The sequence below is a fragment of the Streptomyces sp. SID5469 genome, assembly GCF_009862865.1.
Taxonomy (GTDB): Bacteria; Actinomycetota; Actinomycetes; order Streptomycetales; family Streptomycetaceae; genus Streptomyces; species Streptomyces avermitilis.
Window position 1 is genome coordinate 4,638,734 of record NZ_WWIN01000001.1, and the last position, 57,167, is coordinate 4,695,900.

49 protein-coding genes and 2 pseudogenes (1 of these 51 cut by a window edge) are annotated in these 57,167 nt (G+C 70.8%); 17 read left to right on the forward strand and 34 right to left on the reverse strand.

The window, feature by feature from the left end; all coding sequences use genetic code 11:
- The 11 genes and pseudogenes from GTY58_RS19610 to GTY58_RS19660 form a co-directional block, all read right to left on the reverse strand.
- Positions 1–226, reverse strand: the 5' end (the start) of a protein-coding gene (locus GTY58_RS19610; RefSeq protein WP_237528828.1) for a hypothetical protein. Its footprint begins 368 nt before the window's first position; 226 of the gene's 594 nt are visible here — the first part of the coding sequence; its start codon is at positions 224–226; its stop codon lies beyond the left edge, outside the window.
- A gap of 733 nt (positions 227–959) precedes the next feature.
- Entirely contained in the window at positions 960–1,376 is a 417-nt protein-coding gene (locus GTY58_RS19615; protein WP_037645098.1) for a hypothetical protein, read from the reverse strand.
- Between the two features lie 204 nt (positions 1,377–1,580).
- The gene (locus GTY58_RS19620) at positions 1,581–2,165 is read right to left on the reverse strand and encodes a hypothetical protein (protein ID WP_237528830.1); all 585 of its coding nucleotides are present in this window, start codon (positions 2,163–2,165) and stop codon (positions 1,581–1,583) included.
- Complete coding sequence (locus GTY58_RS19625) at positions 2,162–2,350, reverse strand: hypothetical protein (RefSeq protein ID WP_052082283.1); 189 nt, start codon at positions 2,348–2,350, stop codon at positions 2,162–2,164. Before GTY58_RS19625 ends, GTY58_RS19620 begins: the two co-directional genes overlap by 4 nt.
- Before the next feature lie 249 nt (positions 2,351–2,599).
- Positions 2,600–2,797: pseudogene (locus GTY58_RS19630) on the reverse strand (aldo/keto reductase); the annotation flags it as partial.
- Between the two features lie 291 nt (positions 2,798–3,088).
- Positions 3,089–4,549 carry an FG-GAP-like repeat-containing protein gene (locus tag GTY58_RS19635; protein WP_037644741.1) on the reverse strand — a complete coding sequence of 487 codons (1,461 nt, stop codon included), beginning with the start codon at positions 4,547–4,549 and terminating at the stop codon, positions 3,089–3,091.
- A 457-nt stretch (positions 4,550–5,006) separates the two neighbouring features.
- The gene (locus GTY58_RS19640) at positions 5,007–5,381 is read right to left on the reverse strand and encodes a hypothetical protein (protein ID WP_237528832.1); all 375 of its coding nucleotides are present in this window, start codon (positions 5,379–5,381) and stop codon (positions 5,007–5,009) included.
- A 715-nt stretch (positions 5,382–6,096) separates the two neighbouring features.
- Positions 6,097–7,590 (reverse strand): FAD-binding oxidoreductase, encoded by a 1,494-nt coding sequence (locus tag GTY58_RS19645; RefSeq protein WP_010985185.1) that lies wholly within the window; start codon positions 7,588–7,590, stop codon positions 6,097–6,099.
- A 363-nt stretch (positions 7,591–7,953) separates the two neighbouring features.
- On the reverse strand, positions 7,954–8,376 hold the full coding sequence (locus tag GTY58_RS19650; protein ID WP_010985186.1) for an arsenate reductase ArsC: 423 nt from the start codon (positions 8,374–8,376) through the stop codon (positions 7,954–7,956).
- Positions 8,369–8,512: pseudogene (locus tag GTY58_RS19655) on the reverse strand (arsenical-resistance protein); the annotation flags it as partial. The pseudogene GTY58_RS19655 and the gene GTY58_RS19650, both read right to left, overlap by 8 nt.
- 178 nt (positions 8,513–8,690) lie before the next feature.
- The gene (locus tag GTY58_RS19660; RefSeq protein WP_010985188.1) at positions 8,691–9,095 is read right to left on the reverse strand and encodes a metalloregulator ArsR/SmtB family transcription factor; all 405 of its coding nucleotides are present in this window, start codon (positions 9,093–9,095) and stop codon (positions 8,691–8,693) included.
- Between the two features lie 79 nt (positions 9,096–9,174).
- Here GTY58_RS19660 and GTY58_RS19665 point away from each other — a divergent pair, with 79 nt between their 5' ends.
- Entirely contained in the window at positions 9,175–9,645 is a 471-nt protein-coding gene (locus tag GTY58_RS19665; RefSeq protein ID WP_010985189.1) for an ArsI/CadI family heavy metal resistance metalloenzyme, read from the forward strand.
- Between the two features lie 182 nt (positions 9,646–9,827).
- Here GTY58_RS19665 and GTY58_RS19670 read toward each other — a convergent pair whose 3' ends face one another.
- Together GTY58_RS19670 and GTY58_RS19675 are read right to left on the reverse strand one after the other, a co-directional pair.
- On the reverse strand, positions 9,828–10,388 hold the full coding sequence (locus GTY58_RS19670; protein ID WP_237528833.1) for a potassium channel family protein: 561 nt from the start codon (positions 10,386–10,388) through the stop codon (positions 9,828–9,830).
- A gap of 262 nt (positions 10,389–10,650) precedes the next feature.
- Complete coding sequence (locus tag GTY58_RS19675) at positions 10,651–11,247, reverse strand: TetR/AcrR family transcriptional regulator (RefSeq protein ID WP_010985191.1); 597 nt, start codon at positions 11,245–11,247, stop codon at positions 10,651–10,653.
- A gap of 241 nt (positions 11,248–11,488) precedes the next feature.
- Between GTY58_RS19675 and GTY58_RS19680 the strand changes: the two genes are divergently transcribed.
- Positions 11,489–12,124, forward strand: coding sequence for an ATP-binding protein (locus GTY58_RS19680; RefSeq protein WP_237528835.1), 636 nt, complete (start codon positions 11,489–11,491; stop codon positions 12,122–12,124).
- Positions 12,125–12,218: 94 nt separating this feature from the next.
- On the opposite strand, the gene GTY58_RS19685 is transcribed toward GTY58_RS19680, so the two are convergent.
- Positions 12,219–12,644, reverse strand: a complete 426-nt coding sequence (locus GTY58_RS19685) for an SMI1/KNR4 family protein (protein ID WP_037644737.1) — start codon at positions 12,642–12,644, stop codon at positions 12,219–12,221.
- A gap of 216 nt (positions 12,645–12,860) precedes the next feature.
- Entirely contained in the window at positions 12,861–13,478 is a 618-nt protein-coding gene (locus tag GTY58_RS19690; protein WP_010985194.1) for a LysE family translocator, read from the reverse strand.
- A 111-nt stretch (positions 13,479–13,589) separates the two neighbouring features.
- Between GTY58_RS19690 and GTY58_RS19695 the strand changes: the two genes are divergently transcribed.
- Positions 13,590–14,048: an Lrp/AsnC family transcriptional regulator gene (locus GTY58_RS19695; protein WP_010985195.1), complete on the forward strand. Its 459-nt coding sequence runs from the start codon at positions 13,590–13,592 to the stop codon at positions 14,046–14,048.
- Between the two features lie 37 nt (positions 14,049–14,085).
- Here GTY58_RS19695 and GTY58_RS19700 read toward each other — a convergent pair whose 3' ends face one another.
- Both GTY58_RS19700 and GTY58_RS19705 read right to left on the reverse strand, forming a co-directional pair.
- A complete protein-coding gene (locus GTY58_RS19700) occupies positions 14,086–15,327 on the reverse strand; it encodes a DegT/DnrJ/EryC1/StrS family aminotransferase (protein ID WP_037645089.1) in 1,242 nt (413 codons plus the stop codon).
- A 120-nt stretch (positions 15,328–15,447) separates the two neighbouring features.
- Positions 15,448–16,563 carry a GNAT family N-acetyltransferase gene (locus tag GTY58_RS19705; protein ID WP_010985197.1) on the reverse strand — a complete coding sequence of 372 codons (1,116 nt, stop codon included), beginning with the start codon at positions 16,561–16,563 and terminating at the stop codon, positions 15,448–15,450.
- A gap of 570 nt (positions 16,564–17,133) precedes the next feature.
- Here GTY58_RS19705 and GTY58_RS19710 point away from each other — a divergent pair.
- The gene (locus GTY58_RS19710; protein ID WP_010985198.1) at positions 17,134–17,460 is read left to right on the forward strand and encodes a hypothetical protein; all 327 of its coding nucleotides are present in this window, start codon (positions 17,134–17,136) and stop codon (positions 17,458–17,460) included.
- Positions 17,461–18,023: 563 nt separating this feature from the next.
- Here the strand turns inward: GTY58_RS19710 and GTY58_RS19715 are convergent.
- The 7 genes from GTY58_RS19715 to GTY58_RS19745 all read right to left on the reverse strand — a co-directional run bounded on the left by GTY58_RS19715 (position 18,024) and on the right by GTY58_RS19745 (position 28,111).
- Positions 18,024–18,869, reverse strand: coding sequence for a DUF2637 domain-containing protein (locus GTY58_RS19715; RefSeq protein WP_010985199.1), 846 nt, complete (start codon positions 18,867–18,869; stop codon positions 18,024–18,026).
- A gap of 15 nt (positions 18,870–18,884) precedes the next feature.
- Positions 18,885–19,091: a hypothetical protein gene (locus tag GTY58_RS19720; protein WP_037644734.1), complete on the reverse strand. Its 207-nt coding sequence runs from the start codon at positions 19,089–19,091 to the stop codon at positions 18,885–18,887.
- Positions 19,092–19,424: 333 nt separating this feature from the next.
- Positions 19,425–21,914 (reverse strand): aminopeptidase N, encoded by a 2,490-nt coding sequence (gene pepN, locus GTY58_RS19725; protein WP_010985200.1) that lies wholly within the window; start codon positions 21,912–21,914, stop codon positions 19,425–19,427.
- Positions 21,915–22,116: 202 nt separating this feature from the next.
- Positions 22,117–23,463 carry a DUF4407 domain-containing protein gene (locus GTY58_RS19730; protein WP_037644731.1) on the reverse strand — a complete coding sequence of 449 codons (1,347 nt, stop codon included), beginning with the start codon at positions 23,461–23,463 and terminating at the stop codon, positions 22,117–22,119.
- Positions 23,453–24,976, reverse strand: coding sequence for a hypothetical protein (locus GTY58_RS19735; RefSeq protein WP_010985202.1), 1,524 nt, complete (start codon positions 24,974–24,976; stop codon positions 23,453–23,455). Before GTY58_RS19735 ends, GTY58_RS19730 begins: the two co-directional genes overlap by 11 nt.
- Positions 24,977–24,981: 5 nt before the next feature.
- A complete protein-coding gene (locus GTY58_RS19740; RefSeq protein ID WP_010985203.1) occupies positions 24,982–27,348 on the reverse strand; it encodes a hypothetical protein in 2,367 nt (788 codons plus the stop codon).
- A 19-nt stretch (positions 27,349–27,367) separates the two neighbouring features.
- The gene (locus tag GTY58_RS19745; protein ID WP_037645087.1) at positions 27,368–28,111 is read right to left on the reverse strand and encodes a hypothetical protein; all 744 of its coding nucleotides are present in this window, start codon (positions 28,109–28,111) and stop codon (positions 27,368–27,370) included.
- A gap of 231 nt (positions 28,112–28,342) precedes the next feature.
- Between GTY58_RS19745 and GTY58_RS19750 the strand changes: the two genes are divergently transcribed.
- The gene (locus GTY58_RS19750; RefSeq protein WP_010985205.1) at positions 28,343–28,861 is read left to right on the forward strand and encodes a Pycsar system effector family protein; all 519 of its coding nucleotides are present in this window, start codon (positions 28,343–28,345) and stop codon (positions 28,859–28,861) included.
- A 68-nt stretch (positions 28,862–28,929) separates the two neighbouring features.
- On the opposite strand, the gene GTY58_RS19755 is transcribed toward GTY58_RS19750, so the two are convergent.
- Both GTY58_RS19755 and GTY58_RS19760 read right to left on the reverse strand, forming a co-directional pair.
- Positions 28,930–29,670 (reverse strand): Crp/Fnr family transcriptional regulator, encoded by a 741-nt coding sequence (locus GTY58_RS19755; RefSeq protein ID WP_010985206.1) that lies wholly within the window; start codon positions 29,668–29,670, stop codon positions 28,930–28,932.
- Positions 29,671–29,787: 117 nt separating this feature from the next.
- Complete coding sequence (locus GTY58_RS19760; protein WP_010985207.1) at positions 29,788–31,020, reverse strand: MFS transporter; 1,233 nt, start codon at positions 31,018–31,020, stop codon at positions 29,788–29,790.
- A 58-nt stretch (positions 31,021–31,078) separates the two neighbouring features.
- On the opposite strand from GTY58_RS19760, the gene GTY58_RS19765 reads away from it, so the two are divergent.
- The 3 genes from GTY58_RS19765 (at position 31,079) to GTY58_RS19775 (ending at position 33,553) form a co-directional block, all read left to right on the forward strand.
- Positions 31,079–32,062 carry a winged helix-turn-helix domain-containing protein gene (locus tag GTY58_RS19765; protein WP_010985208.1) on the forward strand — a complete coding sequence of 328 codons (984 nt, stop codon included), beginning with the start codon at positions 31,079–31,081 and terminating at the stop codon, positions 32,060–32,062.
- A 9-nt stretch (positions 32,063–32,071) separates the two neighbouring features.
- Positions 32,072–32,581 (forward strand): glutathione peroxidase, encoded by a 510-nt coding sequence (locus GTY58_RS19770; RefSeq protein WP_010985209.1) that lies wholly within the window; start codon positions 32,072–32,074, stop codon positions 32,579–32,581.
- A gap of 72 nt (positions 32,582–32,653) precedes the next feature.
- Positions 32,654–33,553, forward strand: coding sequence for a MerR family transcriptional regulator (locus GTY58_RS19775; protein ID WP_010985210.1), 900 nt, complete (start codon positions 32,654–32,656; stop codon positions 33,551–33,553).
- A gap of 65 nt (positions 33,554–33,618) precedes the next feature.
- Here GTY58_RS19775 and GTY58_RS19780 read toward each other — a convergent pair whose 3' ends face one another.
- Both GTY58_RS19780 and GTY58_RS19785 read right to left on the reverse strand, forming a co-directional pair.
- Positions 33,619–35,592 (reverse strand): MFS transporter, encoded by a 1,974-nt coding sequence (locus GTY58_RS19780; RefSeq protein ID WP_010985211.1) that lies wholly within the window; start codon positions 35,590–35,592, stop codon positions 33,619–33,621.
- Between the two features lie 174 nt (positions 35,593–35,766).
- On the reverse strand, positions 35,767–38,334 hold the full coding sequence (locus tag GTY58_RS19785; RefSeq protein ID WP_062804695.1) for a serine hydrolase: 2,568 nt from the start codon (positions 38,332–38,334) through the stop codon (positions 35,767–35,769).
- A gap of 337 nt (positions 38,335–38,671) precedes the next feature.
- On the opposite strand from GTY58_RS19785, the gene GTY58_RS19790 reads away from it, so the two are divergent.
- From GTY58_RS19790 to GTY58_RS19800, 3 genes are all read left to right on the forward strand, one after another.
- Positions 38,672–39,427, forward strand: a complete 756-nt coding sequence (locus tag GTY58_RS19790) for a GPP34 family phosphoprotein (protein ID WP_010985213.1) — start codon at positions 38,672–38,674, stop codon at positions 39,425–39,427.
- A gap of 429 nt (positions 39,428–39,856) precedes the next feature.
- Complete coding sequence (locus GTY58_RS19795; protein ID WP_010985214.1) at positions 39,857–40,714, forward strand: helix-turn-helix transcriptional regulator; 858 nt, start codon at positions 39,857–39,859, stop codon at positions 40,712–40,714.
- Between the two features lie 229 nt (positions 40,715–40,943).
- Entirely contained in the window at positions 40,944–41,153 is a 210-nt protein-coding gene (locus GTY58_RS19800; protein WP_010985215.1) for a DUF397 domain-containing protein, read from the forward strand.
- A 217-nt stretch (positions 41,154–41,370) separates the two neighbouring features.
- Here GTY58_RS19800 and GTY58_RS19805 read toward each other — a convergent pair whose 3' ends face one another.
- On the reverse strand, positions 41,371–42,225 hold the full coding sequence (locus tag GTY58_RS19805; RefSeq protein WP_010985216.1) for a hypothetical protein: 855 nt from the start codon (positions 42,223–42,225) through the stop codon (positions 41,371–41,373).
- Positions 42,226–42,314: 89 nt separating this feature from the next.
- Between GTY58_RS19805 and GTY58_RS19810 the strand changes: the two genes are divergently transcribed.
- Both GTY58_RS19810 and GTY58_RS19815 read left to right on the forward strand, forming a co-directional pair.
- Entirely contained in the window at positions 42,315–43,100 is a 786-nt protein-coding gene (locus GTY58_RS19810; protein ID WP_010985217.1) for an SDR family oxidoreductase, read from the forward strand.
- Positions 43,101–43,332: 232 nt separating this feature from the next.
- A complete protein-coding gene (locus GTY58_RS19815; RefSeq protein WP_010985218.1) occupies positions 43,333–44,901 on the forward strand; it encodes a sodium:solute symporter family protein in 1,569 nt (522 codons plus the stop codon).
- A gap of 40 nt (positions 44,902–44,941) precedes the next feature.
- Here GTY58_RS19815 and GTY58_RS19820 read toward each other — a convergent pair whose 3' ends face one another.
- Positions 44,942–46,057 (reverse strand): ADP-ribosylglycohydrolase family protein, encoded by a 1,116-nt coding sequence (locus tag GTY58_RS19820; RefSeq protein WP_010985219.1) that lies wholly within the window; start codon positions 46,055–46,057, stop codon positions 44,942–44,944.
- Between the two features lie 161 nt (positions 46,058–46,218).
- On the opposite strand from GTY58_RS19820, the gene GTY58_RS19825 reads away from it, so the two are divergent.
- Entirely contained in the window at positions 46,219–47,625 is a 1,407-nt protein-coding gene (locus GTY58_RS19825) for an FG-GAP-like repeat-containing protein (protein ID WP_010985220.1), read from the forward strand.
- Positions 47,626–47,758: 133 nt separating this feature from the next.
- Here the strand turns inward: GTY58_RS19825 and GTY58_RS19830 are convergent, their stop codons facing one another.
- The 3 genes from GTY58_RS19830 to GTY58_RS19840 all read right to left on the reverse strand — a co-directional run bounded on the left by GTY58_RS19830 (position 47,759) and on the right by GTY58_RS19840 (position 51,138).
- Positions 47,759–48,937, reverse strand: coding sequence for an acyltransferase (locus tag GTY58_RS19830; protein WP_010985221.1), 1,179 nt, complete (start codon positions 48,935–48,937; stop codon positions 47,759–47,761).
- 239 nt (positions 48,938–49,176) lie between these two features.
- The gene (locus tag GTY58_RS19835; RefSeq protein WP_037644723.1) at positions 49,177–49,389 is read right to left on the reverse strand and encodes a hypothetical protein; all 213 of its coding nucleotides are present in this window, start codon (positions 49,387–49,389) and stop codon (positions 49,177–49,179) included.
- 195 nt (positions 49,390–49,584) lie between these two features.
- Positions 49,585–51,138 carry a LamG domain-containing protein gene (locus tag GTY58_RS19840; protein WP_237529419.1) on the reverse strand — a complete coding sequence of 518 codons (1,554 nt, stop codon included), beginning with the start codon at positions 51,136–51,138 and terminating at the stop codon, positions 49,585–49,587.
- 800 nt (positions 51,139–51,938) lie between these two features.
- On the opposite strand from GTY58_RS19840, the gene GTY58_RS19845 reads away from it, so the two are divergent.
- On the forward strand, positions 51,939–52,292 hold the full coding sequence (locus tag GTY58_RS19845) for a hypothetical protein (protein WP_010985224.1): 354 nt from the start codon (positions 51,939–51,941) through the stop codon (positions 52,290–52,292).
- A 6-nt stretch (positions 52,293–52,298) separates the two neighbouring features.
- Here the strand turns inward: GTY58_RS19845 and GTY58_RS19850 are convergent, their stop codons facing one another.
- Complete coding sequence (locus GTY58_RS19850) at positions 52,299–54,884, reverse strand: bifunctional FO biosynthesis protein CofGH (protein WP_010985225.1); 2,586 nt, start codon at positions 54,882–54,884, stop codon at positions 52,299–52,301.
- Between the two features lie 225 nt (positions 54,885–55,109).
- Between GTY58_RS19850 and GTY58_RS19855 the strand changes: the two genes are divergently transcribed.
- Complete coding sequence (locus GTY58_RS19855) at positions 55,110–56,618, forward strand: CehA/McbA family metallohydrolase (RefSeq protein ID WP_010985226.1); 1,509 nt, start codon at positions 55,110–55,112, stop codon at positions 56,616–56,618.
- 85 nt (positions 56,619–56,703) lie between these two features.
- Complete coding sequence (locus tag GTY58_RS19860; protein ID WP_010985227.1) at positions 56,704–57,111, forward strand: nitroreductase family deazaflavin-dependent oxidoreductase; 408 nt, start codon at positions 56,704–56,706, stop codon at positions 57,109–57,111.
- Positions 57,112–57,167: the final 56 nt, after the last annotated feature.

Genomic DNA, 57,167 nt, shown 5'->3' on the forward strand with positions numbered 1-57,167 from the left:
TCGTGATCACAGTGGTGGATACGGCGGTCACGCTGACCCACATGCCGCGCCGGGGGACGACGCCCCGGGCCTCCCCGCGCAGGCGATACCAGCGGGCGAAGACGAACCACGCGAGGGGGAGGAGCGCGAACCACACGCCCCATGCCACGAAGCGCAGGACGGCTCCGTCGAACTCGCCTTTCAGGCAGGGGGTCCCTGGTTCGTGGACGACGCACAGGCCGGTCAACTCGGCGTAGGCAAAGGCCGGATAGGACCCGACGTAGCGCCCGTGGGCTCCGAAGTTGAAGGCGTACCGGGCGACCGGAATGGCCGCCAGTGCAAGGAGCCCGAAGCCAAGGAGGGGAGTCCACGCTCCGTTGGTCTGCCTGCGAGTCCTCGCCCGAAGGCCTTCCGTCGCAGCCAACAAAGCGGCCGCGGCCGCTCTCGGTTCCGATCCCGCGCTGCTCGGTGCGGATGTTCCCATATCTCCCCCTTGTGCCGGCGCTCTGGCAGCGCTCATGAGCGGACCGCCGCATGATCGCCCGCCGAGAACCAACTTTGCGATGCAAAGTACATGGCAGTCAAGAGTAAGCCGTGTACTGACAACAGCAGGGCCTTCCAAGGGGCAACGCCGAGCAGGCCGGCCGATAGCCCGAAGAGACGTCAGCGGCGGCTCCGCTCGCAGTTCAGGACGAAGGGGTCGTGCCAGACGCGTGCCAGGTTGTACGGGGAACCACGGGGAACACCGGGAATCGATCGGCGGCTCACCAGATGCACGATCTTCTCGGGCACACAGTCATGGGCGAACCGATGATGAACAGGGGGCCCCAAGAGCGCTCAGTGCCTGTCGACTGTGACGGCGAAACAGCGCGACTGGACACCGACGCGTTACTCCACTCTGACTGGACACCGACGCGTTACTCCACTTCCCCCCGCACCCAGCTCCCCGAACTGGGTGCCGTGCTCGGCTGAGACTGAGCTCAGAACGCCTTCAGGTAGACCCTGGCCTGATCGTCCTTGAGCGCCTGGACGTAGATGTCGATCCACTGCACCTTCTTGCGGCGATCGTCCTTCACGCACGGGGGGCAGACCCCGGCCGAGCGGGCTCCCTTCAGCGTCTGCGGCTCGGCCAGCCCGAGGTGCTTGAAGAGCTCGCCGTCCGGGGCGAAGTCGGCCTTGTTCGCCTTCAGCGGTTCTTCGGAACGAAGGTCCCTCGCGATGCCTTCGGCGTTCTTCTCGCTGGTGACGAACGAGAGGAGGTGGATGTCCTCCTGAGGGTTGATCTGCACGGCCCCCTTGACCTCGGTCGCGGCCTTGGGCGCCGTCACGTTCATGAACGCCGACGCCTCGGGCGCGCCGGCGTTCTTGTCCCACTGCGAGGTGCGCCCGTCGGTCACGCGGCGATCGTCCGTGTCCGGGCTGGAGCACGCGGAAAGCAAGAGGGTGGCAGCCAGTGCCGCGATGAGGGGGGTACCTCGTTTGATCGTCACCGGTTCTCCTCGTCGCCGCGGGAGACGTCGCCGCGGGTTCCTTCTCGTCCTTGGTCCGGCGGGTTCACCGTCGGTTTCGCGTCGCTGTCCAGGTCGTACGTGTACGTGGAGCTAACGTGGAGCTGTTGCCTCGCGTGTCGAACTCCTGTGCAAGACCAGTTCTTGTTCAGCCGTCCCATCTCTTGGTCCGGGATCGTCCATAAGGATGCGGTCGATATCCAGGACCAGCGGCTCACCCGACTTACCCAGGTAGTGCTGGCCTGCGCGCGGGCCAAGTACCCCAGATCCTTGGCCGTGGCGTCCTCGGTGTTGAACGCTCCGGAACCAACCCTCGTCAGCAGCGCGCCACTTGTACAGCGGGCTCGTGATCCCCGCCTTTCGCAGCTCGTCGCCCTTCTCCTGAAGCAGGATGCCGCGCGTGACCGGATCAAGGTCGCGCCACCACTCCGCGACCGCCTTCGCGCCCTTGGGGACGTGCTGCGCCTTCGCCACCTCCTCAAGCGACGGGTGCGGATCGGACTCCGCTTCCCGGACACTGTGCGCACCGTCCGACGGCACGCCCACCACCGGCGACGAGACGCCGACGGGCGAGTACCCGACGCGCGACCCGAGGGCCCACACGCCGTGGAGCGGGCATCGTTCCACTTTGTCGGCCGGGCGGCCTGCACCGGACCGGGTGCTCAACTCACCGCTCATTCCCGGAGGTCAGGACTGTTCATCTCGTCGCGCGAGCCGCTGCTGTAGGACCTGATCCAGGCGGTCCACAGGACGAGAGCCGTGCCGATCCCAGTGCCGACGAATTCCCAGGCCGCGCGTACAAGCAGGTCAGAGCGGTTGGCGACAGCCCAGTCCCGGCCCGCGTACAGCGGTATGTCCGTCAAAAGCTCCTCATCGGCAGCGAAGGAGAGACCGCGGATCTCACCGCTGCCACGCTGTCCGCCAGGCAGACGCCACGCGCCACGACATGGCCCGCCCGACTCGCAGTGCACGTATCCTTCCGTCTGGCCCCTGAGAGCAGCTCAGGCGGCGACAGTACGGCCCGCTGAAACGGCAGCTTGGGGGCAGCGCCGCGATCGACAGCGACGGGCCGGTCACAGCCGTCAGCGGCGATACGCGATACCCGGCATGGTGATGGTGGCGGGCGCCGCCTCCGACAGCCCGTAGTGGCGGATCTTGCCTTCCTCGATCAGCTCGGAAAGCGTCCCCGCCGTGTCCTCGATCGGCGTCCCCGGGTCTATCCGGTGCTGGTAGTAGAGGTCGATGTAGTCGGTGTTCAGGCGTCGCAGCGAGCCCTCGACCGACCGCCGTACGTTCTCGGGAGTGCCCTCGCGGCACCGAGGTCCGACGCCACCAGGACGCGTACGACAGGAACGCCACACACGGGTAGAGCCCGAAACTCTTCTTCACCTGAGGAGTACAGCTTTCCTCACGACGTTCCGGACCCTGGACAAGACCCAGGTCGACCGCCCAACTCCCCAGATCACCCGAGCTTCCCCAGCTGACGCGCTTCGCCCTGGGCGGATCGGTCGGCGCAGTCGCGTGCTTCGTAAGTCGGCACAACGGAAGGGGCGGCACCGGAATCCTCCGGTGCCGCCCCTTCCGGCTGTCTGTCTCCGTGCTCAGGAGCCCGACATGGCGTCCCCGAACATGGGGTCCTCCCCCGAGTTCCCGATGCCCACGGAGGACGCACCGAAGCTCACCGCGCCGGTGGCCTTGAGACCTCCGGTGGAGCCGCGCAGGACCCACACGGCGCCGTCGTCGCTGTTCTCGCCGCCCGCGCCCACCGACAGATCGGCGCGGCCGTCCTTGTTGTGGTCGGCGAGATGGATGGCGTCGCCGAACAAGTCCGACGACTCGTTGGCGCCCGGTACACCCGAGGTGCCCTGGTCGAAGGACTGGGCGCCGGTCCCCGTCAGGCCGGAGGCGCCGCCGCGCAGCACCCAGACGCTGCCTGCTTGGTCCGCGGAGCCGATGGTCTCGAAGTCCGCGCCGACGGCGAGGTCCGGGTAACCGTCACCGTTGACGTCGCCCGCTGCGAGCGCGCCTCCGAACGAGTCGTCGGACTCGTCCGCTCCCGGCACACCCGCGGTGTCCTGGCTGAAGACGGCGCTGCGCGTGGTGTCGACGCCCGCCGCACCGCCGTAGAACACGGTGACGTAGCCGCCCTTCGCCGTCCGGTCCGAGATGACGTCGACGAAGTCGGTGCCGACGACCAGGTCGTCGTGCCCGTCGCGGTCGAAGTCGGCCACGGTGAGCGCGCCCGCGTACCCCGTGCCCACCTCGGTCTGCAGCGTGGGCCCGGTCGAGGCGCCGCGGTAGACGAAGTTGCCCGCGGCGGACCCCACCACCACGTCGGCCGCCCCGTCGTCGTCAAAGTCCCCGGCGGCCAACTGGACGGCGCCCCTGGGGTACGCGCCGGACTCGATCTGCGCGTCGAAGCGCAGCTTTCCGGCCGCGCCGCCGGACTTGGTGAAGCCGCCCTTGAAGATCCACACGTCCTTGCCGGTGGAACCGACCGCCAGATCGGCCTTCCCGTCACCGGTGAAGTCGCCGACCGCCAAGGACTGGCCGAACCGGTCGTGGCCCGACGCGTTCGGGTCGCTGATCGTCGTGCCGCCCGACAGGCCGGACGAGCCGCCCCACAGGATCGTGACCGAACCGCCGTCGGCATCGCCGCCGACGTCCTCCACCGGTGCGCCCACGACGAGATCGCCGTAGCCGTCGTTGTTGAGGTCGCCGTGCGCGAGTTCGGTGCCGAAGCGGTCGGAGGTCTCCGAGGCGCCCGGCACGCCGGAGGAACTCTGCGATGTGATCTTGTGGCGCGCGGCGCTGATACCGCTCGACGAGCCGTAGTTGACGACCACGGCGCCCGCCTTCGCCTTCCCGCCCGCGACAGCGCCCGGGGCGCCGGTCGCCAGATCGCGGTAGCCGTCACCGTTGAAGTCGTCGGCCAGGCCCGACCCGGCGGCACTCGCGCCGCCGGGCAGGGTGATGAGCAGGCCACCGGCCAGGACGGCCGCGACGGCGGTGGCGCCCAGGACGGCGGGACGCCGAGAGCGCTTGTGATGGGACCGGGACATGAGTTCCCCTCCAGGACATACGTGCGAGCTCAGAGATGACCTCTGGTGAGCCTGAAGGGTTGTACGGGAAAGGGGAGTTGTGGTGCTGACAACGTGGCGCACGTTAACGATCGGGGCACCTGCCGAGCCGTCGTCGGCCTGATCTCCGACCACACCGCCGAAAGCAGGTTCGAATCCTGCCCGGGGGTGCAAGGAGAAGGGCCGGCTCAGGAGTGGGTTCCTCCCGGGCCGGCGGTTCGGCGTTTCAGGCGTCGTGCCACAGGTGTGCCACTACGTGCCGGTGGGGTCCTCTTCGGCGGTTCCCTGCCGTCCGGATCGGTCGGCGGGTGCCGCACCGCAGCCGCACCATCGGCCCAGGCCGCCGCGTCCGGCCGCACCATTGCCCAGGCCGACGGGCAGGGGCGTCGGCGCGGGAGCCTTCGGCGGGTGGGTCAGGAGGGTGTGCCAGGCGGGTGGGTCAGGCGGGTGGGCATCCGAACCAGTTCACCGTGCCGTTGTCGGAGGTATAGCCCATGCACCTGATGGTTCTGTTGTGCAGGGTCTTGGCCCGGTCGACCCCTCCGTCCACGGTGTCCCCCTTGTAGCGGGTCTGTACGAGGGTGTCGATCTCGACGGTGTACCAGCGGCTCTTGTGGGTCGGGATGCTGCACCGATGGCCGGTCAGGTTGCGGCTGGGATCGCCGCTCCACACGTCCTGTTCGGCACGGTCGCAGTGCGCCCTGTCGGCGGCGCCGGCGGTGCCGGCTCCGGTGCCGAGCAGGGCCGCCGCGCCCGTGGCCACCACCGCGGTAACGCCGAGCAGTCGCTTCAGAGTGAGGTTCATGAGGTTCATCGATCGGTCCCTCCTGCCAGGTGTGGTGACGGCTCGGAGTCGCCATGTCACCTTGGTGTGATGGTCACACCGATCCGGGATGTACCGCCCGGCAGCCGACGGCACAGCCCCCCGACCTGGTGACATCGGTGATGCCAATGCAGCAGTGCGCGGTCGCACCCCGGCCGGCCCCGGAGCGGGCCTCGGTCGGTGCCGGGGAGCGCCGCCCCGTCCTGGTCACCGCCGACGGCCGACGGGCCGTCACGGGACTCCCGCACGGGACTGAGCGAGAGCAACCCTCCCCGTGCCAGTGGCATGGCCGGCGAGCGCAGCGCATGCATCCGGGGCTGGGACCGGAGCCGGTACGGCGCGGGAAAGCCAGGAGCCGGTACGGCGCGGAGGGACACTGTGCGCCGGCACCGGGCGTCACATCTGTTGCAGGCGACGGGCGGTCCGCCGGCTCATGTCGGGTGCTCTGGACGGCGCACGGTGACCCGGGCCCTGAAGGCCCCCTCCCACACCTACGCCCCCTCCACACCCCGGCCCCCGCCCCCGCCCCCGCTCCCGCTCCCGCCCACACCGCAGCACCTGACGTTCCCGGCCCGTGCAGCGGGGTGCCGCAGAGCGTGGGCAGCGGAACCGTGCGACGACGGCGGCTCTTGGGGTCATCGTCGTACCGGACGGTCCTGCGCGCTCGTGCCCTGACCGGGATCGGGGTCCCGAGGGCGTATGCCGGTCAGCATGACGCGGGCGGGATGCTCTGCTCGTACTGGAAGACGTTGCGCGGGTCGTACTTCGCCTTGATCTTGCGCAGCCGGTCGAAGTTGGATCCCCAGTAGGCGGTTTCCCAATCCTGCATGCCGATGTTCGGCACGTTGACGTAGGCGCCGTTCACGTACGGCCGCAGTGCCTGGCTGAACTCGGCGATCCAGGCCTGGGCCTGCGGGGTGATCTCGTCGCCGCTGCCCGCTTGTCCACGAGTCCCCCAGCCGGCGCCGGGCTCGGAGTAGAAGAGCGCGTCGCGATGCGGGAACGCCGTACCGCCGCGGGGGCTCCTCCGGACCGCTCCGCCGAAAGCCTGAGTGAAGAAGTTGCTGTCGTCCGAGGGGGCGTCCTGCATGAATGAGGCGATCAGACTGATCGCTTTCTCCGGGAACGGCTCGGTGGTGAACTGCGAGAAGAACTTCCAGTTCGCAGGCTCGTCCGCTGTCGGAATCTGGAATCCCGCGTATACGTCACCCCAGTTGCCGACCTGTACCGAGACCTGGGGATTGCCGACCGACAGAATCGGGGCCAGCAGCTCCTCCGCCTCTGCCTCCGACCCTTCTGCGAGAACCCCGAACAGCAGGATCTCGCCCCTGTGGATCTCGAGCTGGGTGCCGAGGCGGTTGTCGGCGACCGGCGCCGTACGCTGCCATGTGTCGAAGACCCCTTGCAGGTCCCCGAGGCCGTCCCATGTCGCTTGCAGATAAGCGACGCTCTTCAGCGGAGCCACTTTATAGGTGAGTGACGTGACGATCCCGAAGTTGCCGTTTCCCGCCCCGCGGAGCGCCCAGAGCAGGTCCGCGTTGTTCTTCCCGTCCGCCTTGATCACCTTGGCGCACTCGGCACCCGACGCGACGACGACCTCAGCCCCGATCAGGCTGTCGCAGGCCATACCGAGGTAGCGGGTGAGGAAGCCGAAACCGCCGCCGAGTGTCGCACCGGACAGGCCGACGGTGCCCTCCGTTCCGGTCGTCACCGCGAGGTCCTTCTCCGCCAGCGCGGTCACCGCTTCCAACTGGCTCAGCCCGGCGCCGACCGTCGCGATGCGCGAGGCGGTGTCGATGTGGGCCCACTTCAACTCGCTGACGTCGATCACGATGCCGTTGTCCACGTTCGACCAGCCCTCAAGGCTGTGGCCACCGCTCCGCACCCGCAGCGCGACGTCATGCTGCCGCGCCCACGTGAGGGCGTTGACCACGTCCTGGGTCTCCTGGGCGTAGACGATGACCAGCGGATAGTGAACGAAGAGCTCGTCCCAGCCGAGGCTCGCATCCGCGTACCCGGGGTCGTCGGGACGGACGATGCGGCCGGTCAGCTTCGCCGGCTTGCATTTCACGCTTTCGGCCGTGCCGGTCGCGGCGCTCGCGCCCGGGGCTTCCGCGGCCGTGATGCCCGGGAGAACGACCGCACCGGCGCCGGCGGCCGCCGTCGCCCTGAGCAGTCCGCGACGAGAAAAGTCGTGCATGGTCCGTATCCTCTCGACCGGGCTACGCCAGTATTCGGCTGAGGAAAATCTCGTCCGCCGACCGGCGCTTTCAATCCTGTGTGGATTATTTCTGGGAGCCGCACAGTAACAGGGGTGACCGGACGGTCTTGCCCGACACACTAATTGAGGACGATGACGACTTACTGAAGGAGGATATATGCGAGTGAGAATAAAATTAGCCCAGCCGGACGAATCCGGCGGGGCTTTATGCTCGCATTGTCGGCGTGATGACCACTCAGTTGCACCTGGCCGGGACCGGCAATGCCCTTACGCGACAATTCAGGAAGTATTTCCATATTCTCAATGGCACTCCTCGCCCGATGTGGGCTCCCGGTGGGGTACTCACGGTTGCGTTTCCGGGGCGATCTCCTCGATGAGGCCACGGACGCGCTTTTCGATCTCGTCGCGGATGGGGCGGACGGCGTCGACTCCTTGTCCGGCGGGGTCGGGAAGGCGCCAGTCGAGGTAGCGCTTGCCGGGGAAGACGGGGCAGGTGTCGCCGCAGCCCATGGTGACGACGACGTCGGAGGCCTGGACGGCTTCGACGGTGAGCACCTTGGGGACCTCGGCGGAGATGTCGACGCCCGCCTCCGCCATGGCTGCCACGACGGCGGGGTTGACGGTGTCGGCGGGGGCGGAGCCGGCCGAGCGGACCTCGACGCGGTCGCCCGCGAGGTGGGTCAGGAAGGCGGCGGCCATCTGCGAGCGTCCGGCGTTGTGGACGCAGACGAACAGCACGGAGGGGGCGGCGGTGATGTCAGGCATGAGCGGGATCTTCCTGGGGTGCGGGGAGGGCGGGGGTGGTGAAGTAGCGGCGGGCGTGCAGGGCGACGTGGACGAGGCCGATCAGTACGGGGGCTTCGAGGAGCGGGCCGACGACGCCTGCGAGGGCCTGGCCGGCGCGACAGGCTGGCAGATCCGACAGGAAGAACCATGCCAGGGCGAACATGAGCGCCGCGCCGACGAGCCTGGGCGGCCCAGGCCCAGCCCGGCAGCCATCGCGGCGAGGATCCAGCGGGCCAGGTAGCGGCCGGGAAACGACATACGGCCGGCCACGTTCCCCTCAGGTCCGGCAGCACTCACGGAGCGGCCGCGGCGGCGGCACGGCCCGGCAGCGGCTCACCCGCAGGCCGGGTCAGGATGCTCGCGAGGCGATCGGTCATCTCCGGGACCAGCCAGTAGTAGACCCAGGTGCCGCGCCGTTCGCAGTCGATCAGACCCGCCTGCCGCAGCAGCTTGAGGTGGTGCGAGATCGTCGGCTGGGACAGGTCGAAGTCGGGGGTCAGGTCGCATACGCAGACCTCACCGCCCGCCCGTGAGGCGATCATCGACAGCAGCCGCAGACGCACCGGATCACCCAGCGCCTTGAACACCTTCGCCAGCTCCCCGGCCCGGCCCTCGTCCAGCGGGGCGGTCAGCAGCCCGGGGCAGCAGACGCCGGCTTCGTCACTCCGGCCCAGCACGACAAGCTCTTGATTCGACATACTTCTATGTTGACAGTCTTCGATCCAACGCGCAATCTTGCATCGACAGACATCAATGCAAAACGATGGGAGCCCTGCTATGTCTCGCGCTCAGCTCGCCCTGCGTGTCAGCGACCTGGAGGCGTCGATCACCTTCTACTCGAAGCTGTTCGGCACCGAACCGGCCAAGCGGCGCGAGGGCTACGCCAACTTCGCCATCACCGAGCCCCCGCTCAAGCTCGTCCTGATCGAGGGCGAGCCCGGCCAGGACACCCGCCTCGACCACCTCGGCGTCGAAGTCGACTCCACCGGCCAGGTCAACGCCGCCACCACCCGGCTCAGGGACGCCGGCCTGGCCACCTTCGAGGAGAACGACACTTCCTGCTGCTACGCCCTCCAGGACAAGGTCTGGGTGCACGGGCCCGGCCAGGAGCCGTGGGAGGTCTACGTCGTGAAGGCCGACGCCGACGCCCTCGGCAAGAGCGCCGCCCCCAACGCCACCGGCGACGGCTGCCACACCACCCAGGCCCCCGAACCGGCCTCGGCGTCCGCAGGCTGCGGCTGCGGCTGACCAGCAGTTCGCCGGCACACGACGGTGACTGCTGCACAGCAGCGGGGCATGGCAACCACCGCAACCGCAGCCGACTCGGGCCTCTCGACGGTCGGCCGTCCGCGACCCGGTTACGCGCCCGCCTGACTACGACCTGTGCGGCCGGCCCGGATCTTACGGTGCAGGCCAGCGCGTTAGCGGGGTCATCGAGCGTCGGGGGTGGTGCCGTCCTGGCTGCCGGTTGTCGAACGGTCCCGCTGTCGTCTGCCTTCCTGGACCGCGTTCACCAGGAACCGGGCCGCCACGCCGATCAGCAGGAGATTCACTGTCATCTGCCCCGTGGTGAGCAGCCGGGCCGATTCGCTGCGCGGGGTGATGTCTCCGAATCCGACCGTACTGAACACGGTCATGGCGAAATACAGCGCGTCGGTCCGGGACAGCGACTCGCTGAAGGTGTTCGGCGCGCTGCGCTCCATCAGCCAGTAGGCCGTCGCGAACAGCAAGATGAAGAGTGGGACGGTCGCCGCCAGCGCTTCCATGGCCCGCAGCCCGGGCCACGGGGACTGCGTGATCCTGAGGATCTGCCATGCCAGAAGCAGTGCCCCGGCCGCGAGACCACCGACAAGCACGAGTACGGTGCCGGCGGTGAAGGCCGAACCCAGCGGCAGCAGGTAGTAGCCGGCCACGAGGGCCCCCACGATCATCAGCGACCGTACAGCGGCAAGCAGCGCCTGTCGGCGGGCACTGCCCGAATTCCTGTTCAAGGTTCCGTCCCGTCCGCACCCGATGCCCCGACCGCTCCGCCGCGCCCTGCTTCGGTGCCAACCTCCCGGGTGATCCGGGTGCCGCACAGCAGGCGCACCACGGGGTCACCGGCATGGCGGCGCCGGTGTGCCGTCCCTTGCAGCATCACGGCGGGGATCGCAGGCTTCCGCCGGTGCCGCTCGGACGGACCGTGGGCGTCAGACCGAGAGGTTCTCACCGAGCTGTCGGCCTGAGCGTCTCCAGGTGTCGTGCCGGCCGGGTTCAGGTGTCGTGCCAGCCGGGTTCGAGGCGGTCGAGGAGGGCGTGGACGGCGGCGTCGGACCGGTCCCATCCGCCGTCGGCCAGGGGTGCGATGAGCAGGCCGAAGAACGCGTCGACCAGGAGGTCGGCCTCCGTTCGGGCTCGGGCTTCGGCCATGCCCAGGTCGCGGAAGACGGAGACGAGCAGGCCCCTCCACTCGGTCAGCACGTCGCGCATGAAGGGCCCGTACCGGTCGGGGTGGAGCACGCTGACGGTCATGACCTCGAGGTAGAGGGGGAGCGCGGCGCGCAGGTCGGGGGCACTGAGCTGCCGCCAGGTTTCCTCCATGAAGCGGCGGAGCCACGCCGGGTTCCTGGGGGAGTCGGTGGGGCCGAGCAGGATCCGGGCGCGCAGGAGCGGTCGCCTCTCGTCCAGGGCGAGTGCCTCGGCGACCATGCGCTCCTTACTCCCGAAGTAGTACAAGAGCATGCGGTCGCTGGTGCCCAGGGACCGGGCCAGCGGGCGAAGGGACAGGTCGGCCAAGCCGTTGCGGATCATGTACTCACGGACCCGGTCCAGCAGGTCGCGTCGTTTGGCGGGATCGGGCGGGCGTGGCATGAAGGCTCCCAGGTGCAGCTACACGGGCGGGACGGGGACGGACGGGACGGGCAGGGCGGGCAGGGCGGGCAGGGCGGACAGGGCGGAATGGATCACACCTGTCCGATTCATTAGCTTTCGTTGAGGTATTTACTGTAGCGCCCGCTACATGTACATTTATAGATGTAGCGAGTGCTACGCGAACGCAAGACGTGGCACCTCGGCAGCCATGGTCGCCAGCAGCTCAGAAAGGAGTGGTTCCATGGCCTCCCAGGTGATCGGCCTCACCACGACCTCCCTCGGGGAGCGCTTGGCCCGGATCTGCCGCCGCCACGGGGAATCGGGGCAGAAGGGCGCTTCGGACCACCACGCTCAGAGGAAGGGCCGGCCCCTGAAGGACACACCCACGACATGGGTGCACCGGAACCTGGCTCTCTGGTCCCGCGTCCTGGCACCCCTGCAACCGCTCGACGCGCCCCGCGCCCGCGCCACCGCCTGGGACGCTTCCTGGCCTCTGCAGCGGGAGCTGACCTCGGCCCGTCTGGCCCGGCGGACGGTGACCGCGCAACTGGGCGACTGGAATCTGGAGGACCTGGCCGACACCGCCGAGCTCCTGGTCAGCGAAGTGGTCACCAACGCCCTGCGCCACACCCGCGGCCCACTGCGGCTCAACTTGCAGGTGCGCGGCTCCCGTCTGCGGTGCGAGGTCGAGGACACGGACCCCGCCGGCCCCGTACGCCGCGTCGTCGACACCGACGCGGAAGGCGGACGCGGCACCGAACTGCTCGATCTGCTCAGCGAGGCCTGGGGCAGTACCCGTACCGCCACCGGCAAAACCACGTGGTTCGAACTGCTGACGCGGACACCTGAGCCCGAGGGATCGCCCGCCTCCGACTGAGCTGATGGTCCGGCCGCAGAACCGAGACGGTCCGGCCTCGTGCCGGGCCGTCTCGGTCTCCGCACCAACGGACTTGGTCGGCCGTCGTGCCGGGCTATTCGTCGATCGCCCCGGTAAGCCACCGCTCCAGGAAATCGGCGAGGGACGAGGCGACCCAGTTCCGGCTGTCGGTCTCGTGATCCCAGACGAACACCTGGTCGTACTGCCCCGGCACGAGAACCATCCCGAACAGATCGCCGTTGCCCGGGATGTCCGAGAAGAAGAGCAGTTGGTCGAAGGCCATGTAGAGCTCGGAGAAGGAGCTGCGAAGCTCCACGTTCCGCTGGACGATCGTCTCGATCGGCGACACCAAGTGGTTGCCGTACTCGCCGACGATGCCGTTGCTCTCGCGCAGCACCGAGATCAGTTCGTCCGGCAGCGGGGAGCCCAGGACCCCCGCAGCCCAAGTCAGCGCGTCGTCCGAGACCGGAGCACCGAACTCGACCTCGCTGGTGTGCCGCGTGATCAACTCTCCCCACATCCGGCGATGGTCTCGCGGCCCTCCGAAGAAGGCAATCGGACCATCAGCCTCTTGACCGTGTGCCGCGGATCGTGACCATGCGGCCCGGCCGCGGGGTGGACGGCGGAATTCACTGGTCGCCTCGTGCGTCGACATTCACCGGTGCGGCCCGACTTCAGGACCGTTCCCACGGCCTCGATGTGGTCGCCCACGGCCGGCGCCAGGAGGGCGGGGCCGTCATCCGGCCAGGCGTTCCACGAGGAGGAACCCGCCGATGACGATCATCATGGTTCCGCTGACTCGGGCCACGGCGCGAGCCGCCGTCGGCCGGGCCTTCAGTACGGTGCGGGCCAAGACGCCCACGGCCAGGTAGACGACGGCGCAGCTGGCCATGTGGAGCGTGCCGAACAGACCGGTCTGAGCCGCTACGGGCCACCCCTCACCGGGGTGGATGAACTGCGGGAACAGAGAGAAGTACAGCAGCAGCGCCTTGGGGTTCAGACCGCTGATCCCCGCGCCCCTCAGCACGATCCGCCACCTGGAAGCGGCCACGGCCTCCGCGGAGGCCTGGGGAGTGGCCGGCCGCGCCAGAACGCTCCAGCCGAGCCATATCAGGTAGGCGGCCCCCAGGACGGTCAGAGCGGTGAGCAGGCTCGCGGAGCCGGCGACGATCACCACCAGGCCGGCCACGGCGAGCAGGGTGTACCCGGCGTATCCCGCCACCAGCCCGGCCACCGCCGGGACGACCGAACGGTCCCGCAGTCCCGCCGCGATCGCGTAGGCCCAGTCCGCCCCGGGCGTGAACACCAGCAGAAGATCAATCGCCAGGAAGGCCGCCACTGTGCCCGCGTCCATGAATCCATCCCTCTCACGTTCATCACTTCAAGAGGGAAGATTAGGAACTTTCTGCCCGAAAGTGTTCCTATGATTTGCTCGCCAACGCCTGGACTGGGGGAGAATCTTTCTATGGATGCGCTTGATCGGAAAATTCTTACCGAGCTACAGATGGACGGCCGCCTGACAGTGACCGAGCTGGCCGCCCGCGTACAGCTCAGCGTCTCGCCGTGCCACCGGCGACTGCGCGATCTGGAGCGCACGGGCGCGATCCGCGGCTACCGCGCCGTCGTGGACCCGGCCGCGGTCGGCCTGAACTTCGAGGCCCTGGTGTTCGTCACGCTGCGCTGGGAGGACCGCGACACCGTCTCCACCTTCGAGCAGGCCGTGGCCGCCGTCCCGCAGGTCATCCAGGCCCAGCGGCTGTTCGGCGACCCCGACTACATCCTGCGCGTCGCCACCGCCGACCTGGCCGCCTTCCAGGAGCTCTACGACCGCCACCTGGCCACCCTGCCAGGCGTACAGCGCCTGACCTCCACCCTGGTCATGAAGCACGTCGTCAACGATCGCCCGCTGCCCGAGCAGCCGTGAGACCGGCCGTTTCCGCGACGTAACCCGCCGACCCGCCTCACTGGCCCAAGGGGGTCGGCGGGGTGGTGTCCGGGATGGGGGCCGGGGCCGCGGCCGGGGTCGAGGGGTGTGCCGTTGCCGCCTGTTCTGCCGTCAGGGCGTTGGTGATCCCGCGGGCCAGGAGCGGGTCGGCCGGAAGCACGTGTGAGGCGAACCAGCGGGCGGCCGACGGGTCGGGGGACGGTTCGACGAACTCCGCGCCCGCGTAGTCGTCGAGCGGGGGGTCGTAGACATACCCGGTGACCACGCCGTGGCTCACCAGGCGTTCTATGAGGGCGTTGCGGTCGTGGACCAGGAGCGGAACACGGAAGAGGGGGAGATGGCCGTTGTGCGCCGTCCGGTCGCGGAGTGCCGGGGAGGCCCAGGCGGTGCCGGACAGCAGCGAGACACCGACCGCACGCCGGGCGAGGTCGTCGTCGAGCCGGTCCATCCGCAGTGTCAACTGCCCGCGGACCAGGGCCCCGTGGCGGGACCGGAAGCCGTGCAGGTCGACGCGCACCCAGGGCTCGTACGCGGCCAGGCTCGGCGCCTCGCGCGCGCAGCCGGAGAGCCGCTCCGCGTGCAGGGCCATACGGAAGTCATCGCGTTCCAGCACCCCGAGACGCTGCATCGTCCGCCATACGGGACGCACCAGATGGAGGGTGCGTACGGCCGACCGCGCCAGCGGCCGGAGCGTCGCGGCCAGGTCGTCATGGAGGCGGCGCGGCACCAGGAGGGCGTCGCGCAGCAGCTCCAACTCCCGCCGGGTGCGCGCGTCCTCGACGGCGAGGAAGCCGCCGGCCGACGCCGCCACGTGCTTGGACAGGCTGAATGCCGCCGCCTTCCCGAACGTCCCGATCGGCTGCCCGTCCACGTGCGTGCCGATCGCGTGCGCCGCGTCCTCGAACAGGGGGATCCCCAACTGCTCGCAGCGGCGCCGCAGTTCCACGACCCGGTCCGGCATCCCGTACAGATTCGTGGTCAGGACGGCGTCCACGCTCCGCCAGGTCGACTCCGGTACGGCGGCCGGGTCGATGTTGCCGTCCCCCACGGACACGGGGGCAAGGACCGGGCGCAGCCCGGCCGCGAGGACCACGAAGAGGATCACGTCGTCGTTCACCGGTGACATCAGCACCCGTGCGCCGGGCCGGCACCAGTGCCGCAGCGCCAGATACAGGGCCAGCCGTGCCGAGGGCGTGTAGACGCATTCGCGTCCGAGTCGCCGTGTCATCATCGCGGCGAGCCGCGATCCGTACGGCATCGTCACCTCTTCCGTCGAAGGGCCGTCGAAGGGTCGTCGAAGGGGCGCCCGGGAGACCCGGCGCGTGCGCGCGAGCGCCGGTCGGGGCCGGGCCGGGCTTCCGGCGGGGCGGGCCCCGGCTCAGCGTGCACGGGGTCCCGCTCCGCCCGAGTCCGCCCGGCCCGACGTGCGCAGCGTGCCGACCGTCCTCAGCAGCCGGTCGGCCGGCTCCCGCAGCGTGGGATGGGCCAGGACCGTGTTCCGCAGGCCGCGCACCGGTCTGCGCCACAGCCGGTGCGCCGCCGCCACCGGGTGGGGACGGGTCGCGAACCCCTCGCCCACGCGCAGCTCGCGGGTCTTGAGCCAGTCCTTGTACTCCTTGTCGCCGCGCCCCATGTCCATGAGCCGTACACCGTCCCGGCCCGCCGCCTCGGCCATCCGAAGGTGCATGATCAGCCCGGGCGAGTAGTAGCGGAGCTCGGGGTCGTACGCCGTGAACCAGGCCGCGAACACCGTGCGCGATCTCGGTCCGAAGTGCGCGGCCACCGGCCGGTCGCCGGCGTACACCACGGACAGCACACCGGTGAAGTGCTCGTCGCGGACGTGGAACAGGTGGTTCACCAGGTCGACGATCCACGGCCGCGAGAACCGGTCCATCCGTCCCGTCCTGCGGTACTGGGCGGACTTCCACTCCATGAGGGTGCGCAGCGCCCGCGGGTCGCGCTCGTCGTAGACGAACCGCATCTCGCCCAGGTCGCGCCCCAGGCGGCGTTCCTTCTTCAGTGTCGTCTTGGCCAGCCCCGGGTACGCGCCGCGCAGCCACTCCGCGTAGCTGCCGCCGCCGTCCTTCAGGTCGATCACCGGTGAGGCGAAGGTCCCCGTGACGTATCTGCCGAAGGGCTTCTGCTCCTCGACGAGGTGGTCGAACTCGAAGACGGACAGCCCGCAGGCCCGCAGCAGTTCCTGCGGGTCCCAGGTGACCCCGGGGCGGTGCACGAGGGCCTGGCAGTCGGAGAGGCCGAGACCGATGGCCCGGCCGACGCCGAAGGAGTTGCGCTCGTACGGGAAGAACCCCACGGGTTCCCCGCCCTCACGCAGGACCGCCACCTGCGCCCCGCCGCGGTACGTGCCGATCCCCGCCGCGAACTCCGGTGCCAGGAAAGGGTTGGCGTAGTCGGGCGACTCGTCCATCGCCTGGTGCCAGGCCCGGCGAAGCGAGGTGTTCAGCTCCGCGGGTCTGTGGATCGTGATGTCCACCTCAGATCAACTGCCCTTCCGCAGGCTCCGCGAGGGACGCACCGGTCACCGCGCAGGCCGGTGCGGCGTGTGGATCACTGTTCATGGATCGAATGGATCGCATGGGCGACCGCTCCCCCCATTTCCCCCATGACGCGCTGTCCGCGTCCTGCCACTTCCTTGGCCATCTGCTGATCCACGCCGTGTACGCGCTCGTGCCACGGTCGACGCCCGGGACTCGAGCCGTTCGGCAAGGCTCAAACGTCGCGAAACAGTACGCACGCTGTCAAGGGTGTCTGTCGTAACGGAAGAGTGCGGGCGGGTGCGGATGTGCTGATTTCGCCGGAGCCGACCGGGGGGGGGGGCGGGCGGCCGGGCTTTTGGGCGGGCGGGCCCGTCGGCTGCCCCCGGGGTCTGCGGTGTCTCCACGGTCTCCCAGGGACTCCCGGTTCGCCGTTCCGCACGGCGGCTCTCATTACTCAAGATCGATTTTGGAATTTCAAGCCACAACTTCCCGTGACTTGACGCGAGGCTTCCCCGGCTAATTTCTCTGGATGCAGAACTTCCCAGGAACAGACTCAGGAGATCTTCGTGCTGATCATCACCACCTTGGCCGCCATCGCCATCGGGGCGGCCGCCAGCATGACCTACATGCGGTACGTCTCGGCACGCAGCCAAGGACGGCCGATATCCTTTGCCTCCCTCCGGCATGAATGCGTTCCGCCATGGGTCGACCTGATTTTCATCCCGGCCTGGCTCGCAAGTTCATGCGTACTCTGCTTCACGCTCCCGCTCTGGGCGGGCTTGTCCCTTTACTGCGGAGCCGCACTGCTCCCCGGGGAGCTGATGCGCCGCCGCCACAACCGCCAGGTCAAGAACCGTCCCCCGATTTCGGCCGGCGCTCTCACCTCTCTGTGAGCCGTCTGCGATTCGGAGGAAGCCATGTTCAGCCGCCGGCCGCGCGTCACGTCACTCCCGTCCCCCGCTTGGCGAGTCGCCGGAATTCTCGCGTGTACGTGTCTATGAGCTCTCTGGACTCCTGGTAGAGCTCGCGGACAGCCGTGCGCACACTCATCAGGAGCAGATGATCCGCGCGCGACTGGTGGGATCGTATTTCGCCGTCGACATAGGGCCTTACGACGGACGACCCCGGGCATCTCCCACGGGGCACAGAACTTCGTCAGCTCGTCCTGCGAGGTGTCCACCTTGGCGACAGTCGCCGCCTTGACGCTCGCGCGCCCGGTGATGATCGTGACAGTGGTGCAGTCATGAAGACCAGTGGTGCTACCCGGCCGCCGACGCCCGGGGAGCGCACCTCGTGGTCCGGCGTCCGACCGGCGAGGAACACACAACCCCTGACCGTATGCACCGGCCAGGGGTTGTTTCATCAAGATCGGTAGAGAGCGGTGGAGAGCTGAGCCGTCCGGGGAAAGCGGCCGGGAGGCCGGCCGGAGAGCGGTCGGGAAGGCGACCGAGCCGAATCAGGCGCGAGGCGTTTCCCGAAGGACGGGGTCCGGCATGGCTTCGGTCGACTCCTGAGGTGCGGGGATGAGGCGCTGCCGGTGGCGGGACGTGCGCTGGCGCGGTGGCCGGGTCAGGGTGATCTGCCGGACCAGTTGCTGGAAGCAGGCCAGGGACGCGAGGGCGGGCAGGGCGGCCGCGGCGATACCGGTGAAGGTCCTGTCGGCCTCGGCCACGCAGAGCATCATCGCGACGGAGGAGAACAGCAGAACGACGAACCACGAGTGCACGGCCCGGCGTTGGTGCAGGGCGGTCCGCAGGATGGAGAGCGAGGCCACCATCCAGGGGCCGTAGACCAGGAGGGGCCACCAGGGGACCGTCCCGCTCTGCGTGCCGGACGCGATCCGCTGGAGCGGAGCGTAGGCCACCATGCCGCCGAAGACGCTCACCATCGACACGATGACGGCGGCGAACGCGGCCATCACGAAGCTGACGGTCTGCAACCACGTAAAGCGGAGTTTGCGGACTCGCACCTTCCGATGCCCGGCGGCAGGGCGCCGGATGGGCGGCAACTCAGCGGTGATCTGCGCCAGGTTCTCCATCGGGTCGCCACTGAAGCCGTCGCCGGACGGCGGCTCGCTGCGAGGTGGCGGCACCATGGCCGCCGCCTGCTCCGCCGCGGCGTCCTGAAGGAGGTAGGTGAGTTCCTCGACCGGGTCCCAGCCCGGGTCGGAGCCTTCCAAGGGAACCGCCGAGTGCAGGGCGTCGACAGGACCCCGGTGCCGGCCGGTACCCGACGTGGTGGGGTAGGCACCGAGATACCGTTCGCGCCGGGGGAAGGAGAGATCCGGATAGTCGTCATTCACGGAAATCCGCCCCCGTCACATGCGGGCCGTGTGGTAGCCGGAGTGTCCCTGGCTGCTCCACCGCCGACCGAGTTCCTCCTGGGCCGCGTCCAGCAGCGTCAGAAACTCACTGAGCAGCGACTCGGTGACCTGTAGTTCGACCCGCGCGCCGTCTCCGTGCAAGGTGCCGCGCGCATCGGGAGATGAGTACGCCGCGGCAGGCGTGTAGGTGTACCGCCCCACTGCCACAGCACGGGCCGCGGGCAGATTCTCCGCCGCCGCTCCGGAGCGGGTCGAGCCAAGGATCCTAGCTTTCGTCATATTCCGCTAACGCGGCCCTCCTCCTCCAGATGCGCGGCAAATGAGTGAGCGTAATCCGGTGAAATAGTTGACGACAGCGTTTGTCATTAGAATTAACCGCGACACGCTCAACGAGTGAAAAGCCAAGCGGTTTGTCTTTTGAATTCTCCTCGGACAGGAGAAAGGTTTCGCCACATCCGAGGGGCGTCAGGCGAAGGCCCCGGTCCGGTCCGGTCATGGGGGTCCGTCCGGGGCCTTCGGTGACATTCGGGCCGGTCAGGCCCCCGCGCCCCCGTACTCCCGCGCTCCCAGCATCCGCCGCACGATGTCCGAGCGTTCCAGCAAGGTCTTCCGGACCACCGGGACCGTGTCCCGGGAGGCGTTCTCCGCTGTCGTGAGGAACTCGGCGTCGATCGCGTACGGCGGGAGCAGCCGGCTCGTGAACACCATCGCCGGAATCATGCCGCCGCGCTCCAACTGGGGGATCAGGGCGAGGTAGCGCTCGGCGTACGGTGCCAGCAGCAGGTCCTGGGACGGGCGCCAGAACGCCGTGGTGACCTGGCTGACCGAGCTGAGCGGGACCGCTCGTTCCACCACCAGCTTCTGCCAGACCTCCTCCTTGGCCTCGGCGTCGGGAGTGGCGGCCCGGACCGTGAGCGCACGCACCCAGGCGTCGGGGTCGGGGTCCTGGTCCAGCAGGAGGGCCACGTCATCGGCGGTCTTGTCGCCCAGTTCCGCCCGGCGGGCCAGAAGGCGCCAGCGCAGGTCGATGTCCTGGGCCGTCTGCGACTCCAGCCAGGCCAGGTCGTCGGGAGCGGTGGCGGTGCGGGCCAGGCCGCGCAGGCTCACCTGGCGGCGGCGGGGGTCCTCCGCGAGGCGGCGGCAGGCCGCGGCCACCAGCGCCGTCAGCGCGGGGCGTTCGGCGTCGGGCGCCCACAGTTCCGCGATGTCCCCGGCCAGCGTGAGGTACGGCTCGATCACCGCGTCCGATGTCTCGGACTCGACCACCGCTGTGACGCAGCGGCCCGCCTCCGCCGCCGTCACCTCCCCCGTGACCAGCATGTCCCACACCGTCGCCACGGCCACGCCCCGGGAGATGGCGGTGGGCAGCCGGGCAGCCGCGGAGAGGTACGCGGACGCGGCGGTGGGCTCGGGCCGGGTCGTGGCGAAGGTCAGGTCTTCGTCGTTCACGAGGACGAGGGCGGGGGCGCCGTCCGCGGCCGGCGGCAGGGCGACGGGCGTGCGCTCCCCCGTCACCTCCGCCGTCACCAGCGCCGTACGTTCCAGCGAGCCGTCCCGCGACGCGCGGTACGCGCCGACCGCCAGCACATGCGGCCGGGGACCGCTGTCCGGGCCGTGGGCCACCAGTACGTAGCCGTCGCCCTCCCGCTCCAGCGTGAGGCGGTCCGTCCCCGCCGTCTCCAGCCAGCCCGCGCGCCAGGCGTCCAGGTCGCGGCCGCTCGCTTCGGCGAGGGCGTCGATCAGGTCCTGGAGCGTGGTGTTGCCCCAGGCGTGGCGGGCGAAGTACGCGGTCATGCCGGCCGAGAAGGCCGACTCGCCGACGTAGGTCATCAGCTGGCGCAGGACCGAGGCGCCCTTGGGGTAGGTGATCGCGTCGAAGATCGACGCCGCCTCGGCGACATCGCGGACGGGCTGGCGGATCGGGTGGGAGATCGGGCCCTGGTCGGCGAGATAGGCGCGGAGCTTGCCGTTCGCCAGGTGTCCGGCCCAGGCGTCGGTGTGCGAAGTGGCGTCGGCGGCGGCCCAGTTGCAGGCGAACTCGGCGAACGCCTCGTTCAGCCAGAGGTCGTCCCACCAGCGCATGGTGACGATGTTGCCGAACCACATGTGCGCCATCTCGTGGAGCAGGACCTTCGCGAGCAGTTCGCGCTCGGCGGGCGTCGGCTCGGCGCGGCACAGGAAGCCGTCCGCCCAGGTGACGCAGCCGTAGTTCTCCATCGCCCCGCCGAACTCGGGTACGAAGACCTGGTCGTACTTGCGCTGCGGGAACGGCATTCCGAAGACCCGGGCGAAGAAGGCCAGACCCTGGCGGGTGACCGTGAAGACGTCGTCGGCGTCCCGTTCGAGGATCTGGGCGAGGGAGCGGCGGGCGTAGATGCCCAGGTCGTAGCCGTCGGCCTCGCGGCGGATCTCGTGGAACGGGCCCGCGTTGACGACCGTGTTGTACGTCGCCAGGGGCGGGGTGTCCGGGAACGTCCAGCGGCGCGCTGCCGGCCGGCTGGGTTCGTCGCGTTCCCCGAGTTCCTCGATCCGCGGGTCGCCGGAGTTGCTCGTGACGGTCCAGTCGTACGGCGCCGTCACCGTGAACGCGTGCGGGGCCTTGAGGTCGGGCTGGTCGAAGCACGCCCACACGAACCTGGCCTCGTCGGGCTCGAACGACATCCAGACGTAGACCTCGCCGTCCGCGGGGTCGACCGCCTTGTGCACGCCCTCGCCCTCGGCGGTGTTCGACTGCACGCTCTCTACCCGCAGCACGTTGTGCGCGTCCAGGGCGGGCAGCGGGATGCGTCCGTCGGCGGCCGGGGTGAGTTCGACGCCGTTGAGCGTGGCGCTCAGCACCTGGGCCGCGCAGTCCACGAACGTCTCCGCGCCCGGTTCACGACAGCCGAAGGTCACGGTGGACACGCATCGCACGTCCGGCCCGTCCGGCAGAGCGGTGAGGTCGACCGCCACGTCGTACCTCTCGACCGTGAGCAGCGCGGCCCGCCGTTCGGCTTCGGCCTGGCTCAGGCTCCGGATGTCCATCCGTTCCTCCTCCGTAGATGCTCCGCACGCCGACTTCGGTGCGGTGCGCCATCTATTTATCCGTGCCGGAGGTGGTGGTTGGCCAACGGTTTCCTGATCCTCGACCGGGGGGCGCGGCGTTCGGCTCGCTGTTCAGGAGCGCCGGCCGGCCGGGGCGCACACGGTCCCTCGGAATCCGTGTGCGACCCGGCCGGGGCCGGGCTCAGTCCCCCCGCAGGATCCGTGCCGCCCGCGCGTCGAGTTCCGCGCGGAAGAGGGCGGCCCGTTCCGCCTGCGCCAGGCCGTGGTCGTGCTCCAGCCGCCGCATCCGCTCCGACGTGTCCTGCTCGATGCGGTGCCGCCGCACCTCGTACTCCATGGTGGCGCAGGCGTGCTGCACCTGAAGGTCGTCGGAGTGCAGACGGCGGCTCGTGTCGAGGCGGGCGGTGAGCAGAGTGTCGTACGTCGTGCAGCCGCTCATCAGCTTCGCCAGGACGGGCATGGCGTCGACGGCCAGGATCAGCAGGTGCAGTACGACGAACACGAACCCGGCGTACCAGTCGGACCAGGCGACCGCTTCGAGCGCGTGGGCCCGCGTGAGGATCCCGTCGTCGTCGAGTTCGGCCGCCCGCTGCCGCGTCTTGGCGTCGATACTCCGCTGGAGAGCGGGCTGGTAGGCGTCGCCGGCCTTCTCCATGCGCGCGGTCAGGGTCCGGCCCTTCGCGACGAGGTTCTCGAGTTCGCCCTCGTACCTCTTGATCTTGCTGGTCGTGCGGTAGGACGAGGAGTCCGCGCGGGCGCGCTCGCAGGTCTGGCTGACGTCGGCGACATCGCCGTACCAGATCCACTTGTCCCGGGCGCATTCGCGCTGCTCGGTGGCCATCTTGGCGTTCAGGGTCTTGTTGATGCCGTCGACCTGGGCCCGCATCGCCTTGGTTCGGGCGGTGTTGCGCTGGATGTCGTCACGGAGCTGGGCCGTGGAACCCTCCACCTTCAGCTGGTACTTCCCGCATGCGGCCCGGCCGCTGGTGTCCGAGCCGTCGGCGGGGTTGCAGGACACCAGCATGCCCTTGTAGGTGCTCACCTTCTCCTCGTTGCCCACCGCGATCTGCTGGTGGATCTCCTTGTCGAAGATCTGGAACAGCAGCGGCTCGGCGATGAAGAGACCGAGGAGCACGGAGAGCACGAGGCGCGGCAGCAGCACCCGCAGCGGGTTTCTGGCCGGCACGCCGTGGGTGCTCGACACCAGCCAGCTGTCCAGGGCGAGGACCACCCAGAACCAGACCACGGCGACCAGGATCACCACCGCGAGCGGGAGGTCGGAACGGAAGGTGCCCATGGCCAGGGCCATGGAGACGCCGCCCAGCAACGCGGTGTTGACGACTATCGCGCCGTAGCGGGTGTAGCGGGCTCGCTCCTCCGGCACCCAGTCCAGTACGTCCTCGTCGACGCCGATCACCCCGCGCAGCCGTACCGCCGGGCTCCGGTCGGAGCGCGCCGGGCGGAAGGGCCTCGGGTCGTCGGGGAACGGTGCCCAGTCGGCCGGGCGGACCGGTGCGTCAGTCGCCAAGGTTCGCCTCCGAGACTCCGATGTCGCTGTCGTCGCCGTCGTCGCCGTCACCGTCGACCACATCGGTGGGGGCCGGCCTCCTGGTCTGCTTGTCGAGGCGTTCCGCCGAGGCCTTCTGCACCTCCTCGTCCCGGCCCTGGCCCAGCGCCTGGGCCGAGCCGTACGGGGGGATCTCGCTCACGCTGTTGATGAAGGCGCCCATGTCGACCGCCGCGTTGTCGACGAGCCCCCGGTTGACGAGGTGCTTGCCGAGGTCGATGCGCCGCTCCGCCCACTTGCGCTGCTCCTCGCGCAGCAGCTGGGCGTCCTGCCGGCCCTCCAGCCGTTCGCGCAGCCTGTCCTCGCGCGCCTCCGCCCGGCTGCGAGCCTGTTCCTCGCGCTTGGCGGCGGCCTCCTCGTTCCGGTCCTGGCGGGTCAACTCCCTGATCCGGTCGCCCCGGTCGAGCCGGTAGCGCCGCTCGTCCCGGTCGAGGGCGGCCCGCCGCTCCTGGTCCTCGCGCTCCAGGGTGGCCCGGCGCTCCAGGTACTCCTGTTCGAGCTTGTGCAGCGCGTCCTCGCGTTCGAGGCGACCGGACTCGTCCTCGCGACGCCGCTCGGCGAACGCGCCGGCGGTCAGGTCCCCGCTGCGGTTGGCGTAGAAGTCGGCGGCGATCGGATCGTTGCCGATGACCCGGAGGTCCTCGGTTATCTGGTTCCGGACGAACCCGTTGCGCTGGGCCTCGAGCCCGAGCGCGTGCTCCTGCCCCTCGGCGCTGTCGGTGCGCTCGTACGTCGTGCGCATCCGCTCCCGCTCCTGGCGGTTCAGCTCCTTCATGAGGGCCTCCTCGCGCCGGATCTCCTCGCGCAGCCGCTCCTTGTCGGCCTCGGCGCGGACCCGCTCCTGTTCCATCTCGTCCCGCAGGCGCTCCTTCTCCCGGGCGAGCCTGGCCTCCTCGACCTCCTTCAGGTGCGCGGCGAGTTCCTCCGGGGTGAGGACGTCGACCGCGGACGGCACGGCCTTCAGGCCGGAGACGACCGGCGGCCGCATGTCCAGATACGCGGCCAGCCGGGCGTCGACCCGGCGGCGCACGGTGGCCGAGTCGACGATCCGCAGATCGCCGCCCTCCTCGGCGAGGCCCGGGATGCCCCGGAGGTAGCCGAAGAGCAGCGCCTCCACATCGGTGACCCCGTCCCGTACGACGGCACGCGCGTCCGTGACGGTGCAGTGGAAGGTCGTCCGCAGGGTGAAGTCGCCCACCTCGGCGGACGGGATGCGCATCTCGACGACGACGGGAACGCTCGCCCTCCGGTCGACGACCGTGACCGAGCTGGCGGCGACCACCACACCGTCGTCGGGCCGCAGCCGGCCGTGGTCCTCGACGTACTCCTCACCGACCCTGAAGACCCGGACCTGGTGTGCGGCCAGCGGCGGCAGCTCCCCGTCTCCCCTGCTCGTGCGCTTGCGCAGCCAGCCGCCGCGCTGCTGCGCAAGCCCGTACTCCCGCTGTTCGACCAGCGGATATCTCTGTGCCATGCGTGTCAGTCCTCCGTGCTCAGTACGGCGGTCAGGAAGGTCTCGGTGAGGGCGGCGGCGACCGTGTCGTCGGAGCGGGCCGCCATCGCCCGCAACGCCCTGTCCAGCAGGGGGCGTTCGTCCGCCGGCAGGGCGGCGCCGACCGCCCGGCCGAAGCGTCCGGCTATGGCCTCGGGCTTCTCGCACGTGGCCGGCAGGGCGCGCAGGGTGTCGTGCAGGTCCCGCAGCGCCGAGGCGCGCCGCGGCCGGTTGCACAGCAGTCCGGCCCACAACTGTCCGAACCTGTCGATCAGTTGGGGGCGCCGTCCGGCCAGTACGGCGCAGACGGGGCGTTTGCTGCCCAGGTCGCGTACCGTCAGGACGGCCTGGACGGCGTCGAAGGTGGCTTCCTTCAGATGGGTCGCGGCGCCCGTTCTCCCCTGGACGCCCATCCGGTGCGCGAGGGCCGCGAAGACGAAGACGACGCCGGCGTTCTCCCGGGACGCGACCTGCACGGCGACGAGGGCGGCGAGGGCGGAGACCGCCTCCGCGGACTCGTCACCGGCCCGGCTGATCAGATGCCACAGCCACTTCACGGCGTCGGAGGGGAAGCGGACGCCAAGCTCCCCGCCGAACGCCGCCATCGCCGTCGAGCGCAGCCCCGGGTCGCGGGACTGGGCCCAGCCGCGGGCGACGGCCAGCGCGGTGGCGCCGAGGTTCTCGTCCAGGAGGCACATCCACCACAGCACCATCGTGGCCGTGGACTGCCCGAGGGGGCCCGCCGTGCCCCGCGCCCAGGGGTGCAGATAGGACTCGGCGACCTCGTCGAAGGCGGGCCGGGCGAGCAGGGCGAGGCCGGAGGCGACGGACATCTGGAGGTCGGGGTCGGGCACGGTGCGGACCATGTCGGTCAGCCAGTCCCGTACGCCGTCCCAGTAGTCCGTCGAGTGGTTCGCCCACAGTTCCTCCAGGACCCACTGCCGGTACTGCGGGCTGCGGAAGACCAGCACGGTCCGGCTGAGCGCGCCGTGCTTCTGCGCCTCGGTGGCGACCAGGTCGTTACGGGCCAGGGAGCGCCGTCGGTCGACGGTCCGCCGGGGCGCGGCCGCCGGGGCGCCGTCCGCCGTGGCCGTCCCGGGACCGGTCGGCGTCTGGGGGAAGGCCGGGGCCAGATACGGCTCAAGACCTTCCTGGCACAGCTCGAAGTCGCGGCGCCCGGCACCGATGACGAAGGCGAGCGTCGTGACCTCGGCGGCCTCCTGGAGCGAGCGTTCGGCGGCGAACCAGTCGCGCACGGGGTGCGCGGCGCTGCTGCCGTACTCCTGCCAGACCCCGGCCGGGTCGGCGCCCCGGGCGATCCGGTCGGCGGCCGCGACGGCCTCCGCGATCCGGCATCCGGCGGGCAGCAGCCCGACGGCCTGCTCGACGGTGCTCTCGGCGCATCCCGCCTTCCGCAGCCGCACTCGCAGCACGTCCGCCAGGGCGGGGACCTGCCAGGTCAGATGGCGTACGGACTCGGGGGGCTCCCCGTCGACCGTGTGCACGGTGGTCACCACCAGGTGCGCACCCTGCTCGCGCACCGCGTCCCGGACCCGCCGCCAGTCGAAGTCCGCCGTCCCGGACGACGAGCCCTCGTTCATCCGGTCGAGCAGCACATAGCCGTTGCCCTTCTCGAAGGCCGGCCGCCCGGTGGCGAGCTCCTCCAGGCTCCGGCCCGGGGAGAGCACCACGTACTCCGCGCCGTCGGCGACCGCGTCGAGGAGGGCCACCGCCCCCGAGCGCTTGCCCGTGCCGGGCGGCCCGACCAGCACCACCACACCGTCCTGCCGCAGCGCGCGCACCGCCTCCTCGAAGCAGGGCGGTGCGACGTACGACTCCAGGACCGCGTCCGCCTCTCCGGCGTCGAGCCGCCCGATGGCCCGGCGGCGGGTGTTCGGCGTGTCCGTGCCGCCGATCCCGCCGATGCCGAAGTGGGCGTGGCGGGCGTCGAGGGAGCCGTAGAAGTGCTGGTTGACGTTGTTGTGCTGGACCTGGGCGGCGCGCTCCGCCTTCTCGGCGGCCGACGCGGCCGAGGCGTCCTTCTCTGCGGCCGTCTCGTCCTTCCTGGCAGCCGTGTCCTTCTTCGCCGCCGTGTCCTTCTTCGCCGCCGGGTCCTTCTTCGCCGCCGCCGTGTCCTTCTCGGGGTTCACGGTGTTCTCGGGTGCGGCGGTGTCCTTCGCCTCGGCTCCTGCGGCGTCGGGATCCGCGCCGGGATCCGCGCCGGGATCCGCGCCGGGATCCGCGCCGGCACCGGCCGCTGCGGGCGGGGGCGCGGAGGCGGGCGCCGTCCATTGCTCCCCGGCAGGCGTCCCCGGCCTCTCCTGCTGCTGTTCGTGCTGCTGTTCCTCGTTCATTCCCGGCCGTCACTCGGAGTCACTTGGAGATTCCGAAGACGGCGCCCTCGGCGTTGACGGTTCCGTAGAACTGCTGAACGACCGTGTCCACAGGAGCAGTTGGCGCATTCGGGGGGCGCGCGGCGGGCGTTTCACCACCCCCAGGGCGTGGGCCGTCCGCGCCCGCGCCGTCCAGTTCGAGCCCGCGTACGTCGTACCCGGGCACCCAGATCCACGCCCGCCCGGTGTACTCCTTCTCCTCGATCCGCACCTCGCGGAACTCCTGCGCCCGGATCGTCGTGTACGCCTCGCGGATCACGTCGTTGAAGACGGTCGACGAGACCGCGACGGCCAGAGCGGCGTCCGGTGCGGCGGCCAGGGCGGAGCGCAGGACCGCGCTGTCGCGGATCCGGCCGATCTCGACCGGAGCCCTGCCGACGAATCCGTTGGCCGCCGGGGACGCCGTACCGAAGTGCACGGCCGCCCTGAGTCGCAGCCACGCCTGGGGCAGCCGCCCGTGGTTGAAGGCCCGCAGTCCCGCGTCCAGGCTGCGCATGAACGTGTCGACGAGGTCCGGTTCGGACGCCCCCTCGGGCAGGACCGCGAGCACCGAGTCGCCGGCCTCCTGCGTCGCCCACCGCTCCCGCTCCAGACCGGCCGCGTCCGCCGCCTGCCCGAGCAGCCGCTGGATGGCCTCCTGCAACTGCGTCTGTGTCAGTACGTCGACGCCGCCGTACCCCTTCGCGTCGACCGCCAGCAGCAGTCTGCGCCCGAACGTGCTCATGTTCCCCACTCCCCGACTTTCGTGCTCTCGTGAATGCACCGGCGCCCGCTCCCCCGGACACGCGGACGCCGGTACGGCTCAGTCGTACACGCGCGACGCGGCCCGGACCCCGTGGAAATACGGGATGCAGCAAGATGCGGGAATTCCCGCAAAGCAATAGAAGTGACTGGTTCGACCGGCGGAACCGGCGCCTGACTGGACGGGTCGTACCCACCGTCACGAGGAGAACGCATGCCGTCCGCCGGTGCCGATCCGGACAACCGCCCCGCGCAGTACATGTTCACCGCCCTGCAGACCACCCATCAGCACGCGGACACCAAGGCCGGGATCCTGGCGGCCGCGCAGGCGGCGCTGGTCGGCACGGCCGACACCTGGAGCCGGCAGGCCCTGCACACCGTGGAGCGGGGTGGAGCGGCGGGCGTGCTCGCCGGGACGCTGCTCACCCTGTTCCTGGGCGGCCTGTTCGTCGGCGCCGGCTGTCTGGCGGCGACGCTGCGGCCCCGGGTGCTGCACTCCGCGCACGCCAACAGATACAGCTTCGTCCACCTCGCCTCGGGCCCCGACATCCTGCCCGCCGAGGCTCCCGGCGCCGACGAGGCGACCGATCGGCGGGAGCTGTCCCACACGGTCAGGTTTCTCGCGCGGGTGGCGCTGCGGAAGTACCGGTGTCTGACCGGTGCCGTGGTGTGCACGGCGGTGATGGGGACCAGCGCGGGGCTGTTCGTGGTGCTGCGTCCCGTACTGGCCTGAGTGCCGAAGGAGGCTCAGCCGCCGGGGCTTTTGGGGGCCGTCAGGGACTCTGGTGCCTTAGGGGGCCGTCAGGACCCTTGGGGTTCGTGGCCTTCGTGGCCTTCGCGGCCTTCGGGCGCCAGGTTCGCCAGCTGCCTCAGCCGGGGCAGGTCCCGGACGACCGTCGAGCGGTAGCCGGTCTCCAGCAGACCGCCCTCACGCAGTTCGCGCAGCCCCTTGTGGATCGTCGTCTCGGCGGCCCCGGTGAGCGCGGCCATCTCCGGCTGCGTCAGCCGGCAGCCGACGACGACGCCGCCGTCCGTCGGGCGCCCGTAGGAGGTGGCGAGCTCCACCAGGAGCCGGGCCAGCCGCACCTTGGCCGGATAGCCGCGGAAGTCCAGGCGCCGCCGGTTCGCCCAGCGCAGCCGGTCCGCGACGATGCCGGCCAGGGCCATGGACACCTCCGGGCGCCGCATCAGCAGACCGTGCAGCACCCCGGGTTGCAGCACCCGGGCCGTCATCGGCCCGCACGCGGTCACCGTGGCCGAGCGCGGCGCCCCGTCCATGGCCGCCATCTCCCCGATCGAGTCGCCGCCGACCCGGACGGCGAGCAGCGACGTCTCGCCGTTCTCCACGGTCGCGGTCACCTTGGCGAAGCCGGACAGCAGCAACAGGACATGCCGGTCGTGCGCGCCCTCGGTCAGCAGCACCTCACCCGGCTCGAACCGCGTCTCGACACCCAGGCCGAGCAGTTCCCGCCGCGCGGGCGGCGACAGCACCCCCAGCAGACTGCGGGCAGGCCACTCCTCGGAGTCGTACGGCGTGAACACGGTTCCCCCCGGCAGTTCGGCGACTACGCCTCAATCCTGCCGCCGACCACGCCCCCGGGCGAGGAACTCTCACCACCCGGTCCCGCCGACTTCGCGTGTGGCACGACCGGCCTTCATTCAGGAGGAGTTCACTCCGGATCGCCTTTCCTTCGGCGCGGACACCTCCGGGTGTCGGCGGTCCCGGGACGCGGCGCCGCGACGGAGGAGGGACGGTGCCAGTGTCAGGGTCACGGTGATCGAGGCGACGGCCATGATCGTCATCGCCGGGCCGGGTGAGGTGAGTTGGGCGACGCCGCCCGCCAGTGCGGCGCTCACGCCCTGCATGGTCAGCATGCCCGAGGTGTGCAGTCCGAGGCCGTGGCCGCTCAGTTCGTCCGGGATCAGGGACACCAGCCGCTCCTGCTGGATCAGGCTCGAACCGAAGCCGATCGAGGCGACGGCCACGCACGCCGTCGCCAGGGCCACCCCCGGCCGGAGCGCGAACAGCAGGTACGGCGCCGCGAGCAGCAGCAGGAACGGGATGCCCAGGCGGGCCCGCACCCGGGGCGCAAGGAAACGGCCCGTCGTCACGTCCCCCACGAACATGCCGAACGCCGCGAAGGCGAACAGCGCGCCCGCCCGGCTCGGCGCGTACGACACGAACAGCGACTCGCAGCCGACGATCAGGCCGTTGGGGATCCAGAGGAGGAGGTAGAGGGTGCGGCGCTCGGGCGAGGAGAACAGGCGCGCGTTCGTGCGCCAGGTCTGTACGACGGACGGGCGGCCGGAGGCGCGCGGGGCGCGGCCGGTCAGGCCCAGGCGGGCGGTGAGGGCCGACGCCAGGTAGAGCGCCGCCGCCGCGAGGAGCGTGACCCGTGGGGACAGCAGCGCCACCAGGACGCCGCCCGTCGCGTACCCCGTGATCTGTGCGACCCCGCTCATCATGTTGAACACCGAACGGCCCAGCAGATAGCCCTCCTTGGCGAGGATCTCGTTCAGCAGGCCCCACAGAACTCCGCCGCCGAGCGACTGGACCAGGCCGAGGAGCAGCAGCAGGACGAAGATCGTCCAGACCGGGAGACCGGGTGCCGCCATCACCGCCGTACCGAGCGCGAAGGCGAGCGCGATGCCCGCCACGGTCGCCCGCGGCGGCAGCCGGTCCGCCGCCGACAGGAGGGTCGTCGCGCCCACGACCTGCGCCAGCGACGGGCCGAACATGCTCAGGGCGGAGAGCAGCGGCGAGTCCGTCGCCCGGTACACCAGCGTGCCGAGGGCCAGACCGCTCACCGTGGCGGCCGCGGTGCGGAAGCAGGAGGACACGAACAGCGGGGTGAACTCCCGCGTGCGGAAGAGGTCGGAGTAGCTGCGCATGCGCGGAGTCTCGGACGGCGTACGCGGGGGCCGTTATTGTTTCGCGGGGAGGCGAAACATGGGCTGGTGGCAGGTCAACGCCGACACTCTCGCCGGCTGCCGCTTCGTACTGTCACCGCTCGCCGAGACCTTCGCGAGCCTGAAGCTGCTGCACGCGGGGGTCGCCTCGCACCCCGGTGAGCGCGGCTGGCTCGACGCCCACCTGCCCGCGTACCGGGAGCTGCTGGCGGCCGATCCGGTCGCCGCGCAGCTGGTGCGCTCCGGGCTCGGGCGGGACTGGATCGCCGACTTCTTCACCCCCGCCCCGCGGGAGAGGGAGACCTTCGAGGAGGAGGTCGCCCGGGTCCGTTCGGCTTCCCCCGAAGCGGCCCGCGGCCACCTCACCGTCTCCCTGCGCGGCCCGCTCCCCGCCCGCCTGCACCGCGACGACCTCCCTGAACGCGCCGCCGACCTCCTCACCTGGCTCTGGACCGAGGCCGTACGCCCGTACTGGGCCCGGCGGCGGCGCGTCCTCGAGGCCGATGTCGTCGCGCGGACCGCGCAGTTGGGCCGGGGCGGCTGGGCGGCCGTGCTGGACGAGCTGCGGCCGGGGACGCGCTGGCTCGGCGAGAACCGGTTCCAGGTCAATCCGCACGCGTACCCGCCGCGCGAGATCTCCGGCGCCCAGCTGTTCTTCGTACCGGTCACCCCGCAGCGGATCGGCTGGGTGAGCTGGGAGGAGCCCCACCGGTACGCCGTCGTCTACCCGTGCGCGGGCGTCCTGGCCGGCGGCGGGTCCGAGGCCGTGCCCGCGAGCCTCGGCGCGCTGCTCGGGCCCGCGCGGGCCGCCGTGCTCGTCCTCCTCGGCTCTCCCCTGTCCACCTCCCAGCTGGTCGCCGTGACCGGGCAGCGGCTGGGGTCGGTCGGGCGGCATCTGCGCGTGCTGCTGGACGCGCGGCTGGTGGAGCGGCGGCGGGCGGGCCGGTCGGTGCTCTACTCGCGGACACCGGCCGGTGAGGTCCTGGTCAAGGCCCAGAGCGGGGACGACACCGAGCGGAGTTAGCATCCGCTCATGACTACAGACAACGCTGCCACCTCTGTCCTCGACACCGAGATCGACGCGCTCCAGGGCGGTTCCGCCGACCTTTCGCAGTACGCCGGCAAGGCCGTCCTCATTGTGAACGTGGCCTCCAAGTGCGGGCTGACCCCGCAGTACGCCGGTCTCGAGCGGCTCCAGGAGCGGTACGCGGCCCAGGGCTTCACCGTGCTCGGCGTGCCGTGCAACCAGTTCCTCGGGCAGGAGCCGGGGACCTCCGAGGAGATCGCGGAGTTCTGCTCGGCGACGTACGGCGTGACCTTCCCGCTGACCGAGAAGGTCGAGGTGAACGGGGACGCGCGGCACGCGCTGTACGAGAGCCTCGTGGGCTTCGCCGACGGCGAGGGGCACACCGGCGACATCCGCTGGAACTTCGAGAAGTTCCTCATCGGGCGGGACGGGAAGGTCGTCGCCCGCTTCTCTCCGCAGACCGAGCCGGAGTCGGCCGAGGTCGTGACGGCGGTGGAGCGGCAGCTCGCCGGTTGACCTTGCCCCTGGGGCAAGGACGAGTGTCCTGTGTCACCGGGCGGACGGCGCCCGGTGACGGAGGATGGGCTCGTGGACCGGGAACTCGTGGAACTCGTGGACCAGGAACGTGTGCGCTCGGGTGAGCTGCTCACCATCGGCGCGTTCGCCGCGCGCTCGCGGCTCTCGCCGAAGGCGCTGCGGCTGTACGACCGGCTCGGTCTGCTGCCCCCGGCACACGTCGACGCGACGACCGGCTACCGCTACTACCGCGCCGACCAGGCCGAGCGCGCCCGCATGGTCGCGCTGCTGCGGCGGCTGGACATGCCGCTCGCGCGGATCGCCGAGGTGGTGGAACCGGCCGGGCTCGACGGCCCGTCGGCGGCCGACCGGCTGGCCTGCTACTGGGCGGAAGCCGAAGCGCGGTTCGCCTCGCAGCGGACGCTCGCCGAGTACCTCCGTGGACGACTGTCGGGGAGGAGCTCCGAGATGTACGGGAAGTTCGTGGTCGAGACGGTGGACGTGCCCGAGCAGGTGCTGATCACACAGACACGGCACATCCTGCCGGACGAGCTGCCGACGTGGATCGGGGCGGCGCTGGGGCGTCTGGAGGACGCGGCGCAGGCGTGCGGGGGGACGACCGGGGCGCCGTTCGTCGCGTACCACGCGGAGGTGTCGCAGGAGAGCGACGGGCCGGCGGAGGCCTGCGTGCCGGTCGCCGACGAGGCCGCCGCGCGGGCGTGGGCCGAGGAACACGGGCGGGCCTGGGACACCGGGGTCCGCGTCGAGCCGGCCCGGCGTCTCGCCTACACCCGCATCACGAAGGCCCAGGTGGCAAACCCGCAGATCCACGCGGCCTTCGAGGCGGTGGAGGAGTGGATCGCGGAGCGGGGGCTGAACCACGCGGGGCCGTGCCGGGAGGTGTACTTCGCCGACTGGGACGCGGCGGGGCCTCAGGACGCGGTGTGCGATGTGGCGTTCCCGGTGAGGTGACGGGGCGCGCCGAGGTGGGCTGAGGGGGGTGCGGCGGGGGCGGTTTCACCCCCGCCGCACCCCCCTCACCGCAGCTCTTCAGGGCACGGCGTCCCCCGCGGGAGCTGGTACGGCGCCGCCAGCCGGTAGGTGCCCTTGCCCGGAGCCAGCAGGACCGTCCAGTTGTCTCCGGACTCGTCCTGCTCCTCCTCCATCAGGCAGCCGTTGACGTTGTCGTACGTCTTCGGCGTGCCCTCCTCGCGGTGCTTGGACTCCGCCGTCTCCTGCGGTGGCTTCACGCTCTTGCCCTCGGCGTCGACCAGACCCAGCCACGGGGAGTACGGGATGCGGATGAGGACGCGCCCCGCCTTCTGCACCTCGATCGTCAGCTCCCCCTGCTTCGCCCGGTCCACGACGGCCGGCGGGTCCGCCAGCGGCGTCGGGTCGGTCACCGAGAACAGCTGCCAGTTCGCGTCGCCCCAGATCTGCTTCAGGTACGGCATCCCGCGCTGCACCAGCTGCCGCTCCCGCTGCCCCCCGTCGCCGTCCGGCTCGCCCTTCGGCAGGACGACGTAGTGAACGGCCCAGCGCTGGAGCCACTCGTGGTAGTTCGCGGAGTTGAGTGTGTCGTCGTAGAAGAGCGGGTTGCGCTCCATGTCGGCCTGCCGGTTCCAGCCCCGGGCCAGGTTCACGTACGGGGCGAGCGCCGAGGCCTCCCGGTGCGAGCGCGCCGGGACCACCTCGACACGGCCCTTCTCGGCACCGATCACCTGGAGCTGGTTGACCAGCGGCGCCAGCTCGCGCGCCCAGGACGCCGCCGGAGTCGTATGCATGATGTCGTCGACCGTCTTGAAGCCGATCCAGCCCGTGAATCCGGCGAGGGCGACCACGATCGCGTACCACTTGCGGGTGCGCGGCACGGCGAAGGGGAGGGCCGCCAGCAGGACGACCCCCGCGAAGAGCATCGCGAGCCGGGTGATGTTGGAGCCGATCTGGGAGCTGACCGCCCAGACGCCGAACACGGCGAGCCCGTACACCGCCGCCGTGATCCGTACCGTCTTCCACTCCCGCGGCACCAACAGGTAGACCACCACGGAGAACAGGAACGGCAGGATCGTCGAACCGATGCCCATCGGCTGGGTGCCGGAGAACGGGAACAGCCACGCCGAGACGGCGACCACGACGGTCGGCGCGATACCCAGCGCCCACGCGCCAGGACGGCGCTTCTGGAAGAAGAGGGCCACCGCGATCAGACCGACGAAGAGTCCGGCGACCGGCGACGCGGCGGTGGAGAGCGCGGCGAGCGGCGCCGCGCACAGGGCCTTCGCCCAGCGTTTGTAGCGCCAGCGGTAGGGCCAGCAGAACACGACGGCGGTCGCACCCAGCCCGAACGCCATGCCCAGGCCGTACGTCACCCGGCCCGACACGGCGTTGCACAGCAGCGCGAACACCCCGGCCAGTGCGGGCCACAACGGCTCACGCACCGCCCGGCTGCGTATCAGGATCATCGTCAGCAGCCCCGCCGAGATGGTCCCCGCGATCATCATCGTGGTCCGCACCCCGAGCACGGACATCAGATACGGCGACACCACGCTGTACGACACCGGGTGCATCCCGCCGTACCAGGCCAGGTTGTACGCCGAGTCCGGGTGCCGTCCGACGAACTCCGCCCACGCGTCCTGCGCCGCGAGGTCACCACCGCTGTTCGCGAACGTGAAGAACCAGGCGAGATGCAGGACACCGGCGAGGGCCGTGACGGAGAGGACGGGGTGGCGGTGGATCAGACGACGGAGGCGCGCGAACCGTCCGGCGGGCTCGTGCTCATTGCCGGGGGTGCCGGGGGCGTCCGGGGTCTCCGGGGTGTCGGGACCGCCGAGGGTTTCGGGGGCGTCGTGGGCGCCGAGGGTGTCGGGGGCGTCGTGGGCGCCGAGGGTGTCGGCGGAACCGGGCGGACGCGCGGCGCCGTTCGTGCCGTGCAGGTGCGCGGGCGGCGTTATTCGGGGGGTGGAACTGCTCCCTGGACGGGAGTCATCGGCGTGTGTCGGCTCCACTGCGGCCACTTCAAGGCACTCCCCGTGTCCCGTTTTCTCTTCCCGTTCGGGCCCACGGCCCGCGTTCGACCCCGATTTCGCGACGCTAGCACGCACCCCGCCGGGGAGCCCCCGGGTGGGGGCCCTCCGGCGGGGTCCGATGCCTTTCCCCGTACGCCGCCACGGCTCGCGCCGTACGCCGTTTCAGCTCACTCGGGTGAACTTCGCTCCGTAGCCCGGTTCAGCGAGGTCGGACTGGAGCGCGACCGGGATCGTCACCGCGTGGCTCGAACCGTCGCCGACCGTCAGCTCGCCGACGACCTTGCCCGCCTTCGCCTCGTGCGGAACCGTCGTGTCGCCCGCACCGATCGAGATCTTCGTCTTCAGGCCCGGCCAGCCGACCGCCGTCATGTTCTCGGTGGCGACGACCGGGGTCCGGCCGCCGAGCTGGTCGTCCACGTACCCGACGACCTGCCCCTTCTTCACCACCGGCGCGGAGATCAGGCCCTGCTGGACCTTGTCGATCAGCTTCTGGCTGTTGGTGAGCGCCAGCTGGAGGCTGTCCCAGACCCGGCCGGTGCCGGCGTCCTGGTTCAGCACCGCGCCGTAGATCGTCCGCACCTTGCCGTTCACGGTCTTGGTCGCCGCCCACACGAGGTTGCCGCCCGCGGGCGTCGACGAACCGGTCTTCAGGCCGATCACGCCGACCTGCTTCACCAGCAGGTCGTTGTTGTTGTAGATCGTTCCCTTGAGGCCGGGGATGTCCGCCTTGGCCATGCCGACGATGCTGCGGAACACCTCTTTCTGCATGACCGCCTTCGCCAGCTTCAGCTGGTCGGTGGCCGTGCTCACCGTGGTCTTCTCCAGACCGCTCGGGTCGGTGTACGTGGAGTTCGTCATGCCGAGCTTCTTCGCGGCGGCGTTCATCTTGCCGACGAAGGTCTCGCTGTCGGAGTCCCAACGGGCCAGCAGTCGTGCCGCGTTGTTCCCGGACGGGATCATCAGCATCTGGAGCATCTGCCGCTCGGTGAACTTCTGGCCCTTGGTCATGGCCGCCGTCGACTCGTCCTCGTTCTTGGACTCGTCCTCGGCCTGCTGGTCGACGGTGATCTTGTCGCCGGCCGCGGTCCCCTTGAGCGGGTGCTCCTCGAGGATGACGTACGCCGTCATGATCTTGGCGACGCTCGCGATCGGCTTGGGCGCCTGCTTGCCCGCCGTGCCGACGGTGCCGACGCCCTCGACCTCGACGGCGGACTGCCCCTGACCCGGCCAGGGCAGGTCGAGCTTGCCGCCCTCGAAGGTGTACGTCTCGTCGGCGGTCAGCCCCAGGGTGGGGGTGGGCAACGGACGTACGGCCTGTGCGACCGCAAACACGACGACCAGCAGGATGAGCAGCGGGGTCCAGATCTTGACCCGCCGGACCATCGTGCGCACCGGGGTCTGCGGGGGCGGCGGAGTGTTCGTCAGCTCGGCCAGCAGGTCCAGCGGGGGCTTCGGCGGCAGCGGCTGCTGCGTGGTGCGCTCGGGACCGACCTGCGGGATCGCGGCGGTCGCCTCGGCGGGCGACGGGGCCGGCTTGGGGGCGGTGATGCCCGCGGCGCCCGTGGCGGTGGCACCGGAGGCGGCCGCTCCCGGGGCGGGGGTGGCCTTCGGCTTCGCCGACCCGGGCTCGTCCAGCGGCTTGAGGGCGACGAATTTGCTGGTGCGCTCGGCGGGGGTCTCGGCGGCGGACTTGCCCGAGGGCTTGTCGGCCGGCTTGTCCGTGGACTTGCCCGAGGGCTTGTCGGCGGACTTGGCGGTGGCCGGCTTGCCCGACGGCTTTTCAGTGGCCTTGTCCGCGCCCGACTTGTCGCCGGCGGGCTTGGTGGAGCCCAGCTTCAGCATGGTCGTGGGCTGGTCCACCGCCGGCCGCCGTACGGCCTTGAAGATGGCGGTGGGCTGGTCGACGGGGGACTGCTCCTCGACAGCGTCCTCCGCGGACGCGCCGCCCTCGGCCTTCCCGGACGCGTCGCTCCCGGCCTTATCGGAGGCGCCGCTCCCGACCTTCGCGGACGCGCCGCTCCCGGCCTTCTCGGACGCCTTCTCGGACGCGTCGCTCCCGGCCTTGGCAGTCGCCGCCGCGGCCTTCTCCGCGGCCTTGTCGGCCTTCCCGCGCGCTTCCGCGGCGTCGGGCTCCCCCTTGGGCTCGCCGTCCGCCTTCTCCGCCGCGGACTTCTCCGCCGCGGACTTCTCCGCCGCGGGCTTCTCCGCCTCGGGCTTCTCCTCGGGCTTCTCCTCAGGCTCGTCGGCGGCCTCCTCTGAGGCTCCCTCAGCCGCGGATTCGCCCTGAAGCTCATCCCCAGGCTCGTCCCCAGGCTCGTCCCCAGGCTCGTCCCCAGGCTCGTCCCCAGGCTCGACGTCGGCCTCCTCGGAGGCCTCCTCGCCCTTGGCGCCGCCCTTGTCGCCACCCTCGTCGTCGGCCCCGCGCACCCAGGCCGCCACCGCCGCCCGCAGCCGGGCGTCGCCCTTCCCGCCGATCCCCTCGGTCTCACCGGTGTCCGCGGCGTCCGCGGCGTCCGCGGCGTCCGCGGTCTCAACGGTCCCGGCGGTCTCCGAGGACGCCGACGTCGTCGAGGCACCCTCGGAGGCACCACCCGTACCCGCAGGCGCCGTCGCGGCGACCTCCGCCTCCTTCAGCGCCCGCGTCGAGAACACCGCCGTCGCCTGGTCGACCCGGACCGTCTCCCGGGCCACCGCCAGGCGGGGGTCACCGGAAACCTTCGCCGCGCTCACCGGTGGCTGCGTCGGCCCCGGGACCGCCGCGGGGCTCCCCGACGTCGGTTCTGCCGACGACTCATGCTGCTTCGACCTGTCGGGGGACTCGCCCGCCACCGATGCCTCCTCCATGCGCCGCACGCCCACGAGCGCGCCTGACCGAACCGTGAATCCTCGCCCGGACACCGCATTACACCGCTGTCCGAACCATGTACCAGTGTCCTGTGTGCGGGCTTAACCCCTGCGGTAGACGAGAACGACATATCTACCGGTTCCACCACGAACCGGTCACGCGCTCTCGACAGACCAATGTGAGAGGGGTCACCCTGTCATTCATCCACGCGGGGAGGCATGGATGGGCAGGAGCCGCAGAACAATTCCGGAGGAGCTTCTGCTGCTGGCGTTGGACCCGACCACGGGTACCACCGCACAGCCGCAGTCGCTCGACCTCGGTCTGGCCGGAGCACAGCTAGTGGAGCTGGCGCTGGCCGGACGGATAGCCCCAGACGGGGATCGTATCGCCGTGGTGGCGCCACGGCCGACAGGAGATCCAACACTGGACTGTGCGTTGGAACTGCTTCGCCGACGCGGAGCACCCGTACGCGCGGTGAACTGGATTGGCGGACCCCGGCTGGGGTTGCGCCAGACCTATCTCTCGCATCTGGAGAGGTGCGGCATGGTGCATGCCGTGGCCGGCCAGATGTGCGGGGTGCTGCCGACGACTCGCTACCAGGCGACGGACACGGCGATCAGCCGGGAGATCAAGGCCCGGCTGGACAACGCGATCCGCACCGGCGTCCCGCCGGACCCGCGGACCGCGGCGCTCGCCGCGCTGGCCCATGCGGTCGGTCTCGGCAAGCACCTGTATCCGGGCAATGAGGGACGCTCGTCCCGCTCCCGGCTACGGGACCTGATCAGGCATGACCCCATGGGCGGCCTGGTGGCCCACGCGGTCATGGACGTTCAGAACGGTGTGGCCGCTCAGCCACGCCGCAGCCCGGCACCGGCCGGCCGCCAGGCCGCCCCCGGAGCCAGGCCCGCACCGGAACCCGCCAGGGGAATGCCGATGCAACCGCGCCACGGATCCATGGCGCGCGCCGTGGCCCACTGAGCCGCAGTCCCACGGCATCGCACCACCAGCAGCACCCGCACCACCAGCAGTACCAGCACCGCCAGTACCGCCAGTACCTCAGTGCCGCACCGCAGTCCCCAAGACCCGGTTCGGGAGCCGCTGGTCCGCGCGGGGCGATGAGGCCGTACGTCCGGACGACGACACGGCTCCATCGCCCCGCGCGGCCGCATACGCACCCCGCACGCCGTGCGCGCCCCGTACGCGACACACCCGCCGTACGGGCCATACGCACGGCGCACACCACGCACGCCATACATGCCGCATATCCCCGATATAACGGCTTGATCTCCGAACTGGCGTGTACGCAGCGCATATCCGCCGTTTCCCAGCGGTAGAAAGCACCTTGGTGGCAGTCTGCTCAACAGCAGATACGCAAAGTAGAGGCCCGCAGCCGGAGGTGCACGTCCCGTGGCGTCCAATGTCGATCCCACCGTCCGGCGACGCCGACTGGGTCAGGAACTGCGCCGGCTCCGTGAACTCAAGGGCATGACGGCCGAAGAGGTCGCCGAGCGGCTGCTGGTCTCCCAGTCGAAGATCAGCCGGCTGGAGAACGGACGGCGCAGTATCAGCCAGCGCGACGTCCGCGATCTGTGCGGAGTCTACGAGGTCGAGGACCACCGGATCGTCGATTCGCTGATGCAGATGGCCAAGGACTCGCGCCAGCAGGGCTGGTGGCACTCCTTCGGCGACATCCCGTACAGCGTGTACATCGGCCTGGAGACCGACGCGGCGTCCCTGCGCGTCTACGACCCCCAGGTCGTCCCCGGTCTGCTCCAGACCCGCCCCTACGCGGAGGCGCTCATCGCGGGCGCGCTGCCGGAGACGGCCCCGGGCGACATCGACAAGCGCGTCCAGGTGCGCCTGCGCAGGCAGGAACGAATCTCCGCACCGGACAACCCCCTGCGCCTGTGGACCGTCCTCGACGAGGCCGCGCTGCGCCGGGTCGTCGGCAACCGGTCGCTGATGCGCGAGCAGTTGGAGCATCTCGTCGAGCAGTCGCAGCTGCCGCACGTCACGGTGCAGGTCATCCCGTTCGATATGGGCGCGCACCCCGGGCTGAACGGGCAGTACGCGATCCTGGAGTTCCCCGACGCGGCCGATTCGAGCGTCGTCTACATCGAGGGCGTCACCAGCGATCTGTACCTGGAGAAAGCGGCCGACGTCCAGAAGTACAGCGTCATGTACGAGCACTTGCGGGCGCAGGCCCTGAACGTGGAGCAATCCCGTCAGTTCATCGCGGACATCGCGAAAGAGTACGCCCGCTGAGGGGCCGGGGAGCGTAAGCGCGGCACCGTACACCTTCACCGGGTTCCGGCGGAAGACCTCAACGGAATATGCCATCCGGTCGAGTGAATAGTCGCTCCGCACGCCGATGTTGGCGAGTAGCGTCGATCACGCCATCAAGCAACAACGTTGGCGCAAACCGCGCCGTGGGTTCGGAGACGAACGCGCTGTGCGGTGACAGCAACACTACGACTGCTAAAGCGGAGCGAACATGGCAATTCAGCAAGGCGCCACGGACACCTGGACCAAGTCCTCGTACTCCACGGGAAATGGCGCGTGCGTCGAGGTCAAGTCCCCGGTCGTCGCGGCGATGGCCGTACGGGACTCCAAGGTCCCGGCCGGCCCCACGCTGGCCTTCCCCGCCGACTCGTGGAACGCCTTCGTGGTCGAGGTGAGCCGGGGAGCCTTCGACCTCGGCTGATGCACCACCGTCACCCACCGCACCACCCCGTGCGCCGACCGAACCACCCAACTGAACACGCACCACCGACAGAGCCCTCTCGACTGGCCCGCCGTCCCGGCCGAGGGGGCCCTCCCCTTTTTTCAGAGCTCGGTTCGCCTCCGGGGCGCAAAGGCCTGTGGTGAGAGGGCGATCGTGCTCGCCCCTTCGGCTCACTCGCTGCGGAGCGCGCCCCGGATCAGCGCAGCCGGTCCACGTACGTGTCCGTCCCCGGGACCGTCGGTATGAACGGCGCCACCAATTCGACTCTCCCCAGGCCGGCTTCGTGCACATCCGTGTCCAGCCCGGTGAAGTACGCCTCCCAGCACTCCCGTGGATCCGCCTCCAGGAACCACAGCAGCGTCAGCCGGGTGTCCACGCCCTCGACCTGCTTCACATACGTCATACGGTCGCCGGGCAGCGGTGTCGGGCGGAACACCGTCACCATCGCGGACGGAGAGCCCGCGAGGCGCCCGGGCAGGTGACGCGAGCGCAGCCACTCCAGCAGCTCGGCACGCCCGGCCGGCCCGTCGGCATCGACGACCTCCACCACAAGGCCCGCGTACGGGTGGTCGAGCGCGTGGAAGTCGCGGGGCCCCACGGCCCCGTCCCGGTACACGGTCGCCTCGTGGTCCTGGAACGCGGTGAAGACGTGCGTACGGTCCTGATACACCCGCCTGTCGCGATTGAGCCGCTTGTTGATGCCCACCGTCCACTTCATGTGGTCGTCGTAGCGGCCGTCGGTGACCCAGTACGTGGAGAGGTAGCAGCCCGCCGAGACGGGCTGGGCGACCGCCGACTTCTCCGGGTAGCGCAGCAGCTGGAGGTCGCGGGTGGCCACCCAGCGGCGCCCGGCGTACATCCAGGGCATCGCCATCGCGCCGGCGTAGTAGTGGTCGTCCTCGTACCAGCGGTTGTACGCGTACTCGTGCCCCGGATGCGGCTCGACCATGGTGATCAGGGCATGGCCCGGGCGGACGCCGTACGGACCCACGGCCGCCAACTCCGCGTACACCTCACTACGGGTGTCCTCACCACGGGTGTCCTCGCTCATGTCGCTCCCCTTCCTTCCTCCGCCGGTCGCCCATACTCTGACGCTCCGTCAGACAATGCGCCAGGGCTGGGAAGCCGGGGAGGCCTGCGATGTCACTGCTTCAGGGCAAGACCGTCGTCGTCTCGGGGGTCGGCGCCGGGCTCGGCCACCAGGTCGCGGCGGCCGTGGTGCGCGACGGCGGCAACGCCGTGCTCGGGGCGCGCACGGAGACGAACCTCGCCAAAGCCGCGGCCGCCTGCGACCCGGACGGCGCGCACACGGCGTACCGGGCCACCGACATCACCGACGAGGGCCAGTGCGACGCCCTCGCGGCACTGGCCCGGGAGCGGTTCGGGCGGATCGACGCCGTGGTCCATGTGGCCGCCTGGGACAGCTACTTCGGCGGCCTGGAGGACGCGGACTTCACCACCTGGCAGTCGGTGATCGACGTGAACCTGCTCGGCACGCTGCGGATGACCCGCGCCTGCCTGCCATCGCTGAAGCCGTGCGGCGGCTCGGTCGTCATCATCGGCACACAGTCGTCGGTGGCCGCACCGTCGCAGGTCCGGCAGGCCGCGTACGCGGCGTCGAAGGGCGCGCTGACGAGCGCGATGTACTCCCTGGCGCGCGAGCTGGGCCCGTACCGGATCCGCGTGAACACGGTCCTGCCGGGCTGGATGTGGGGCCCGCCGGTGGAGGCGTACGTCCAGTTCACGGCGCACACGGAGGGCGTACCGGAGGCGGAGGTGCGGCAGCGGCTCGCCGACCGGATGGCGCTTCCCGACCTGGCGACCGACGGCGACGTGGCGGACGCCGCCGTCTTCCTGGCCTCCGACCGGGCGCGGGCCATCACCGGACAGTCCCTGCTCGTGAACGCGGGGGAGCTGATGCGGTAGCCGGGATCCGACGGAACGCGCCGTTCACCCCACTTCATTCGTTCATGTAGCTGAACCAAGGTCAGCAAGCAGAACGATTTTGCCCCCTCTTGACCATCCGGTCGCTTGTCGCCGCCCTGCCCGCGAACTCACGATGAGCGGGCACTTCGCGGCCTTCCTCGCCCCTACCCCGCTCAGGCGAAGTGCCAGCCAGCTGAGCGGAGTTCACAAGGCGGACCCTGGAAGGGGGCACATGAACGGTCTCGACTGGGCCGTCCTGGTCGCGTACTTCGGTGTGATGACCGCGATCGGCGTCTGGTCCCACAAGCGTGTGGACGACGTGAGCGACTTCTTCACCGCGGGCGGCAAGATGCCCTGGTGGCTGTCGGGCATCTCCCACCACATGTCGGGCTACAGCGCGGTGATGTTCACCGGATACGCGGGCATCGCGTACACGTACGGCGTCACGTCCTACGTCACCTGGGCGCTGCCCATCGCCATCGGCGTCGCGATCGGCGCCAAGGCGTTCGCGCCACGGCTCAACCGGCTGCGGTCACGGCTGCACGTCGCCTCGCCGCTGGAGTATCTGAAGGACCGCTACAACGTGCCCACGCAGCAGGCGCTGGCCTGGTCCGGCATCCTGCTGAAGATCGTGGACGTCGGCGCGAAGTGGGCGGCCATCGCGACCCTGCTCAGCGTCTTCACCGGCGTCACGCTCACCCAGGGCATCCTCATCACCGGCGGCATCACCGCCGTGTACTGCACGATCGGCGGCCTGTGGGCGGACGCGCTGACCGAACTCGGCCAGTTCGTCATCCAGTTGCTGGCCGGACTCGCCATGCTGATCATCGCCCTGAACAAGATCTCCGACCAGGGCGGCCTCTCCAAGGCGCTGGACTCGCCCAAGCTGGACGGTCACGCGAACGGCTTCGCCGGCCCGTACCTCACGGTCTTCTTCATCGCGTACCTGTTCATCAAGCTGTTCGAGTACAACGGCGGCATGTGGAACCAGGCCCAGCGCTACATGGCGACGGGCAGCGCCAAGCAGGCCACGCGGTCGGCGTTCCTGTCGGCGGGACTGTGGTTCGTCTGGCCCCTCGTCCTCTTCATCCCCATGTGGCTGTCGCCGCTGCTGGTCACCGCCAAGAAGCCGGACGGGTCCGACGCGTACGGCCTGATGACCGAACAGCTGCTCCCCCACGGTCTGTTGGGACTGGTCGTCGTCGGGTTCTTCTCGCACACGATGGCCATGTGCTCCTCCGACGCGAACGCGATCGCCGCGGTCTTCACCCGGGACATCGTGCCGGTGCTGAACAAGGCGGCGCGGGCGTGGGACACCCGGACGGGCCTGATGGCCGGGCGGGTGACGACGGTCGCGTTCCTGGGCCTGTCGATGGCGGTGGCGACACAGGTCAACTCCCCCACGTTCAAGGACATCATCACCGTGGTGATCAAGTGGGTGGCCGGTCTGATGGGCCCGATCGCGATCCCGTTCATCCTGGGCCTGCTGCGGCCGTTCCGTAAGTCGGGCCCGACGGCGGCGCTGACCAGTTGGGCGTGCGGTCTGCTCGCGTTCTTCTTCATCAACTACAACCTGGACTTCTCCCAGCGCACGGATGTGAAGCTGGAGTACCAGGTGGCGCTGCCGATGGTGATCTCGCTGGTCCTGTACATCCTGATCGGCCTGGTGAAGCCGGAGGACACACCGGAGCGGGACGCGATCATCGAGAAGATCAACACGGACGACGACGGTTCGACGGCGGCCGCGGTGCCGGCGCAGGCGCAGACGGACGGCACGTCCACCAGCCCGACGGGCGTGTGAACGGGCGCCCGTCCATCGTCCGTCCGCGGGTGCCGGCCCCTCACGCCCGCGGATAGCGGGCCAGCCACCCCGGCGAGGACCCGCCCGGCCCGTGCAGGGCCGGGCCCTGGGTCATCTCCATCGCGAAGTCGTCCGCCAGGACCAGCATCGTGGGACGGCCCTCCAGCTCGGCCAGCCAGGCCGGCGGGAGGGCCGTCTCGCCGTGCAGGGCACCCAGCAGCCCCCCGGTCAGCGCCCCGGCCACCCCCGACGGGCCCCCGTGGTTCACCGCGAGACACAGCCCGTGCCGGACGTCCTCCCCCACCAGCGCGCAGTACACGGCGACCGCCAGCAACCCCTCCGCCGTACCGTCCCCGGCCAGCTCCTCCACCCGCGCCGGCGTCGGCATCCCCTGCCGCACCGCACCCAGCGCGTGCTGCAACGCGTCCGCGACCGGCTGCTGCCCCGGCCGCGCCGACAGCAGCTGCAACGCCCGCTGCACGCCCGCGTCCAGGCTCTCGCCGCGCGCCAGGGCATGCACGACGACGGCGTACGCCCCCGCCGCCAGGTACGCCGTGGGGTGTCCGTGCGTCTGCGCCGCGCACTCGACGGCGAGTTGCAGCACCAGCTGCGGCTCCCAGCCGACGAGCAGCCCGAACGGCGCCGAGCGGGCCGCCGCCTCCGGCCCCGTCTCGCCCGGGTTCTTGGGCGCGCCCGGCGTGCCCATGGTCTCGTCGGCCAAGCCCAGCAGACAGGCCCGGGACGGCGAGCGGCGGGCGTACAGCCACTCCTCGCGCGCCAGCCAGCCGTCCTCCTTGCGGCGCTCGTCGGGCCCCCAGTCGTGCTGGGTCGCCGCCCACCGCAGATACGCCCGGTGCAGATCCGTCGGCGGATGCCAGGCGCCCGTGTCCCGGCGGACCTGGGCGCGTATCAGCCCGTCGAGGCTGAAGAGCGTGAGCTGGGTCAGCTGGGTGACCGCGCCGCGCCTGCCGTGCCCGAAGGTCAGGTCGACGAGCCCCAGCGGGCCGTGCGCCTCGCGGATCTCGTCCAGGGAGAGCGCGTCCAGCGGAGCGCCGAGCGCGTCGCCGACCGCCGTGCCCAGCAGCGTTCCGCGCACCCGGCTGCGGAAGTCCTGCTGTTCGGCACGGCCCCAGACGGCACCGGCTGTCGCACCCACCACGCCCTCCTCCCGTCCGCAACGCCCAGCACTGTAATCGAACGGGAACGATCGGCTGAGGGCCACGTTCGATCGCGAGACCATCCGCACCACAACCGTTTCGTACCGCCGATGGTCAACATGAACGACCGACGTACCAAGAACCAACACCGGGAGTCTTCGTGACCCACCGCATCCGCCGTCGTTCCGTACTGGGCTGTGCCGCGCTCGCCGCGCTGCTGACCGCCCCCGTGGCCCTGGCCGCACCGGCCTTCGCCGCGCCCACGACGACGCCGCCGGTGATCGACTTCAACGGCGACGGGTTCGCCGACCTGGCGATCAGCGCGCCGAACGCCACGGTGTCGGGCGTCGGCGAGGCGGGCTACCTCTCGGTCGTGTACGGCTCCTCCGCCGGCGCCGACAGCGCGCACCCGAAGCTGATCACGCGCGCCACCGAGGGCGTGCCCGGGGACGTCACGGAGTACGACGACTTCGGCAGCTGGACGGCGGCCCGCGACCTCGACGAGGACGGCTACACCGACCTGGTCGTCGGCGGCTACCGCACGCCCGTGGTGCTCTGGGGCTCCGCGCAGGGCCTGGGCGGCGGCACCGCGCTCGCCGGGACGACGTACCAGGTGAGCGGCGGCGACATCGACGGCGACGGGCACGCCGACCTCGTCGCCAACGTCGGCGGCTCGCTGGAGGTGCGCTTCGGTCCCTTCACCCGCGCCGGGGTGCCCGCGCGGACCGACACGCTCGCCTTCGACGACGAGGACGGGCCGCAGGGCTTCACCGTCGGCGACGTCACCGGGGACGGCAAGGACGACGTCGTCACCCAGCACGGCTTCGAGGAGATGCAGTACAAGTCCCGCCTGTGGAAGGGCACGTCCACCGGACTGAGCAAGACCTTCCAGTCCTCCGGCCACTACACGGTCGGCGGGGTCATCGCCGACGTGAACAAGGACGGCTACGGCGACTTCATCGCCCGCCAGGTCGACCAGGTCTCCGAGATGATGGAGTACGACGCCGGCGACATCCGCGTCGTCTACGGCTCCGCGTCCGGCTTCTCCACCCGTACCGCGAAGATCAACCAGGACACGACGGGCGTCCCGGGCGTCGGCGAGGCGGGCGACAACAACGCGAACTACGGCGACCAGTTCGGCTACTCGCTCGCCGCCGGTGACGTGACCGGCGACGGCTACCCGGACATCGCGGTGGGCGTGCCCGGCGAGGACATCGACTCGATCCGCGAGGCGGGCTCGGTGGTCCTGCTCAAGGGCGGCCCGTCCGGCCTCACCGGCACCGGGGCGCAGGCCTTCACCCAGTCCACGTCCGGCGTCCCCGGCGCCTCCGAGAAGGGCGACTTCTTCGGCGCCTCGGTGCTGCTCGCGGACGTCAACGCCAACAACCGCGCGGACCTCGCGGTGGGCGCGCCCCAGGAGGACGGTACGTACCAGAACTCGGGCGCGGCCTGGCTCCTGCGCGGCTCGAAGACCGGCCTGACGACCACCAACATCACCTCCTTCGGCCCCAGCACGCTGAACGCCCCGGAGAAAGCTGCCCGATTCGGGGCGAACTTCGCACGCTGAGGTAGGGGGGACGACGGGACGGCGGGCGCACGGGTTCGGCGGGCGTACGGGTTCGGCGGGCGTACGGGTCCGGCGGGTCGGCGCGCCGAGGCCGTGCCGCCCGCTCCTCGACGCGCCGAACCCGGGCCGTCCGCTAGTCGGCCCGGGCCGTGGTCGACTCCGGGTGGGGCTTCGGGGGTGTGGGCCGCGGTGTCGGTCGGGGTGGCGCGGAGCGGCGGTGGCGGAGCAGGAGGCGTCTCGCCGGGCGTTCCACGCCCTCGTACAGGACCCAGGACAGGCCCAGTGCCACGGCGAACGCGGCGGCGGTGGCCGCCAGTCCGAGCAGCATGCCGTAGTGCGGGTACTTCCCCAGCAGATTGGTGCCGGCCCGCAGCACCAGCAGGTGCACCATGTAGAAGGCGAACGAGAGTTCACCCAGCCGCACCAGCCACGGGTGCCGCCACATCGACGGCAGACCGCGCAGGTCGGCGACGGCGGCCGCCGGGATGAGCAGCGCGAACCCGACGACCGTGCACGGCGTCGCCGGGTACCCGGCGGTGACCTGGGGAACGAAGAAGTAGCCGATGATCGTCAGGGCGAGCGAGGCCTCAAGACCCGGCCCGCGCCAGCGGCCGAGGATCACCAGCCGGGCGACGGCCGCGCCGAGGACGAACTCGGGGAGGCGGGCCGCGGGGAAGGAGTTGAGCGGCTGGCTCAGCCAGTGGTGCTCGTCCGCCCGGGCGAGGACCACGACCGCCAGCACCGACAGCCCGGCCAACGCCGTCGACCCCCGGGCGCCGAGGCGGCGCAGCAGGACCGCCAGCAGCGGGAAAGCGGCGTAGAAGAACGCCTCGCAGGCCAGCGACCAGCTGACCGGGTCCAGCGTCTGCCACCACAGGCGCCACCAGGAGTGCACCAGCAGCACATTGGCCACCGCCTGGTGCAGGGTGGGCCTCGGCTGATGGGCCAGGGTGAACCCCATGAGCAGCGCGATCCCGGCGGTGACCAGGTGGACCGGATAGATCCGGGCGATGCGCCGCCGCCAGAAGGCGAGCGCGCGGTCCCCCGGCCGTGCCGACCACATCAGCACGAAGCCGGAGAGGATGAAGAAGAACGACACCCCACTGGCGCCGGCCCCGAACGCCCACGTCGCGATGCGGGCACCGGTGCCGTCGAAGTAGCCGAAGTTGCGCACATGCAGTCCGAAGACCAGCAGCGCGGCCATCCACCGCAGGCCGGTGAGGGACGGCAGCGAGGGCGCCGGCGTGCGGCCGGTCTCGGCCGTGGGCGCGGTGGCGGGCGGCGTCCGGGTTGCTCCGGTCGCCGTGGTCATCGCGTCACCTGCCGTGAGGTAGTCATGGGGGACATGGAGGGGAGCGTTGCCTCTTCGTCACGTTTCATTCCGGGCCCGTAAGGAGCGTCACACCGGGCTCGGCGAGCACCGGCGGTACCACCCCTCCTGGGCTTGGCACTCCACCCAACGACCCGAAATGCGCACAGTCACTGGTGATCACTGGTGGGGGTGTGCAGAGGTTCTTCGAGCAGGTCGCCGGCCACGCCACGTCGATCCACTCACACGGCCCGGACAGCAGACCGGTCAGCCGACGCGGCCGGCAGATGGACCTGGGCGAGCGTCTGGTGCGCCCGCACCAGGTCGTCGCCAAGACCGAGGTAACGCGTCAGATCGGCCAGCGCTTCGTCCGGACGGCCCACGGCCAACAGGGTGACGGCCCGCCGCATCAGATACCGGGCGCCATCCGGGTCGAGGGCGACGGCCGGCTCCACCGCCCGGTCCAGACCGACCGCCGGGCCCCAGGCGGTCAGCCGGTCATGACGGGCTCACGCACCGCACCCAGGACAACGTCGGCCTTCACGACCACAACCAGGTCGTGAAGGCCGACGTCACGCCGGGCCCCGAATTGACCGACGGCAACTACCTGACGGCGGGGCGACCGGTTCAGGTTCGGCGCGCTGCCGGGATCAGCACAGGCAAGGGTCGGTGCCCCAGCCCAGGCCGGTGATGTCGCGGTCCCGCAGCGCCCCCGCGTACGCCTGTACCTCGTCGACGTCGCCGTGCAGGTACTCGCCCCAGCCGTCGGCCGTGTGGCCGCGGCCCACCTGCAACGGGCCCGAGCTGTGCCAGCCGTCCGGGAAGTCCGCGGTCGCGGAGGTGCCGGCGACGCCGTCCAGGTAGAGCTTGACCTGGTCGGTGGCGTCGTCGTACACGACCGCGAGACGGTGGCCCTGCCCCTCGCCGCCGTCCGCCGATTCGATCTGGGACACCACGGTCTCGGCCGCGCCCCGCTCGTCCTTGACCGGCATGACCAGCTGCCAGGCGTGCTCCGACGGCTGGTAGCGCACCTTGAAGGCGTCCGTGTGCTCGCCGGCCTGCGACAGCACGGTCATCGGGTGGGCGGGTTCGGCGTCCGCCAGCCGTACGACGGCGCCGATGGTGAAGCTGCCCGAGGTGTCCGCGACCGGCTGCTCCGTGGCCGCGTAGCCCGTCTCGCCGTCCAGCTGGAGGTGGCCGTCACCGACCAGCGGGAGGGGCACGACGGGGCAGTCCGGGTCGAGCTCCGGCAGGCAGGAGCTGTCCGGGACCCGGTAGACCGTCGCGCCCGCGCCCAGCTTCAGCGGCGCCCTGCCGCTCTGCTCGGGGCTGGCACCGTCCGACGCCGTCTCCAGGGACCAGTGGCCGAGCGACTTCGGCTTGCGGTAGCCGAGTTCGGTGGCCTCGGCGGGTACGACGACCCGGTCGTAGGCGCGGACGTCACCGATGTCGCCCTGCCAGGCCGACAGACCGGAGCCCTGGCCGATCCGGAAGGCGTCGGTGGTCCGCGTGGGCTCGGCCTTCGTCTTCGTACCGGCCTCGTGGCCGTTGACGTAGAGCTGCGCCAGGCCGGTCTCGGCGTCGTACAGGCCGAGGACGTGGGCCCACTCGCCGGTCTCCGGAGCGCCGCCCGAGACCTCCTGGCCGGCGACGGTGAAGGACCACACCGGGCCCTCGTCGCCCCTGCGCAGTCCGAGCCCGGCTCCCGTGGAGCCGGCGCCCTGGCTCACCACCGCCATGTCCCGGTCGGTGCGCTCCGGGCGCACCCACGCGCTGACCGCGAAGGTCCCGTGCGTGTCCACGGCCGGGGCGTCGGGGGTCAGGAACGCCTGGTCGCCGCCGTCGAGGTGGGCGGTGCTGGTGAGGCCGGTGCCGTCCGGCGCGGCTCCCGCGAAGGTCACCCCGGAGCCGGCGCGCGCGGCGGTTCCGGTTTCGGCGGCCGCGCTGGTGGTGCCGGCCGGGTCGGCGAGCTTCCACTGGGAGACGGGGGCGTGGCCGGACTTCACGTTGAATTCGTACGCCGACTGGCCGCTGCTGCGTCCGGCCCGGTCGATCGCGCGGACCGTCAGCCGCTGAGGACCCGAGGCGAGCGGCAGAAAGGGAATGGTGACGGCCCCGCCGGCCTGCTGGGCGCGGACGGTTCCGTAGGGGCCGCCGATGAAGCCGTATGTGTAGGCCACGACGTCGTCCGAGGGCGAGTCCATGGTGAAGTGGCCGTACACGCCCACTCCGTCCACCCAGAACACGTCCTGTGGCTGCGGGTATTCGGGGGAGGAGAGCGCCGCCTTCTCCGGATTCACGTCGTCGTACACGAACTCGCAGGCCGAGCCGTCCTCGCCCGCGGAGCTCCAAGGCGACGTGGTGGTGCCGTCGTTGGCGCGCACCCGCCAGGAGACGACGGTGGTCGGCGGGATGTCGGACGGGAGTTGCAGGGTGAACGGGGTGCCCGAGAGCTTCGCCGTGGTCGTGTAGGTCCTGCGCTGCTCGGCGCCCTCGGTGTCCGTCCACCAGACCTCGAACTCACCGCTGACCTGGGTGCGGTCGGGGTCGTACAGCACCGCGCTCAGTTTCGGCGGTTCCGCCACGTACGGCCGCGCGTCCTCCCCCGCCGCGCACGCCTTGCTCCCGGTCTGGAGGTCCTTCACGAGCGGTCGCGCGGGCGGTGTGTTGCCCGCCGCCGCGGCCGTTCCCGGTGCCGCCAGGACCGTGGCGGCCACGGCCGCCCCCACCGCGGTCCGTCTCAGTCGGCTGTGTCTGGCCAAGTCGTCGCCCTCCCCATGCAATTCCTGAGGCTCGTGGATCACACGAGCCGCAGGAGGCTAACAGGAGTCACTGACACCGCCGTAGCGAATATGTCCCAACTCGCATTCTTGGCAGCTCAGTTGCAGGTGAGTAGCCGTACTCATGCCGGGCCGCGGGCGCAGCCGTCATCTTTGGGTCACAGCCCTCCGGCGCACCGCGCGGAAGGGAGCCCACGCGATCGACCCACCCACCGGAGGACCTCATGGACATCTCCCGCCGCAGCCGTGCCCTGCTCGCCCCGGCCGGGGACAACTGGCTCTCGCGCGTCTATCTGGCCGTGGTCGTCGCCGCGACCGGGTTCGTCCTCTACGACGCCGCGTTCGTCTCCCACCCCGACGCCTCGCTGGCGGCCGTGGTGCCGTGGCTGCTGACCGCCCCGCTGAGCCTGCTCTACACGCTGCTGCCCGACGACGTGCTCAGCGGTGCGCCCACCGGTGTTGCCACGGCCCTCTATGTGGCCGGAATCGCGGTCGCCGCGACGGCCAACGCCGTGTTCATGGGCGTGGCCCTGCGCAGGATCCGCCCGTCGGCCCCGCGCACCGCCGCCAGCGCCTGACTCCCCTCAGTCCAGCACCGGCAGCAGCTCCGGCAGATGCCCGTCGGAAGCCGCGGCCGCCCGCTGCCGCTCCTGCGGCACCTCCCCGTACAAGGTCGTACGCGGCTTCGCCGGACGCCCCGCCGCCTCCGCCACCGCGATCAGGTCCTTGACGGACTTGTACGAGCCGTAACTGGAGCCCGCCATACGGGAGATGGTCTCCTCCATCAGTGTGCCGCCCAGGTCGTTGGCGCCGGAACGGAGCATCTCCGCAGCGCCCTCCGTGCCCAGCTTCACCCAGCTGGTCTGGATGTTGGGGATGTGGGGGTGCAGGAGGAGCCGGGCCATCGCCATCACCGCGCGGTTGTCGCGGGTCGTCGGGCCGGGGCGGGCGATGCCCGCCAGATACACCGGGGCGTTGGTGTGGATGAAGGGGAGCGTCACGAACTCCGTGAAGCCGCCCGTCTGCTGCTGGATCCGCGCGAGCGTGCGGAAGTGGCCGAGCCAGTGGCGGGGCTGGTCCACATGGCCGTACATCATCGTCGAGGACGAGCGGATGCCCAGCTCGTGGGCCGTCGTGATCACCTCGATCCAGGTGGCCGTCGGCAGCTTGCCCTTCGTCAGGACCCAGCGGACCTCGTCGTCCAGGATCTCCGCCGCCGTGCCGGGGATCGAGTCCAGGCCCGCCTCCTTCGCCGCCGTCAGCCACTCGCGGATGGACAGGCCGGTGCGGGTCGCGCCGTTCACCACCTCCATCGGGGAGAAGGCGTGCACGTGCATGCCGGGGACGCGTTCCTTCACCGCCTTCGCGATGTCGAAGTACGCCGTCCCGGGCAGGTCGGGGTGGATCCCGCCCTGCATGCACACCTCGACCGCGCCCACGTCCCACGCCTGCTGGGCACGGTCGGCGACCTGCTCCAGGGAGAGGGTGTACGCGTCCGCGTCCGTGCGGCGCTGGGCGAACGCGCAGAAGCGGCAGCCCGTGTAGCAGACGTTGGTGAAGTTGATGTTCCTGGTGACGATGTAGGTGACGTCGTCGCCGACCGCCGCCTTGCGGACGTCGTCGGCGATGCGGGTGAGCGCGTCCAGCGCCGGGCCGTCCGCGTGCAGCAGGGCCAGCGCCTCGGCGTCGGTGAGCCGGGTGGGGTCGTTCGCCGCCGTCGCCAGGGCCTGGCGGACGTCGGTGTCGATGCGCTCGGGCACCATGCCGGGCGCCGCCGCCTCCCGCAGCGCCTCCCAGTCGCCGTACACGACGTCGAAGTCGTCCCGGCGGTCGCCCGTACGGCCCTCGGTGTCGATGCTGTGATGCAGGTCGGTGCGGCCCTGGGCGACGAACGCCTCCTCCGGCTCCTGCCACGGGTGGCCCTCGACCGTCGCGTCCGCGTGCGCGAGACCGGAGGCGGGGTCCGCGAGGGCCCGTACGTGCGGCAGCAGCCGCGGGTCCAGCCACGGCTCGCCCCGCTGCACGAACTCCGGGTAGACGCACAGGCGTTCACGCAGTTCGAAGCCCGCCTGAGCGGACTGCTCACGCAGGAGGTCGATCTGCGGCCACGGACGCTCCGGGTTCACATGGTCGATGGTCAGCGGGGACACCCCGCCCCAGTCGTCGATCCCGGCGCCGATCAGCCGCCCGTACTCGCTGTCGACGAGGTTCGGCGGCGCCTGGAGGCAGGCGCGCGGTCCCATGATGTGCCGGGCCACCGCCACCGTGGCGATCAGTTCGTCCAGCTCCGCGTCCGGCATCCCGCGCATCGCCGTGTCCGGCTTGGCGCGGAAGTTCTGGATGATCAGCTCCTGGATGCCGTGGTACGCCCGCGAGATCTTCCGCAGCGCGAACAGCGACTCGGCGCGCTCCTCGTACGTCTCGCCGATCCCGATGAGGATGCCGCTGGTGAAGGGGACGGAGGAGCGGCCGGCGTCCTCCAGGACGCGCAGGCGTACGGCCGGCTCCTTGTCCGGGGAGCCGTGGTGCGGGCCGCCGGGCTCCGACCAGAGGCGGGTGGCCGTGGTCTCCAGCATCATGCCCATGCTCGGCGCGACCGGCTTGAGCCGCTGGAAGTCCGTCCACGACATCACGCCCGGGTTGAGGTGGGGCAGCAGCCCCGTCTCCTCCAGGATGCGGATCGAGATGGCCCGTACGTACGCGATCGTGTCGTCGTACCCGTGCGCGTCCAGCCACTCGCGCGCCTCGGGCCAGCGGTCCTCGGGCTTGTCGCCCAGCGTGATCAGGGCTTCCTTGCAGCCGAGGGCGGCGCCCTTGCGGGCGATGTCCAGGACCTCGTCCGGGGACATGAACATCCCGTGCCCGGCGCGGCGCAGCTTGCCGGGGACCGTGACGAACGTGCAGTAGTGGCACTTGTCCCGGCACAGGCGGGTGAGGGGGATGAAGACGCTCTTCGAGTAGGTGATGACTCCGGCGCGGCCGGCCGCTTCCAGGCCCGCGTCACGCACCCGGGCGGCGGAGGCGGTGAGGTCGTCGAGGTCCTCGCCGCGGGCCTGGAGGAGCACGGCCGCCTCGGTGACGTCGAGTGCGACACCGTCCCGCGCCCGTTTCAGCGCGCGCCGCATGGAGTTCGCCGTGGGCCCGGTTCCGGAGGTCGCGGAGGTCGTCATCCCTCGAGCATACGTTTGCGGTGATCAGGCCTACAGAGTCCGCGGGTATTCCTCCCGCGCCGGGGATCGTCATCGGCCACCCCGGCGGCGGCCGATTCCCGACGCCCACCGGTGTCTTCCTCTCCCGCTTCCCTTCCCTTGCCCGGGAGTTCACGGCTGAATACCAGGGTGGTACGCGCCACCCCTGCACCACCCATGTCACCCGACATCCTGGGAGCAGCTGTCATGTGTGAGGACGACCACGGAATCGGCAGACGGGCGTTGTTCGTGACGGGAGCGGCCGCCGCGCTTACGTTGGGAAGCGTGAGCTTCGCGAGCGGTGCCCCGGCGGCCGGCCAGGAGACGCGGACGGTGCGCGGCACCCTGCCCACCGGCTCGCCGGACTTCGTGTACGTGCCCGTCGAAGTCCCCTCGGGCGTACAGGAACTCCACGTCGCCTACACCTACGAGAAGCCGGCCGTGCCCGCCGGCACCCCGGGCAACGCCCTCGACATCGGCCTCTTCGACGAACGCGGCACGGAACTGGGCGGCAAGGGCTTCCGCGGCTGGTCGGGGGGCGCCCGCACGGAGTTCTTCGTCCGTGCGGACGACGCGACCCCCGGGTACGTCCCGGGGCCCGTCCGCCCCGGCACCTGGCACATCGCCCTCGGCCCGTACACGGTGGCGCCGGGGGGTCTGCCGTACGAGATCACGGTCACGCTGACCTACGGGGAGCAGGGCCGGACCCCGCGGCCCGGCTACCCGCCCGCGCGCGCCAAGGGCCGCGGCCGGGCCTGGTACCGGGGCGACTGCCATCTGCACTCCTGGCACTCGGACGGCCGCCGCACCCCCGCGGAGATCGCCGCCCTGGCCCGCGCCGCGGGCCTGGACTTCATCAACTCGTCCGATCACAACACCCACTCCGCGCACCCGCACTGGGCGGACCAGGCGGGCGACGACCTCCTGATCATGCTGGGCGAGGAGGTCACGACGAGGAACGGCCATGTGGTGGCGCTGGGGACCGACCCCGGCACGTTCGTGGACTGGCGCTACCGGGCCCGCGACAACCGCTTCGGCCGGTACGCCCGGGAGATCCGGCGCGCCGGTGGCCTGGTCGTCCCGGCGCATCCGCACGCCACCTGCGTCGGCTGCAACTGGAAGTTCGGCTTCGGCGAGGCCGACGCGATCGAGGTGTGGAACGGCGCGTACACGCCGGACGACGAGGTGGCGCTGGCCGACTGGGACAGCATGCTGGTCGCGTCCGTGCGCGGGGACGCGCGGTCGTGGATCCCGGCGATGGGCAACAGTGACGCCCATCGCGACCCCGACCCGGTCGGCACCCCGCAGACGGTCGTCCTCGCCGACGACCTCACCCGCGAGGCCGTCCAGGAGGGCATCCGCGCGGGCCGCTCGTACGTGGCCGAGTCGAAGTCGGTGTCGCTGTCGTTCTCGGCGGCGGGGCCGAAAGGTGAGCACGCGGGGATCGGCGGCCGGCTGCGGGTGGCCGGCGACGCCCCGGTCACGGTCCGTCTGGAGGTCACGGGGGCGCCCCGCTGCTCGGCCCGCTTCGTGACGGACCAGGGTGTCCTCTTCACGAGCGCCGTCCTCCCGGTGTCCGGCAGCGGAACGGTGGAGTGGCGGACGACGGCGCAGTACGCGGCGTACGTACGGGCGGAGCTCCGGCACGAGGCGGCGCTGGGTCCGCTGCCGGGGCCGCTGGCGGCGTTCACCAACCCGATCTTTCTGGGGGCGTGAGGCGCGCGGTCGACAGCGCGGCCGTGGTCGGCGAGGCTCGCTGATGAAAGAGGCGCGAGCGGCGAGAGGGACGGGAGAGGCGAAGATGGCACGCTACGACGAGGTCAAGTTCCGGGCGATCACGGCATTCCAGCGGAGGGTCGGCAATCCGGTGCTGCGCCGACTGCCGTTCCAGACGGTCCTGGAGACCACGGGCCGCACGTCGGGGCTGCCCCGTCGGACCCCGGTGGGCGGCCGCCGCGTCGGTGACTCCTTCTGGCTCGTCTCCGAGTACGGCGAGAAGTCGCAGTACATCCGCAACATCAAGGCGAACCCGACCGTACGCGTCCGCATCCGGGGCCACTGGCACCCGGGTACGGCCCACCTCCTGCCCGACGACGACCCCCGAGCCCGCCTGAAGACCCTGCCGCGCCTGAACAGCACGGCGGTGCGGGCCTTCGGGACGGGTCTGCTGACGGTGCGGGTGGACCTGACGGACACCCGCGTGACCTGACGGGGGGGCGGCCACGCCTCTCATGGCCGCCTCACAGGTTTCCCCCACCGGCGCTT

What these genes read in the sequence shown, in the direction of transcription:
- GTY58_RS19620 (WP_237528830.1), bottom strand. Translation starts at nt 2,165, where the DNA reads ATGAGCGGTGAGTTGAGCACCCGGTCCGGTGCAGGCCGCCCGGCCGAC.
- GTY58_RS19635 (WP_037644741.1), bottom strand. Translation starts at nt 4,549, where the DNA reads ATGTCCCGGTCCCATCACAAGCGCTCTCGGCGTCCCGCCGTCCTGGGC.
- GTY58_RS19640 (WP_237528832.1), bottom strand. Translation starts at nt 5,381, where the DNA reads ATGAACCTCATGAACCTCACTCTGAAGCGACTGCTCGGCGTTACCGCG.
- GTY58_RS19645 (WP_010985185.1), bottom strand. Translation starts at nt 7,590, where the DNA reads ATGCACGACTTTTCTCGTCGCGGACTGCTCAGGGCGACGGCGGCCGCC.
- GTY58_RS19650 (WP_010985186.1), bottom strand. Translation starts at nt 8,376, where the DNA reads ATGCCTGACATCACCGCCGCCCCCTCCGTGCTGTTCGTCTGCGTCCAC.
- GTY58_RS19660 (WP_010985188.1), bottom strand. Translation starts at nt 9,095, where the DNA reads ATGTCGAATCAAGAGCTTGTCGTGCTGGGCCGGAGTGACGAAGCCGGC.
- GTY58_RS19665 (WP_010985189.1), top strand. Translation starts at nt 9,175, where the DNA reads ATGTCTCGCGCTCAGCTCGCCCTGCGTGTCAGCGACCTGGAGGCGTCG.
- GTY58_RS19675 (WP_010985191.1), bottom strand. Translation starts at nt 11,247, where the DNA reads ATGCCACGCCCGCCCGATCCCGCCAAACGACGCGACCTGCTGGACCGG.
- GTY58_RS19680 (WP_237528835.1), top strand. Translation starts at nt 11,489, where the DNA reads ATGGCCTCCCAGGTGATCGGCCTCACCACGACCTCCCTCGGGGAGCGC.
- GTY58_RS19685 (WP_037644737.1), bottom strand. Translation starts at nt 12,644, where the DNA reads ATGTGGGGAGAGTTGATCACGCGGCACACCAGCGAGGTCGAGTTCGGT.
- GTY58_RS19690 (WP_010985194.1), bottom strand. Translation starts at nt 13,478, where the DNA reads ATGGACGCGGGCACAGTGGCGGCCTTCCTGGCGATTGATCTTCTGCTG.
- GTY58_RS19695 (WP_010985195.1), top strand. Translation starts at nt 13,590, where the DNA reads ATGGATGCGCTTGATCGGAAAATTCTTACCGAGCTACAGATGGACGGC.
- GTY58_RS19700 (WP_037645089.1), bottom strand. Translation starts at nt 15,327, where the DNA reads ATGCCGTACGGATCGCGGCTCGCCGCGATGATGACACGGCGACTCGGA.
- pepN (WP_010985200.1), bottom strand. Translation starts at nt 21,914, where the DNA reads ATGGACATCCGGAGCCTGAGCCAGGCCGAAGCCGAACGGCGGGCCGCG.
- GTY58_RS19735 (WP_010985202.1), bottom strand. Translation starts at nt 24,976, where the DNA reads ATGGCACAGAGATATCCGCTGGTCGAACAGCGGGAGTACGGGCTTGCG.
- GTY58_RS19740 (WP_010985203.1), bottom strand. Translation starts at nt 27,348, where the DNA reads ATGAACGAGGAACAGCAGCACGAACAGCAGCAGGAGAGGCCGGGGACG.
- GTY58_RS19745 (WP_037645087.1), bottom strand. Translation starts at nt 28,111, where the DNA reads ATGAGCACGTTCGGGCGCAGACTGCTGCTGGCGGTCGACGCGAAGGGG.
- GTY58_RS19750 (WP_010985205.1), top strand. Translation starts at nt 28,343, where the DNA reads ATGCCGTCCGCCGGTGCCGATCCGGACAACCGCCCCGCGCAGTACATG.
- GTY58_RS19760 (WP_010985207.1), bottom strand. Translation starts at nt 31,020, where the DNA reads ATGCGCAGCTACTCCGACCTCTTCCGCACGCGGGAGTTCACCCCGCTG.
- GTY58_RS19765 (WP_010985208.1), top strand. Translation starts at nt 31,079, where the DNA reads ATGGGCTGGTGGCAGGTCAACGCCGACACTCTCGCCGGCTGCCGCTTC.
- GTY58_RS19770 (WP_010985209.1), top strand. Translation starts at nt 32,072, where the DNA reads ATGACTACAGACAACGCTGCCACCTCTGTCCTCGACACCGAGATCGAC.
- GTY58_RS19790 (WP_010985213.1), top strand. Translation starts at nt 38,672, where the DNA reads ATGGGCAGGAGCCGCAGAACAATTCCGGAGGAGCTTCTGCTGCTGGCG.
- GTY58_RS19800 (WP_010985215.1), top strand. Translation starts at nt 40,944, where the DNA reads ATGGCAATTCAGCAAGGCGCCACGGACACCTGGACCAAGTCCTCGTAC.
- GTY58_RS19805 (WP_010985216.1), bottom strand. Translation starts at nt 42,225, where the DNA reads ATGAGCGAGGACACCCGTGGTGAGGACACCCGTAGTGAGGTGTACGCG.
- GTY58_RS19810 (WP_010985217.1), top strand. Translation starts at nt 42,315, where the DNA reads ATGTCACTGCTTCAGGGCAAGACCGTCGTCGTCTCGGGGGTCGGCGCC.
- GTY58_RS19815 (WP_010985218.1), top strand. Translation starts at nt 43,333, where the DNA reads ATGAACGGTCTCGACTGGGCCGTCCTGGTCGCGTACTTCGGTGTGATG.
- GTY58_RS19830 (WP_010985221.1), bottom strand. Translation starts at nt 48,937, where the DNA reads ATGACCACGGCGACCGGAGCAACCCGGACGCCGCCCGCCACCGCGCCC.
- GTY58_RS19840 (WP_237529419.1), bottom strand. Translation starts at nt 51,138, where the DNA reads ATGGACTCGCCCTCGGACGACGTCGTGGCCTACACATACGGCTTCATC.
- GTY58_RS19845 (WP_010985224.1), top strand. Translation starts at nt 51,939, where the DNA reads ATGGACATCTCCCGCCGCAGCCGTGCCCTGCTCGCCCCGGCCGGGGAC.
- GTY58_RS19850 (WP_010985225.1), bottom strand. Translation starts at nt 54,884, where the DNA reads ATGACGACCTCCGCGACCTCCGGAACCGGGCCCACGGCGAACTCCATG.
- GTY58_RS19855 (WP_010985226.1), top strand. Translation starts at nt 55,110, where the DNA reads ATGTGTGAGGACGACCACGGAATCGGCAGACGGGCGTTGTTCGTGACG.
- GTY58_RS19860 (WP_010985227.1), top strand. Translation starts at nt 56,704, where the DNA reads ATGGCACGCTACGACGAGGTCAAGTTCCGGGCGATCACGGCATTCCAG.